The following is a 57,671-nucleotide window of genomic DNA, read 5'->3' as shown; positions in this document are numbered from 1 at the left end:
TTTTTTTGTCAAATTTGAAATACAGCCACATTAGCGTGGTCACCGACACTTTTTCATCCGTTTTTGATCTGAAACTTTGCCAATATGGCCGCCTTTGATATAAAGGCAGTAATTGATGTAAGAGATCGCTCATAAATGCCAAAGTATTATCTGATTCAGCTTCATCGCTCATTGTCCATTTTCCTACTCACTCTTTTTGTTGTCGGTTGCCAAATCGATTCAGATCCTAAAAGCGAGCTTGACCATATTCGTGAACGTGGCGTATTGCGAGTGGGTACGTTGAACAATCAACTCTCCTACTACATTGGCCCAGATGGCCCTGCAGGGCTGGACTACGAACTAGCACGCGAATTTGCCAATCAGCTTGGGGTTAAACTAGAGATGAAACCCGCTTATCGGTTGTCTAGTCTCTTTCCTGCACTGAAAAATGGGGAAATCGACGTTGTTGCAGCGGGGTTAAGTCAATCGAATCAACGCTTGAATGAGTACAGAACAGGGCCCGCTTATTACTATGTCAGCCAACAAGTCGTCTATAAGAAAGGCAACTGGCGTCCAAGAAATTTAAAACAATTACTGGAAAAACAACCGGAACTGATTGCTGGTCATGAAGGTGACAGCGTTTTTTCTATCGTGAATGAATCCCACTTTGAGAATACACTCAGCGACATTAAACAGATCTACCCAGAGTTTCAGTACAATGTGAATAATAACGCCGACGTTAACGACCTTTTAAAACAGGTTTCGAATGGCGAACTGCTATTTACCATGGCTGATTCGGTCGAAGTCTCGCTGTCGCAGCGAATCTACCCTGACTTAGCCGTCGCCTTTGAATTAACTGAAGATCAGCCTATCGCTTGGTATATGCGTCGTTCTGAAGATGAAAGCTTATACGCCTTGATGATTGAGTTTTTTGGCAACCTTAAACAATCTGGTCAATTAGCGGCCTTGGAAGAGAAATATATTGGTCACGTGGGCACGTTTGATTATGTCGATACGCGCGCCTTTATTAGAGCACTCGATGTCCGCTTACCAAAATGGGCCCCTCTTTTCCAACAATATTCTGACGAGTTTGATTGGCGATTGATTGCCGCCTTAGCTTATCAAGAGTCTCACTGGAATCCATTAGCTAAATCCCCCACCGGGGTCCGCGGTATGATGATGTTGACTCTCCCTACGGCAAGAAGTGTTGGTGTCGCCAATCGACTCGATCCGGAACAATCGATTCGTGGTGGTGTCGAATACCTGCGTCGGATGGTACAGCGTATACCAGACTCCATCCCAGAACATGAGAAAATTTGGTTTGCTCTCGCTTCCTATAACGTCGGCTATGGGCATATGATGGATGCAAGACGCTTAACCAAGCAACAAGGTGCGAACCCTGATTCATGGACTGAAGTCAAAGAACGCCTCCCTCAACTGAGACAAAAGAAATACTTCAGCCAGACTCGATATGGCTACGCGCGAGGTGACGAAGCCAAGGCCTACGTTGAAAATATTCGTCGCTATTATCAAAGTATTATTGGCCATGTTGATCAACAAAAGCAGATAGACAATAGTTCAGGTACTGATGATTTGGTTGTGATCAGTATTGAGGAGGAGGAGGCCGCGTTAGAAGCGATGGAATCGGCCGATGAGGCGCAGGATAATCAGTATCTCGACCCCGTAGCTCAATAAGCATAACAATAGCTAAATCTTCCACGTTGAACAAAAATTGCACACTTGATTTCCAAGTGTGCAGCCCATACATCAAAACGTGAAAAAGATCGTTTCCTAAGTTTCATATTATGGTAACAATCCTGCACTATAAAGGCAGATTAAGATTGTCATAAGGCACCCTAAACCATTAGGGATCATTGTCAAAACTCAGCAGTAGGAGGTTGTTTATGCTTAAACGTAAAAAGCTATCAAAACACCTTAATAAAACGGTGGCAGCGAACCGTCGTAAGCGTATGTTATCCAATAATAAAAAGAAAATTATCTGGCGTAACCGTGCATTTATGCAATTAATCTCTGCTTAACCTTCAGCGGCAAACATCTACTCAAAGTGGATGTTTGCTAAAGCCCATCACTCTGTTGTTTATTCCGCTGTTTTTCCGCCTGTATCTCTGCGCGTCTTCGTCTAAAAAAAGATTGCAGTTGCTCCCGACACTCCTCTTCTAACAATCCTTTATCGACCGTCGCGTAATGATAGGAGGCTTGGCTTTCAAATAAATTCAGCACCGTACCGGCCGCCCCAGCTTTGAGATCTGGAGCGCCAAAGACAATCCTTTTGACTCGGCTATGCAGCAGTGCGCCTGCGCACATTGGACAGGGCTCTAAAGTGACGTATAAGGTAGTATCAAGCAAACGATAATTTTGTAACCGTTGACCTGCTTGACGCAAAGCCTGAATTTCAGCGTGCGCTGTCGCATCATGTTGACCAATAGAGGCATTCCAACCTTCAGCAATGATTTCGCCATCTTTAACAAGCACAGCGCCCACAGGCACTTCACCTGCTTGTTCTGCAAGATTGGCAAGCGCGATGGCTCGGCGCATAAACTTTTGATCTTGAACGGTAAACTGTGTATTCATATATCCTATTTTCTCTTTCACTAGCCTTTGCCGTTAGCGGACGATAGCCGTTCTGCCAGAAAATCCACCAGCAGCCTAACTTTTGAGGACAAATGGCGATTTTGTGGGTATAAGGCCCATACACCTTCACGATCATCTCGGTACTGATGTAGCACTTCTTGCAACTCACCCGAGAGCAAATACGGCTCTACATAATAGTCGGGCAATTGTGCGATTCCAATCCCTTGCAACGCGGCATTCAATAACGCCACACCGCTGTTGCATTTAATTTTTCCTTTAACACCGATTTCGCGAGAGCGTTGCTGATCCTTAAATCGCCAATAGTTCATAGTGCCTTGTAAACATTGGTGATGAACCAACTCTGACAATGAATAGGGAGTGCCATATTTCACCAAATAGTCAGGGCTAGCGCAGACAAACAGTTGTCGGTTGGATAACTTTTTGCCAATAAAACTCGAATCATCTAACTGCCCTAATCGTACGGCGACATCAATTCCTTCCGCAATCAGATCCAATTTTTGGTTAGTGAGTATCAGTTCCAACTCCAATTGAGGATGTAACTGTAAAAACTCATGCAGCAAAGGCGCGACTTTCTGCTCACCATAAGTCACCGGAGCGGTCACTTTCAGTAAACCTGACGGCGTTTGCTGCATCTGCGTGACAGCAAGATCAGCCTGCGCTAAGCCTTCAACCAATTGCCGACACTGATGATAATAGAGTTGACCCGCTTCGGTCAGGGAGACTCGCCGCGTGGTACGTTGCAACAACTTTACCGCCAAGCGCTCTTCTAATAGCGCAATACGTCGACTGACATTCGCCACTGATGTCGATAGTTTGTGCGCTGCTGCGGTAAAACTTCCAGTTTCAGCCACCGCAACAAATTCATGAATGCCTTCCCAACTCGCCATCTTAATTATTACTGATAAGTAAAAGTGATTCTTATTTTAGACCGATTATCAAATTTCAAGAAGGGAATATACTGTCACTCTCCCCAACTCACTTGAAACTTCAAGTAATGTGCAAAGGAAAATCTTATGTCATCACATCAATTCATTAAATCTCGCGCGGCGATTGCGTGGGGGCCAAATCAACCACTAAAAGTCGAGGAGGTTGACGTTATGTTGCCCCAAAAAGGCGAAGTGTTGGTGCGTATTATTGCGAGCGGCGTTTGTCATACCGATGCCTTTACGCTATCTGGTGAAGACCCTGAAGGGATTTTTCCGGTTATCCTCGGCCACGAAGGCGGCGGTATCGTTGAGAGGATTGGTGAAGGGGTAACCAGCGTCGAGGTAGGAGATCATGTCATTCCCTTGTACACCGCAGAGTGTGGTGAATGCAAATTCTGTAAATCAGGTAAAACTAACCTGTGCCAAGCAGTACGTGAAACGCAAGGAAAAGGATTAATGCCGGATGGCACTACACGTTTCTATAAAGACGGCCAACCCATTTTCCATTATATGGGTTGCTCCACCTTTTCTGAGTATACCGTGTTGCCAGAAATTTCCTTGGCTAAGGTCAATAAAGCGGCTCCATTAGAAGAGGTCTGCTTGCTCGGTTGTGGTGTCACAACGGGCATGGGCGCGGTGCTCAATACGGCCAAAGTTAAACAAGGTGATACTGTGGCCATCTTTGGCCTAGGCGGCATCGGGCTTTCCGCCATTATTGGTGCAAGAATGGCCGGTGCCAGCCGTATTATTGGCATTGATATCAATGAGAGTAAGTTTGAGCTTGCTACTCAGCTTGGTGCAACGGACTGCCTGAACCCGAAAACTCTGACTAAGCCAATCCAAGAAGTGATTATTGAGATGACTGATGGCGGTGTTGATTTTTCTTTTGAGTGCATCGGTAACGTCAATGTAATGCGCCAAGCGTTAGAATGCTGCCATAAAGGCTGGGGAGAATCGGTCATTATTGGTGTGGCTGGCGCGGGCCAAGAAATATCAACTCGCCCTTTCCAATTAGTGACGGGCCGAGTATGGCGTGGTAGTGCATTTGGCGGCGTAAAAGGCCGCTCGGAACTGCCACACATTGTCGAGCGCTATCTGGCGGGCGAATTTGGTTTGCAAGAGTTTATTACCCATACCATGGGTTTAGAGGATATAAACCAAGCCTTTGATTTAATGCATAAAGGCGAAAGTATTCGTTCTGTGATTCATTTTGACCAATAAGCCTTAATAGCCAGCCCTTTTTTCTTAAAGGGCTGGGTGGGGAAACTTGCTATGCACATTGAAAACATTAGCCAAGCCAAAGTATTTGAAGGCTGGCATAAACAGTACACGCACTCATCACAAGTACTAGGGTGCAGTATGCGTTTTGCTATTTATCTTCCACCTCAAGCGGCCTATCAATCGGTTCCGGTGTTGTATTGGTTATCCGGCTTAACATGCAGCGATGAAAACTTCATGCAAAAAGCTGGCGCATTTCAAAGCGCGGCTAAGCTCGGTATCGCGATTGTTGCCGCCGATACCAGCCCAAGAGGTGAAGGTGTTCCTGACGACCCGCAAGGAGCGTATGATTTTGGCCTTGGCGCAGGATTTTACCTCAACGCAACTCAAGCGCCTTGGGATAAGCACTACCAAATGTACAGCTACATTGTGCAAGAACTTCCAGCCTTAATAGAGCAACATTTTCCCGTAAACCAACAGCGAGCGATTGCAGGACACAGTATGGGTGGCCATGGTGCGTTAACCATCGGATTGAAAAACCCTCAACGCTATCGCTCGATTTCAGCCTTTAGCCCGATAAGCAACCCAATACACTGCCCTTGGGGGAAAAAAGCATTTCGCCACTACCTTGGTAATAACCAGCAAGATTGGAAACAATACGATGCGGTTGAATTGCTCACCACTCACTCATCATCCTTACCCATTTTGGTTGACCAAGGAGAGGAAGACCCATTTTTACACGAACAGCTTAAACCTGAACGCTTACTCGCCGCTGCACAAGCGAGCAATAGCCCACTCTCGTTAAGAATGCATAAAGGTTATGATCACAGTTATTTTTTCATTCAAAGTTTCATTGATGATCACTTAGCATTTCACGCACAGCATCTGCACAAATAAGATTGAAAAAGCCCGCGATACACTCGCGGGCTTTAAATTCAGACTCGATAAATAATGTTAACGCTACAAGCTGTATGTGTAAGGCGCTTGCACCCCTAGCGGAATACCAAAAGCCCAGTAAGCGAGCAGGAACAGCGTCCAACCAATCAGCATCGCAATGGAGAAAGGCATCATCATTGAAGCCAAGGTGCCAATGCCCGTCGATTTTACATAACGTTGGCAATACACCACGACTAATGGGAAGAAGACCATCAGTGGAGAGATAATGTTAGAAACCGAATCGCCCACGCGGTAAGCCGCTTGCGATAGCTCGGGAGAAATCCCTACCGCCATCAGCATAGGTACCAGAATTGGACCAATCAATGCCCATTTTGCCGAGGCCGAACCCACCAGCAAATTAACGCTAGCCGTAAGTAAAATCATCCCCACAATCGTTGCTTGGCCGGGTAAGTCCATCGCTTTTAGGCCTTCGGCGCCATACAATGCCAACATAGTACCAATATTAGACTGACCAAACGCTGATAAGAACTGAGCACAGAAGAACGACATCACTATGTATGCGCCCATCGTAGCCATGGTGCCAGACATCGCTTTTATCACGTCATTACTGTTTTTAAAGGTGCCAGCCACTCGGCCATACACAATTCCCGGAATAATAAACAAGATAAAAATCAAAGGAACGATCGACTTCATCACTGGCGCAGAAAAGGCCGTTAGCTCACCATCAGGCGAACGCAGTGCTGAGCTTTCTGGGATCAAAGCCGCTACTAGTAATGCAATACCTACCACCATTGCCCAGCCAGCAAAACGAAATGCTCTCGATTCCGTTGCGCTGAATGTTCCTAGATCAGGCGCTATTTCCGCATCTTCATCGACAGGCATATTCGCTAGACGAGGTTCAATAATTTTCTCAGTCACATACCAACCAATCGCGACGATGATCACCGAAGATAAACCCGTGAAGAAAATGTTCGCCAGCGGATTCACTATGTATTGAGGATCCAAAATTTGTGCGGCGGTTTGTGTAAAACCAGCGAGCAAAGGATCAATACCAGAAGGGATAAAGTTCGCTGAAAAGCCACCAGAAACACCAGCAAATGCGGCTGCAATACCGGCCAGTGGATGACGCCCTGCCGCATGGAAAATAATCCCACCCAGAGGAATAACCAATACATAACCAGCATCAGCAGCCGTATGCGACACTATCGCCACCAAAATCAGCATCGGTGTTAGTAGTTTCGCTGGCGTGAAATTTAGCATTTTCTTAAGGCCTGTAGTGATAAACCCTGAAGAATCAGCCACTCCCACACCGAGCATGGCAACCAGCACGATACCTAGCGGCGCAAAGCTGGTGAATGTGGTCACCATATTGGCTAGAAAACTCGCGAGCGCTTTACCTGTCAGTAGGTTATTAACTTGCAGTGCTTCACCCGTTCGAGGGTTGGTCAAATCAAATGTCACATTCGATAACAGTGCCGATGAAACCCAAACAATAATCAGTGCCCAGAAAAACAAAATCGCAGGGTCAGGAATTTTATTTCCTGCACGTTCAATAAAATTTAAAAAGCGATCCATACCGCTCGGCTTCGGAAATGGTGCTTGTTTTACGACTTGGTTACTCATTCGTAACTCCATATGTGATGTTGCTGCTGTAGGCCTATATCAATTTATTTAGCCGACCTATTAATCGTCGGTTATTCTATAAAAAAGCCTCAACCAAAGCACAAGCTTCTACAGTTTTTTACAAAAACGGGGACATATTTTGCAAAAATAGCATTCCACCACAACAATCCAAACACATTCTTATGCTCTTTTTTCCTACAAATCAGTAACCAATTTGCAAAATCAAATATTTCATTTTTGTATAAGCATCGAGACGCTAATCAAACTCACTGAACTGCGAAATCATGGTTTTCAGCTCAACCGACTGCTTATTTCCCTGACGATCATGCCAATAGGACTCAATATAAATGGTTTTCAGTGAGCCCGATAAAGAGACCGTTGGTACTGACCAACTGAGTGTATAAAAGGGATGTGAGTTATCTTGTCCGTTGACAATATCACTATCAAAATTCGCTGGCGTGAGAGTAGAAATCGCGGCAGAAGCGCCACGGCTACGAAACCATTCCAACTTTTGTTCGGCCAAATGTAGTGCTTCGATACTATGAACGGCAAAATCCGCCTTTTGCTCAACCAACACTTGTAATTTGACCAAACCCAGTGCCCCAACACCAATTAGAACAAACGATATCATCACTTCTATTAGGCTAAATCCTTGCTGTTTAGAGATCATTCCATGAACCTTTTTGCCATCTAGGTGGAACCGAAAAGGAAAAGCTGTTTTCAATATCACTGTTATATTGCAAACGTAGCGAGTTATAAAATAGTGCTATCTGACCTTGGGTATCAAAGGCCATTCCTCCGGTAAATTGAAAAGATCCCGACTGTAAGTAGGTAGCGTGCTTTGGCGTCAAGGTGGTAGCGCTGCCGTACAATGTTTTTATCGGTGCATCAAAATTAGCATTGAGATCCGCGATGAGTTCAGTATCAAATCCATTCCAATTTGCCGTATCAGCGGCAAATCCACTGTTAAAATGAAAGAGCACCCCTTGAATGCTGCCACTCCCTCGAATCCCTAACACGCCATTATGCACCAGCAAAAAAAGGTAAGTCCCAGGATGAGCATTTTGTATGGTTGACATTGTATCAATCGATGCTTGGTTCAGTTGACAACTGCCATCAATCCATACTTGATTGGGCTGACCAAGAACCAAAGCACCTTTAAATTTCGAAACACAATCAACATCACCACTGGTCATTGTGTAACTCAAGAACTTAAATTCAGTATCGTCGCGTGCTTTTTCCCATTCTCCCCGTTCGTAACCAAAGAGATCTTTAAATGGGTTTAGCGTTTCATCTCGGTAAATATCATTTTTGACATCGACTGCTTCATAAAGACCGCTACTATTTTTCCAAATACCGCTTTGTGAACTACTGTTCGTTTTATGCGTCGGCGCGCAATCGGCACTATTGTCAAAAACAGCACTTGGTTTTTGAATAGCACTCCCAACACCATTATTTGTTACTCCCGCCGTAGCAATAACATATTTAGCAACGGCGATAGCCGCGCATTCATATTTCCCATCACTATTTTTGGGCCCGGGATCTGGTGGAGAAATAAGTGTAGAGCCAAACACTATTAAGTCTGAAGTAGAACGAATGGCTCCTGGACTTCTCCCACGTTGAAACAGAATGTTCTTTTTCAACGTCGTCATTTGATACTGGGACATAAGTGTACTGGCGTTAGTAGGGTCTGCAGAGAGGTACGTTAACTCTAAATCGACACACAAGGTATTGAGGTTATTTGGAATTGAACTATTTTTATTGTTCATAATATGGCTATAACCACACTCAAGCCCCCCTTCTGCTCGCCAATGCTGTTGCCTCGCTTGCACCTCATTTTGTGCTCGTTTGATCTGAAAAAAGAGCGAACGGTAGGAGCCTAATGCCACCACTAAAGCGAGCACCAACAAAAGCGTGGTGATCAATAACGTTACAGCGCCTTGCTGAGCTTGCTTCATTACTGCCAATTCCTTTGTTTTATTGCCACTCCAAATGATGTTGATACACGGCTATCCCCCACCAACTCTGCTGCCATAGAGATCGTCATGTAGGCTGAGCTCACACCATTCGCCGCTAATGATGCTCGCTGGGCTTGAAAATGAGTCACATTAATCTGGTTAGTATCAAAAATAGCAGAGCAACCAGCCGTCGCTTGGGAAACGGTTTTGGCCCCTGAAATCACAGACGTCGGCCTGTCACAGACACCTAACGCGCCAGAAGTCATGACAAACCCAACATTTCTGATCTGTTTCGTTGCCCCCGTATCATCAAGGTAGGCATACGCAAGCGTTGATTGGTCGGCCGAAACAAAAACGATATCATCGCTATCCAATAACGTGAGTGAGTTACCATGACCGCCATCATAACCTGCACGTTGAATATCTTGTTTGAGGTATTGCAGCGCGCCCGTCACTTGTTGCAGTAGTAGTAGCTCCTTGCCTCTTTCGGTCGCTACCTTCTGCCCAGTGATGAATACAGAGCCGATAATGGCTATCGCAATCAAGCCAAGCATGGATGCTACCATGAACTCAATTAACGTTGCCCCCATCTGCTTGGTTTCAGCGATATGAACTTTATAGGCATGCTTTTTTGCTCTCGGTATGTTAGCTGCACTGCTTAAAACCAAAATAGTCTCCTCCATTACCACATAGGCGCATTCGTCCTGAAGGTCTATAGGTCGTGAATTTGAGTGCACCTTGGTGTGTTGAAAAATCAAGGCTCCCATTTACAGCTCGGCCATTAATGGCTTCAAAATGGATCTGATTTGACGGGTAATTCACCCCCAATTCAATATTGCGATAAGGTTGCCCCGATAGCGATGAAATCACTTGCCCCCCGGGATAGGTTCCTGAATTAGTCAGCACGATTTGCCATTCACCTTGGCTATTAACCGAACCCGACATGACAATATGCGCCCATAGCGGCTGCTTTCTCATTATTGCTTCCGAACGGGCGCTCATCATCAAGCCATTAATCTCCCCCGCTAAACGTTGCATCTTTTGCGTATCACTGACTTGTTTGAAATTGGGAGCCGCTATCGTGAGTAAAATAGACAAAACGGAAACCGTGATAAGCAACTCAAGTAAAGTAAACCCGCGAGCCATTTCCCAAATTCCTATGTAATTAAAATATGAAACAAAATTCACCTTGCGCGAATGCTATCACCTAATAAAAATAGCGGGTAAATCAACAAGGAACTCCACGTGATGATTCGAAATTCTAAATGCAACAACCACAACCGGCGGTCGTTCGGGATGACATTGATCGAATTATTGATTGCGGTTGTGATTATTGGCGTACTGTCTGCAATCGCTTATCCAAGTTATACCAAGCACGTTTTAAAAGGGCACCGAACCACCGCACTCGCCGATATGGGGAGAATTCAGCTGGAACTGGAGCATCACTACGATAAGGGTTATGACTGGAGTGGGATCATTTCAGGGGGAAATTGCGTCATCTGTGAAAGCGATGCTGAACGCTATCAGTTTTCAGTCGCCAGTTCCGCAACCAGTAGCTACACCATCACCGCGACGGCGCAGAGCACCAGAGGCCAAGACAAGGATGAATGTCTAACCAGCGATAAGGTCATGACATTGAAATCAACCAACGAATCAGCCCCAAGCGCATGCTGGAAATAGAACACCACAAAGGTTCAGTTTGTGAGGGGAGGATAAAGTCATCCTGTATCAGGAACGAATAAGGCCTGCATTGCAGGCCTTATTGGATAGATAATAATTCAACAGTGAATTAGCTGGTTAAATCATCGAAGAACTTTTTCACGCCATTAAAGAAACCTTCCGATTTAGGCTTATGCTTATTTGCCGCTTCACCACCGCAAGTTTCTTCAAATTCACGTAATAGTTCTTTTTGACGCGCGCTCAGTTTCACAGGTGTTTCAACCACGAGTTTGACAACCAAATCACCGATCGCCCCACCGCGTACGCCTTTCACACCTTTACCACGCATACGGAACATGCGCCCTGTTTGCGTCTCTTCTGGTACTTTCAAGTTTACACGACCATCGAGTGTTGGAACTTCAACTTCACCGCCAAGTGCCGCCATAGCAAAACTTACAGGGACTTCACAGTATAAGTTGTTGCCATCGCGTTCAAAAATATGGTGCTCTTTGACGTGAACTTGTACGTACAAATCCCCCGCTGGAGCGCCCATTTCTCCCGCTTCACCTTCGCCAGATAAACGAATGCGATCGCCCGTATCCACACCGGCTGGAATTTTAACATTAAGCGTTTTGGTTTTTTGCTTACGCCCCTGTCCGTGACACACGTTACATGGGTCTTTAATGATCTTACCTTTACCATGGCAAGTCGGACAGGTTTGCTGTACAGCGAAAAATCCTTGGCGCATCTGTACTTGGCCGTGACCATGACAGGTTCCACACGTTTGCGCAGACGAGCCTTTCTTCGCGCCAGTACCTTCACAAGAATCACAATGGACCAGTGTTGGCACTTCAATCTCTTTCGAACAACCACGAACGGCCTCTTCTAAAGACAGTTCCATGTTGTAACGCAAGTCAGCACCACGTTGTGCACGCGCTTGACCACCGCCCCGACGACCACCACCGAAAATGTCACCAAAGACATCACCGAAGATATCGCCAAAATCAGCACTGCCGCCACCAAAGCCGCCACCGCCCATTCCGCCTTGTTCAAAAGCAGCATGACCGTACTGATCATAAGCCGCTTTCTTTTGCGAATCGGTTAAAATTTCATACGCTTCTTTTACTTCTTTAAACTTGTCCGAAGCGCTGTCATCCCCTTGGTTTCTATCAGGGTGAAACTTCATTGCTAGGCGCTTGTACGCCTTTTTAATATCGCGCTCAGAGGCATCTCGGCCTACGCCTAATACTTCGTAAAAATCACGTTTTGACATCTTCTTCGTCACCAATTTGTTACCGCAAACGACACGCTGCCGCTTGGTGTTTATATCGACCTAACTAATGGCTCTAGATTCTAGTGAATTCAAACTAAAAAGACACTGTTAGTTAGATGGACACCAATGAGTTTTCATTAATTACAGACATACGGGCGTAAGAGTTACCCCAAACGCCCGCATCATACCGTTGATTTCATTCTTCTCTTAGAGAAGTTAGGGTGGGTTAAACTCGCGAGCCACCCAACCCTAGCCCTCCCCGTTTAAAAGGAGGGAACTCAATCAATTACTTTTTGTCTTCTTTGACTTCTTCAAACTCAGCGTCAACGACATCGTCTTCTGCAGACTGTTGTTGGCCTTCACCCGCTTGTTGTGCTTGAGCTTTTTGCTGAGCGATCTCCATCAGTTTTTGAGCAGCAGCCATAAGCGCTTGAACTTTAGCGTCGATCGCTTCTTTGTCTTCACCTTTCTTCGCTTCTTCAAGCTCAGTAATGGCCGCTTCAATCTTCACTTTATCGTCAGCAGGAAGAGCATCACCCGCTTCTTCAATTTGCTTACGAGTACCGTGAATCATTTGGTCCGCTTGGTTACGTGCTGTCGCTAACTCTTCGAACTTTTTGTCCGCTTCTTTGTTTGCTTCAGCTTCTTGGACCATTTTCTCGATTTCAGCATCGCTCAAACCGCCAGACGCTTGGATAGTGATCTTCTGCTCTTTGCCTGTTTGTTTATCTTTCGCAGACACGTGCAAGATACCATCCGCATCCAAGTCAAACACAACTTCAATTTGTGGCATGCCACGTGGTGCAGCTTGAATACCTTCTAGGTTAAATTGACCTAGTGATTTGTTGTACATGGCTTGCTTACGCTCACCTTGTAGAACATGGATCGTTACTGCGTTTTGGTTGTCTTCAGCGGTAGAGAATACTTGATTCGCTTTAGTTGGAATCGTTGTGTTTTTCTCAACCAGCTTAGTCATCACGCCACCCATTGTCTCGATACCGAGAGACAGAGGCGTTACGTCAAGTAGCAGTACGTCTTTTACTTCACCCGCAAGCACACCACCTTGAATGGCCGCACCAACAGCAACCGCTTCATCTGGGTTAACATCTTTACGCGCTTCTTTGCCAAAGAATTCAGCCACTTTCTTCTGAACCATAGGCATACGAGTCTGACCACCCACTAGGATAACGTCAGTGATGTCGCCGACAGACAAGTCTGCATCAGCCAGCGCCACTTTTAATGGCTCAAGCGAACGCTGAACAAGGTCTTCCACTAGAGATTCTAGTTTCGCACGTGTCACTTTCACGTTCATGTGCTTAGGACCAGCAGCATCAGCGGTGATGTAAGGCAAGTTCACATCTGTTTGTTGCGCTGATGACAACTCAATTTTCGCTTTTTCTGCGGCTTCTTTTAGACGCTGCATCGCAAGTGGATCAGTTTTTAGGTTGATGCCTTGCTCTTTTTTGAACTCATCAACGAGATAGTTGATCATGCGGTTATCAAAGTCTTCACCACCAAGGTGTGTGTCACCGTTAGTTGCTAGAACTTCGAATGTTTTCTCGCCTTCAACTTCATCGATCTCGATGATTGAAATATCAAATGTACCACCACCAAGGTCGTATACCGCGATAACGCGATCGCCACCTTGTTTGTCCAAACCATAAGCAAGTGCAGCCGCTGTTGGTTCGTTGATGATACGTTTTACTTCAAGGCCTGCAATACGACCTGCATCTTTCGTTGCTTGACGTTGTGCATCGTTAAAGTATGCAGGAACCGTAATAACGGCACCAGTAACTGGCTCACCAAGAAAATCTTCAGCTGTTTTCTTCATTTTCTTCAGAACTTCAGCTGAAACTTGAGGAGCGGCCATTTTTTGGCCTCTTGCTTCAACCCAAGCATCGCCATTATCAGCCTTCACGATTTTGTAAGGCATGATTTCAATATCACGTTGAACTTCTTCGTCTTCAAAACGACGACCGATCAAACGCTTAATTGCAAATAGCGTATTGGTTGGGTTTGTTACCGCTTGACGTTTTGCAGGCTGACCTACTAGCGTCTCACCATCTGTATATGCAATTACCGATGCAGTTGTACGTTCACCTTCAGCGTTTTCAATAACGCGAGGTTTGTCGCCATCTAAAACAGCAACACAAGAGTTAGTAGTACCTAAGTCAATACCAATGATTTTACCCATCAGGCTATCTCCAAATAAATTCTATTTTTGTTTTATGCTACCCCCTATGTGGGGGAGGGAGAACAGGGTTTCAACCCTTACTCACAAACTAAACAAGGATGTTCGTTTCTCGTATGCCCAATAAATAAGGTCACTCAGCACCTTTTCAAGGGCAAAATTGAAAAAAGTTATGATATTTCGACTAAACAGCGTAAATAACGACTTTTTCAATCCCGAAACCACTTAATGAAGGTTTCTATCTCAGCATTAATCGATTTCGACATAAAAAAGAGAGGCGACGTACACCTCTCTTTGGCACTGAATAAATTAACGCCAATAAAGCATTTGGCTTATTTCGCAACTCTTTACTTTGATACCATGACCATCGCAGGGCGAATCACTCGGCCATTCAACTCATAGCCCTTTTGCATCACAAACATCACAGTGTTAGGTTCATGATCTGGGCTCTCTTGAATTGACATTGCTTGGTGCAGTTCTGGGTTGAATGTTTCGCCTTCAGGATTAATCTCTTTCAAGCCAAACTTTTCAACTACGCCAATGAAAGTTTTGTGTGTCAGTTCCACACCTTCCACCAGCGGTTTCACTACTTCGTTCTCAGCGTCAGCAGCTTGAATCGTGCGCTCTAGGTTGTCTAACACTGGCAACAACTCTTCAGCAAAACGGCTCAACGCATATTTACGCGCTTTATCGATCTCTTGCTCTGAACGGCGGCGCATATTTTCAACTTCCGCTTTCGCTCTTAGCACCGAGTCTTTTTGCTCTTGAATTTTTGCTTCGCTCGACAGTAGCGCCGCTTCTAATTGCGCAATTTGGGACTCTTTCTCATCGACTTCAACTTGTTCGTTCCAATCGATATCCGCGTCAGTACCAACGACTTCAGCTTCTTGACCCACTACTTCTTGCTGTAGTTCTTCTTCTTTGATTTTGTTTTCTTCGTTGTTCATGATATCTCCAGAATCCAACTATTTTGCGCTTAACCTCCACAGTTCAAAAAGTTAAGCACACAAAAATTCGCACAAAGGCATGACTTGCCCTTATTATGGGGATGAACAATCCTGATTCAAGCCTAATTAGTTTGGAAAATTTATGAAAAAACCATTTGAAGTGATCGCTATCATTGGAAAACCAAGAGATCAACAAGCCATTCAGACACATAAAGAGCTTTACCAATGGCTAACTTCAATGGGATATCCGGTCTTTATTGATGATCGTCTCAGCGAAATATTGGAAGGTGTACCTGCGGAACATTTCGCTAGCCTGCTTGAAATCGGCAAAAAAGCAGACCTTGCGGTTGTGGTTGGGGGCGATGGCAATATGCTCGGTGCCGCACGCGTATTATCACGCTTCGACATTTCCGTGATTGGGGTGAATCGTGGCAATTTAGGATTTTTGACCGATCTCAACCCAGAAGATTTTCAACCAAGGCTACTTGCAGTACTCAATGGCGAATATTTAGAAGAACAACGCTTCTTACTGGAAACAGAAATTCATCGCCACGGGCAAGTCAAAAGCCATAATGCAGCGCTTAATGAAGCCGTATTACACCCCGGAAAAATTGCACATATGATTGAATTTGAAGTCTATATAGATAATAGCTTCGCTTTTTCTCAACGCTCTGATGGCCTTATCGTTTCTACCCCAACGGGCTCTACCGCTTATTCACTTTCTGGCGGCGGGCCGATTTTATCCCCCAGTTTAAACGCCATTACACTGGTTCCCATGTTCCCGCATACCCTTTCAAGCCGCCCCTTAGTTGTGGATGGCAACCGCCAGATAAAACTGCTGGTTTCGCCTGATAATCGCGGAACACAGGAAGTTAGCTGCGATGGACAAGTATCCCTACCGGTTTCCCCCGGTGATGAAGTGCATATTTACCAAAGCCCAAATATTCTAAAGCTCATTCATCCTAAAGATTACAGCTACTATCACGTGCTAAGAAAGAAACTGGGTTGGTCGAGTAAATTGTTTTAAACCAACCTCTTCACCTTCTATTGACTGTCGACCTCGATTAATAATATTGAGGTCTTTTTATCGGGAATCTTTAATATTTAATGGGTTTTTAAATTTCTATTTATTTTCCATCATAAATTTACTCATCCTATAGCTGATTATTTGTGAGCCATGATTTGTTCCATATTCAAATTAAGGACTTCGATCACAATTATTATTTCTATCAATTTACTTACTGATCAACTTGGTTAAGAATCGTTCCATCAGTCAACCAGCTATAACTCACCACGGATTTAGATATGAGTAAAAATCTAAAAATTCAAGATAAGTTATGGTCAAGCTCCCTAGCTTGGTACACACACGACTATCAAATCTCAATTTTACCATCTTTTGCACACGCCTAACCTGCTTGGTTGTTTCTGCATTTTTTCGAATCCATTAAACAATCAGCATCAACACTAAATCTATTTATATCGTTTTTCGATACTTGCATTCATCTTTATTAATTTAAAGTTGTTGCTTGGTTATTCTCAAATAGATTTATTTCAATCGAATTTTATCGCTAATTATTTGGCGCGATATTTTGCACTCTAAATATATAAAGGGTGTTGACTAATATCGCCTGACGAAATTTAAATTATTCAAAGGTATTATCATGGAAAACTTTAAACACTTACCAGAACCCTTCCGCATTCGTGTTGTTGAACCAGTAAAACGTACAACACGTGAATATCGCGAAGAGGCCATCCTTAAAGCGGGTATGAACCCATTCCTTATCGATAGTGACGATGTATTTATTGACCTTCTCACTGATAGCGGCACAGGCTCTATTACTCAAAGAATGCAAGCAGCAATGCTCATGGGTGACGAAGCTTACAGTGGCAGCCGCAGCTACTATGCGCTGGCGAATGCGGTGAAAGATATCTTCGGTTATGAGTTAACTATCCCAACTCACCAAGGCCGTGGTGCAGAGCAAATCTATATTCCTGTTCTAATTAAAAAGCGTGAGCAAGAAAAAGGCCTCGATCGTTCAAAAATGGTGGCGCTGTCTAACTACTTCTTCGACACCACTCAAGGTCACACTCAGGTTAACTGCTGTGTGGCGAAAAACGTCTATACCGAAGATGCGTTCGATACGTCTGTCAATGCAGATTTCAAAGGTAACTTTGACATCGCGAAACTGGAAATGGCGATTGAAGAAGCAGGACCTGCGAACGTACCTTACATTGTCAGCACGATTACTTGTAACTCTGCCGGTGGTCAGCCTGTCTCTATCGCTAACTTAAAAGCGGTATACGAGATTGCTCAACGCTACGATATTCCTGTTATCATGGACTCTGCGCGTTTTGCTGAGAATGCTTACTTTATTCAGCAACGCGAACCGGGTTATCAAAATTGGACTATCGAAGAAATCACTCGTGAAACCTATAAATACGCAGATGGTTTAGCCATGTCTGCTAAGAAAGATGCAATGGTTCAAATGGGTGGTCTGTTGTGTTTCAAAGATGAATCGATGATGGACACTTACACAGAATGCCGCACGCTTTGTGTGATTCAAGAAGGTTTCCCTACTTATGGTGGTCTTGAAGGTGGTGCAATGGAGCGTCTTGCTGTCGGTCTATACGATGGCATGCGTCAAGACTGGCTAGAGTACCGTATCGGCCAGGTTCAGTACCTTGTTGATGGCCTAGAAGCCATTGGGGTTGTGTGTCAGCAGGCTGGCGGCCACGCAGCATTCGTTGATGCAGGCAAACTATTACCTCATATCCCTTCGCATCAATTCCCAGCTCATGCTTTGGCCTGTGAACTCTACAAAGTAGCAGGTATTCGCGCGGTGGAAATCGGTTCGTTACTATTAGGCCGTGATCCTGCAACGGGTAAACAACACCCTTGTCCTGCTGAGTTGTTACGCCTAACCATTCCTCGTGCTACTTACACTCAGACGCACATGGACTTCGTTATCGAAGCATTTGGGAAAGTAAAAGAGAATGCCCACAACGTGAAGGGACTCGATTTTACCTACGAGCCACAAGTGCTACGCCACTTCACAGCCCGTCTAAAGGAAGTTGAATAATCACTAACTAAAGCGCGCCTAATTGGCGCGCTATTTCCTTCTAAATCGAGCAAAACAAAATCTATAAATTTAGCGGGCTTTTTCCTCAACATGAAACTTAAACAAGAGTAACGATTATGAACAATAATCCATCTTTAGTAGGCGGAGCTTGTATCATAGCAAGCGTCTGTGTCGGAGCCGGAATGTTAGGGTTACCGAGTGCGGGAGCAGGCGCTTGGACGACTTGGTCTCTTATCACAATTACCTTCACCATGATCATGATGACACTCTCGGGTTGGATGCTATTGGAAGCATTCAAGCGTTACGATCTTAAAGTGTCTTTCAACACTGTGACCAAAGACATCCTTGGCGATAACGTCAACCGAATTAATAATTTAGCAGTTTATTTTGTCGGCGGTATCTTACTTTATGCTTACATCACATCTTCAGGTTTAATTCTGGAAGGTGTTTTAGGCATCAATAACAAAATCACATCAGTCCTGTTTGTTGCTGTTTTCTCTCTTTTCGTTTGGCACTCTACTCGAGCAGTCGACAGGATCTCTATTGTTCTTATTGCCTTTATGGTACTGAGCTTCGTATTGGGTGTTTCTGGTTTAGCCGTTAACATAGATACTAGCGTACTTTTCGACCGCATTAACGAAGAATCCAATTATGCCCCATACGCTATGGCAATGTTACCTGTGGCCTTAACTTCATTTGGTTATCATCACTCAGTGGCCAGTATGCGTTCTTACTATGGATGTGAGCATCGCGCAAAATACGCCATTTTGGGCGGTACCGTTATCGCACTATGTCTGTACTTCCTGTGGATGGTCAGTATTTACGGTAACCTACCACGTAGCAATTTCGGCCCAGTGATTGCCCAAGGTGGTAACGTTGAAGTTCTGTTAGCAGCGTTAGGCTCTGTGATTGATTCAGACAAGGTATCGCACGCAATCAACACCTTCTCAATGGCAGCCATTCTTTCTTCGTTCATTGGAGTAGGCTTAGGTGTTTTTGATTTTCTGGCAGACCTGTTTAAATTTGAAGACAACAAACAAGGTCGCACTAAAACGTGGCTAGTGACATTTATTCCACCACTCACCCTTTCTTTATTGTTCCCTTTCGGCTTTATTCTGGCGATTGGCTATGCGGGTGCTGCTGCAACAATCTGGGCTTGCTTAATTCCAGCGTTATTGGCTCGTAAATCACGCACTTTAGAAGGTGGTCAAGAAGGATTTATGGCACCGGGTGGCAACGCAATGATCGGCATGCTGATCTTATTTGGTATCGCAACCGCAGTATTCCACTTTATGTCAATGATGAACCTATTACCGACATTCAGCGGTTAAGTCAGTTTCACTACACCAATGGCAACCCACTAATGACGAGAATTACGATGGTCTTTGAAAGCCACCAAGCCTCTTTTCCAGCGCGCTCATGCGTGGAAGTTGCTCGCCTGCCTATGGATGCGAAAGTGGAAATTGAAGTGATAGCGACCAAGTAAGCGCTATTCTCTAGATGATAAAAAAGACGCATCAAGCGTCTTTTTTATGTGAATTTATGCAATGTAGATTAACCCTAGCAAACCAACTACGGCGATTGTCGCGCCAAACACCATGACACTCGATAGTTTATCAGCCAATGTCGATTGGGATTTACCTTTTTCAGAGGTGCTTTTCTTTTCTAATAGCGAAAGAAGTGCTGAGTTCATCATTTACTACACCTTGTTACATTGTATACAGGTTGCGTATTCTATCTTTTTTGTGAACCTCGTCAAACTATTTAATGAACATTTAATGATCAATTCAAAACTAATTAACCCCATCGAATGAAGTAAAATTCACTAGAAAGCCAGAGCTATCAAGCAACATAAATCACTTCCTGTCGCATGCACTAAACTCAGAGCAGTTTCCAATACTCATAGTTTTCTGACAGGCATCTTTACTGTATAAAAAAACAGTTTATACTGTTCACTTATACAGTGTTATTTGATTATATAGGTACAGAAATGCTGGCTCATTTAAGTGTGAATAATTTTGCTATTGTTAAATCATTGCAGTTAGAGCTTTCCAAAGGAATGACTACCATTACTGGCGAAACCGGTGCGGGTAAATCCATTGCAATTGACGCGCTCAGTTTATGCCTTGGTGGCCGTGCGGAAGCAGGAATGGTCAGGCAGGGTGAAGAAAAAACCGAAGTCAGCGCCGCCTTTATTTTGGACAATAACCTCAACGCCACGCGCTGGTTGGAAGACAATGACTTGCTCGACCAAAAAGAGTGTATTTTACGCCGAATCATCACCAAAGATGGCCGCTCTCGTGCCTTCATCAATGGCAGCCCTGTGCCTCTTTCACAACTCAAAGCTCTAGGTCAATTACTGATCAACATTCACGGTCAACACGCCCATCATCAACTCATGAAAAGTGAGTATCAAATGAGCATGCTGGACCAATACGCAGGTCACGTGAGTCTTGTCAAAGAGACACGCTCAGCCTACCAAATGTGGCGTCAAGCAGATAACCAGCTCAATCAACTCAAAGAAAATAGTCAACAAAACCAAGCTCAAGTTCAACTGCTGGAATATCAAATCAAAGAGCTCAATGAATTGGCGATTGGTGAAGAAGAGTTCACCGAACTCGAACAAGAGCACAGACGTTTAGCCAACAGTGGTGAGCTTGCTACCACTTGCCAGCAAGCCATTGAACTTATTTATGAGGGGCAAGAAGTCAATGCGCTAAGTTTGCTGCAGTCAGCCAACCACGCCTTGCTTGAACTGGCCGAGTTAGATGAAAAACTTGCCACCTTACCCAACATGGTGGCTGAAGCCATCATCCAACTCGAAGAAGCCAACAGTGAATTGCGAAACTATCTGGACAGTATCGATGTCGATCCTGAACGTATGGCTTATGTAGAAGAACGTTACTCTAAAGTGATGTCCATATCACGCAAGCACTACATCGCTCCTGAAACGCTTTACCACCACCACCAAGATCTGCTCAAACAAATAGCGCAACTTGACTGCTCTGAAGATAAATTACAAGAACTGGAAAGTAACGTTGCCAAACAGTATCAGCAGTTTGCAACCTGTGCCGACAAACTGCATAAGTCTCGTAGCCGTTACGCGAAAGAGCTAGATAAATTAATCACCAATAGCATGCACGAACTGAGCATGGAAAAAGCCAAGTTCTGCATCGAAGTTAATCATGAAACAACGCATCCATCACCACTGGGTTTTGACACAGTTACTTTCTTAGTCTCAACCAACCCAGGTCAACCGCTGCAGCCTATCGCTAAAGTCGCGTCAGGCGGAGAACTGTCACGGATATCTCTAGCAATCCAAGTGATCACCGCTCAAAAAGTAGACACTCCTAGCCTTATTTTTGATGAGGTCGATGTTGGTATCAGTGGCCCGACAGCAGCGGTAGTCGGAAAAATGCTAAGAACATTAGGTGAATCAACTCAAGTACTGTGTGTGACTCACTTACCACAAGTAGCAGGCTGCGGGCACCAACAACTGTTTGTTAGCAAGCAAGCCAAAGCAGGAAAAACAGAAACACAAATGAAACGATTAGATAGTGAACAACGCATCGCTGAACTTGCTCGCCTTTTAGGGGGTAGCCAAATCACCGAATCTACCCTTGCTAATGCGAAAGAACTGCTGATCGCCGCCTAAGCTGACATTTTTCTTTTTAGGTTTGCAACCAAACTCAAAATTTGCAGTCTCAACTAGCTCGTAGCTCAGTCTATTTTTTACTTCTGCTGCGAGCTTGTTTATTATCAGTCCAGTTTTACGACCTATTGGCAAAGAATTTTGAATATGCAGTTAAAAAAGTGGTTAATCGCAGTCCCTTTAGCAATGACAATGCTGACTGGGTGCTCTTTATTAGAAAAACTCGTTTATCGTATTGATATTAACCAAGGCAACTACGTTGAACAGCAAGCCGTCGATCAACTCAAGTTCGGTATGAGCAAAGAACAGGTTAGGTTTGTCATGGGGTCGCCGATGCTTATTGAAAACGGTTATCCCGATACTTGGTATTACATTTATCACCACACGGAAGGCCACAAAGAATCGATACAGAAAAACCTGATTGCGACATTTAATACCGCAGGTGCTTTGATGGAAATCAGTGGCGACTACCCTCCTAGCGAACGGTTTTTTGAAGGCGTAAACTGAACGAAAACACGTTCAAACAAATGATACCCAAAGTGCACCTCACAATGAGTGACACTAACGGACAGGGCTCATAACGAGCCCTTTATCTTGCATCCAATACCGCAGCAACGTTTACTGTTGCGCTTTTGCCTGCTCGGCTCTCTTGCGACGGATCTCTTTAGGATCGGCCAATAACGGACGATAAATTTCAATGCGATCACGGTCTCTGACCGTCGAATCTAGCTTAACGTTACGACTAAAAATCCCGACCTTATTTTTTGATAAATCAATCTCTGGGTAGAGCTCAAGCACACCGGACTGTTGAATTATCGTTTCGACGGTTGAGTTTTTGTCTACCACCAAATTCAGTACTCTTTGCTCATGAGGCAATGCATAGACTACCTCAACATGGATCATCTCAGATTCAATACTCATTACTGATACACCTGTTTCGCTCGTTTGGTAAATGCGTTAACCATATTACTGGTCAATTCATTGAATATCTTGCCAAAAGCCAATTCCACCATTTTGCTCGAAAATTCAAACTCCAGTTTAAGTTCAACCTTGCAGGCCTGTTCATCAAGTGCAGTAAAATACCAACCGCCTTTTAAAGCCTTAAAAGGACCATCGACCAAATTCATCAAAATAGCTTCACTGGCCACCAACACATTCGACGTTGTGAACGTCTTACTTATCCCTGCCTTTGAAACATCCACCGAAGCCACCATCGACAAATCGGAAGATTCAATAACGCGAGAACCAGAACAACCTGGCAAAAATTCAGGATAACGAGCAACGTCATTCACGAGATTAAACATTTGTTCTGCACTAAAAGACACTAAAGCAGAACGACTGACTTGCTTCATATTCTCTCCTCATGACCACCGAAAAAGTCTGGTGTGTAACAATTTTACTTTTATTCTTATCCTACGCAAATAAAAGGATTTCCTAAGCTCAAACCAAGCCGTATAATGCCGCCACTATGGTAAAGAAAAAATCAAACTCAAAAGCAGGTAGCAATACCATTGCTGTAAATAAAAAAGCTCGCCACGAATACTTTATCGAAGATGAAGTAGAAGCTGGCATGGAGCTCCAAGGCTGGGAAGTCAAATCTCTTCGTCAAGGCAAAGCGAATATCGCAGAAAGCTACGTTTTCATGCGAGACGGAGAAGCCTTTGTTTCCGGAATGACAATAACGCCACTGCAGCAAGCATCCACTCACATGGTTGCCAACCCAACTCGCGTGCGCAAGCTGTTAATCAGCCGCCGTGAACTGGATAACCTTTATGGACGCATCAACCGTGAAGGCATGACACTTATCGCACTATCACTGTATTGGTCTCGCTCTTGGGTGAAAATCAAAATTGGTGTAGCGAAAGGTAAAAAACTGCATGACAAACGTGATGATTTAAAAGAAAAAGATTGGGCAAGAGAGAAAGCACGCGTAATGAAGAGCTCATTGCGTTAATCTTGACCACTTAGACGCAGAAAGCTAGACAGACAAAGGTTTTCTGGTAGTATGCGTCAACACACTTGGGGCTGATTCTGGATTCGACGGGAATTTTGCAGTCTGAGGTGCATGCCGTGGGGCGGTTTGCCACGTTAAAAGCCGCAAAAAAATAGTCGCAAACGACGAAAACTACGCACTAGCAGCTTAATAACCTGCCAAGAGCCTTTCTGCCCTAGCTTCCGCTCGTAAGACGGGGAACAACAGAGAGTCAAAACCAAACAAGCTCGTGCCGCGTCTCCCGCCTGAGAGACAAAGCATTAAAACTAATTCAGGATAGCCATTAGATAGCGTGTCGGTTCGCAGTTTGATGGTGAAATTAAAGATCGAATAAGCATGTAGTACCAATGATGAATGATTTTCGGACGCGGGTTCAAATCCCGCCAGCTCCACCAATTCTAAGTTTAAAGACGTCCTAGGACGTCTTTTTTCTTTTCTAATCCCTTGTCATATCTAGCTTTAAGTGGTTCAGGGAGTCTCATCGAGATTCACTTAATCTCTGTCACTTCGTAACATTCCTCGTAACACTGCCACAGCTCACCTCAACCACTTTGTTCATTCAAGGTAACTGTTCATTTATTACGAACAACTTGCATCACTGTACAAACTATTAACGCCCCACTTCCTATCGCAGCTTTCATCGCTGAAATCATCCATTCTGTTCATCAAAACTTTTGACTTACAGATTATGAGTAACAATTTACTCACAAAGAATCTCATTACACATTAACGAGTAAATAGTTACTCATAACTTAAAAGAAAAGAACTTTAAGAGTAAAATTTTACTCATTGATAAGTAGAGGTGTTGTCGATGGAAGAACTAACCGTACAAGCTTTTATCAAAGGTGAATGGATAGATATTGGTATTATCTCGTTCCCTAAAAGTAGCCAACATAATTTCCGAGTGACTGAACTCAACTACCTCAGCGACTATGCTCTAGAGCATCACGATAAAGATGAATTTCACGCTGTTTCACTCAACCACCCTGTCTCATTCTTTTTTGATGACATGGGTAAACCCAGATGGTTAAAGTTTCTAGACGATATTATGCCTAACGGCGCTAGTAGACGGTACTGGGTTAAATACCTAGATATTGAAGACCTTAGTTCAGATGAACAAGACTATGTTTTGCTCAAGTTTGGCACGATGTCGCCTATTGGCAACTCAAACCATTTGGCTTAAAAGTCGGACTGCTCCCCTCTTCTCCCGATGCGTTAAAATCGCTATTGATAGATGGTGAGGATGGGTAAAATGCTCAGTATCAGCGCTCTTGATTTAGATTGAATTGCTATAACAAGCTAGTATTTTTAAATGATTTAGGAATACATGGACGCGGGTTCAGTTCCTTTTGAAGCAGGAAATTGATGATTTTGCCAGGTGGCTCTAAACAATGGCAACTCAATGACTATCGCTCAATAAATAGAAAGCGCGCCAATCTCAACTTAGGACGCCACCCTGATGTTTCTCTTGTACAAATGCGGAGGTCAGTTTACACACCCGCAGTTATGCATTCGTTTGTTGCTGATGGGTAGCGACTGTCGTGAGTTTATCGGCGCGGAAAAGCTTGTAAGCCATAATGCCAATAACCAACGCTTTGATAATCATCATTTGTGGGTTACCGAAATAGGCAGCCATACCAACAAACCCCGATAAGAACATGAGCAAACGGAACCTTTTCAGGTCAGTCATATACAGTGCCAACAAAATTAACGCGAGATCGCCAAACTGCAAGGCTTCGGCAAGTGTGGGGTTATTGATAAAGCTGCTTACGGCCACATAAGCAATATAAAGAATACCGCTCGCCATCAAAGCCGCAGCAGAATTGATCACCATTTTGCTGGTGTTAGTAAAATCTTTCACATATCGATATGCGTTAATGGCACCAACCGACAGGTTAAGGATGACTTTAGGCCACCAGCCCATCAAAATTGACCAAGCAATGTCATTCGCAGCCGAAGCAAATGCAGCATAGCGAGTAAACTTCATCGAATTAAAAATAGTGAGTGATATATAGAATGCGACAGATGTCCATCCTAATACTTCGCGTAATATATCAAGCAAAATATGGTCTCTTTTTACATAGAATCATCATCCACAACAATGAAACTATCTGCTACTAATAAGGCCAGTAGTGGTTTATAAACCCACCACCTAGCCGTTGGGCGCAGGATAATATCACGGCATTCGGTATAAATCCTAGAAAAGACTCTTATCAATACACGCTTATTCTCGAAAATATGTTTCTCAATTTTGGAAACAAAACTGCAAACTCAACAAACGCATCACCACTCCCCTTTTGACACATTCAATCATCCCTGAATGAAAATTAACTGACGTACGCTAACTCATTCAGCGAGGAGAACGAACCGCAACCACTTTCGTCTCAATCAACTGGTAACGAATCCCAGCTTGGTCAAACGACTGGCGCAGCGCCGTTAAATTCCGGTGATAGGTCACTTGCCGACCAGATGCCGTCTTCACTTTCATTACCATATTACTCATACACTTATCCTCTACACTTAACCGATTGGTTGCATCAAACTATGCTATTTTGAATATTTATAACCAAACAACTTGGAGTTGCAGGTAGCAAGGAAATCATTATTGTGCGAACTCTTTGAGTGCTGCCATCGCCTTTTCTGCCTTCTCTTGTTGCACAAAAATATGGTCATGATAATAACCCGCCATCACATTAGCGCTGATGCCATACGAAGCTAGCTTAGTTGCAAAAGCGGCCGTTAAACCCACCGCCTCTAAACTTGAATGAACCGTCAGCGTAATTAAGCTGAATACCGATTCAAAATCGAGCTGCGCCGCAATGGCCTTTTGCTGCTCAACGACCAAGGTCAGCCCTTCACGCTCTTGAAATGTCGCCACGGGTTCTAAATGCAAATAATCGGCTAATGCCCCTTGCACAGTACAAAACACATAACTTCCGCCCACCAACTCGGGTGACATGGATTGCAGTAAAACTTCTAAATCAGTAATCGCTGTCATATTTTTCTTTCTCATTCAAATTGAAGCCGAAGTGCAGAGTAAAGCCCTCTGTGGAATAAGTGAAATTAATAATATTAATTAGTGATTAATTATTCTTATAACCACAATTAAAAAACAAGAAGGAAATAAAAATTAAATAAAATTCAATTAATTAGAGAATCGCAATGTTAATAAAGAAAAAACAAGATGCATTTAAAATCAAAAAGATCAACGTAACACATCACTCAATACTATCTGAATGCTTTATACTCTCCGCAAACATGTATTTCAGGTGATGGTATGGACGCAGAACAATTTTCACAGTTAGTGGCGCAAATCAAAATCGGTAAACAGCTACCAGAGGCTATCTACTTACATAAAGATGCGTTCAGTGCCTTACCAACAACACTGACCAAGTTTATTCCTGCCGTCGCTAAAGCGCTTAATCACCCAGACAAATTACAACTCATCGAAAAATAGTGAATATATCTAAGGTGTCTGCTTATTTCATAAGATAGCTCACAGTTAGAGTGCAACCTGTTGAGCAGTAAAGATGAGAAAGTTACAATATGGACCTAATTCAGTTGAACTTATATCTGTGTCTGTCGACTTTTACACTCAAAACGCACAATCGTTTTTTCTTTCTCTGTGAGCCATAGTCAATTTAAGTATTGGCAGACGGTTGTGATCGATATGCAGCTAAAACCTTAAGAACATTGCAGGTATTTGTGTGGTGGGGTAATCTATTGAATCTAATGGCAATTAGTTTAGCGAGTAAGTCATGAACACATTAACTATTCATTTTTAATGGCACTATCGTACACCTATCGCAAATTCTAAGGGATGAAAATGCTTACCGAAATACTGTCAAATTTTTCTGAAGATGAACTACTAGAATTTATCCCTTCAAGCGCCATAAACTTTACACTTGAAATTGATGATTACAACAAGGATATAGAGCGCAGTTCTTTCAATAAAAATCATTTAGCACGAGTCGTTGCAAGTGTTAAACAGGTCGAGTTTATTTTTGAAAAACTATTACGCACTAAGCTTATTGAGCGACTAAGCCACCAGCAAATCGTTGAATTATTCCCAAGCTTTAACCTTCAACCAAGCCAAGTAACGCCTAGTCACTATGATGCGATCATCAGTTGGTCTGAAGAAAATCTCGAGCAGTTTTCTGCTGTCATCGGTTTATCTAAGCTCTATGAAAATCAACTAGCACAAAACACCGAGTTTCAAAGTCTTGCTCATATCGAGCCAAGTTATGGGCTTTATCCTTACCAACAAGACATCAGTCGACAAGTTTTTAGTAACCTAAACAATGAAAAAGAAAGAGTTTTAATTCACTTACCAACCGGAGCTGGTAAAACTCGTACTGCAATGAATATTGCTTGTGAACATTTGAGAGCATCCTCTACCAATGTTGTTCTTTGGTTAGCTGATCGTGAGGAACTATGCACCCAAGCCTATGATGAGTTTTCTAATGCATGGAAATCGCTAGGCAACCGTCCTACATCTGTATACGGTTTTTATTCAAACTCGAATGAGAGCTTAAGTGGTATTGACTCTGGTTTTATTGTTGCAGGACTGCACAAGTTTTTAAGCATAAAAAAAACAGACTCTAGACAATTACAGTTACTTTACAAAGAACTGGCAGACAAAGTCACTTTGGTTATTTTTGACGAAGCACACAAGGCAGTTGCACCTAAATTTCAAGAAGTAGTACAAGACTTTATCACTAATAAATCGTTCCATGCAGATCTGGTCGGACTCACTGCAACACCGGGCCGTAGCTATTCAACAATAGGATTGTCTGAAGAGGATGCGAAGCTTGCACAGTTTTTCTACAACAATAAAATATCAATGCGAATATCTGGTTATCTTTCTCCTATCGATTACTTAGTAGAGCAAGGTTACCTTGCTAAAGCTAATTTCAAATCACTCAATTATGATCATTCCCAGATTTCCGCTTATGAACTTAGGGATGCTGGAGGCGTAGAGACTATGAAAGCCTTAGCCAGCAATGTAGAACGAAATCGTAAGATTATAAAAACCATTATTGATGAATGTAACCAAAACTCTCAAATAATCGTATTCGCATGTACTGTTGAGCATGGAATTAACCTCGCAACAGCACTTTCCTACCAAGGAATTAAAGCAGCCTCTATTGATAGCAAAAACGACAATAATGAGAGCAGAAGAGCAAAAATCGCGCAATATAAAAACGGTGAAATACAAGTTCTTGTTAATTTTAACGTTTTAACAGCTGGTTTTGATGCACCTAAAACTAATGTCACGGTTATCGCTAAGCCCATGAACTCATTAGTGCAATATTTACAAATGGCAGGTCGTGCAATGCGCGGTTATAAGAGTGGTGGTAACCGTGAGTGTAATATTTATACCGTGATGGACAACATACCAGAATTTCAGAGCATCAGTCTCGCATTCGGTTACTGGAACGACATGTGGGCAGAAAAGGACATAAAATAATGAGCAACCGATTTTTAAGTGCTGAAACCGTTATTGAATCATTACGGGATAACGGCTACACCAATACTGCCTACGCACTTGCTGAACTAATTGATAACAGTTTACAGGCCACAGCTACTCGTGTTGAAGTAGGCTTCATCGAAGAACAATTAGCCGCGAAAAAGAACTATACCGTATCCGAAATTTCACTATGGGATAATGGTATTGGGATGGATACAAACACTCTTCGTATTGCTATGCAGTTTGGCGGTGGAACACACAGAAAAGATATAAAGGGTATGGGTAAATTTGGTATGGGTTTACCAAACTCATCTATATCTCAGTGCAGACGTGTTGAAGTTTGGAGTTGGCAAAACGGTAGTGAACCCCACTATACCTACCTAGATGTCGATGAGATGAAAAGTGGACAGCTTGAAGAAGTTCCAAATCCTGTCGCCATGCCTATTCCTACAAAATATGAAAAAGCCTTTTTTACGAAAAGGCCAGAATCTGGAACGCTAATAATTTGGTCAAAACTTGATAGACTCAGCTGGAAGACAGGTAAGTCGATCTATCGTCATTGTGAACTTTTAGTGGGCAGAATGTATCGCAACTTTATCAGTGACGATAATATTAAAATCGAAAGCATCACTTACCGTAAGTCAGATCTGGACAGGCTAGATGTTTATGACCGTGAAACATTTAAAGCTAATGACCCCATGTATCTTAAAAAGAACACTTCATTACCTGAGCTTCCAGGAAACTATAAGGGTGAAGCATTTTTTGAAAAAATGGATGAGGAAGTCATTTCTGTCGAATATATTGATGAGAATGGGGAACCTAAGCGAGACGATGTAACTGTGACTACTTCAATGGTTAAAAAGACCATTGCTAATAGAATTCTTAAAGAGACAATCGGAAGATTAGGCGGTACTCAATGGGGAAAACACTGTGGCAAGAATGTCGGCGTTTCAATTGTTAGAGCGAATAGAGAGTTAGTTTTGCGAGACTCTTTCTTAACTTCCGCTCTGAGAGAAAGTAAAGGACGATTTATTGGTATAGAAGTCTCTTTCCCACCGACATTAGATGCCGTCTTTGGTGTCACTAACAATAAACAAGATGCAATTCGATTAATACCTTACGAAATAAAAAGTATATCCACACAAGCCGGTTTTGATACAGAGCAAGAATATTTACGTGATCTTGAGGAGAACTCAGATCCTCTACTACAAGTCCTCAAAGTCGTCGCTGTTATTAAAAAGCATGTAACAACACTAACTAAATCATTAGAAACAATAAACGTTGAAGGTAAAGCGGTTAAAGGTGAGGAACCTAAAACTATTTCAGAAGGTGCAGCCTCGAAAGCCACTCAAGGATCTGCTAATCGCGATACCCATGGACATAAATCAAAAGAAGAACCACCAAAAGAGTTAAATAAAAAAGACGTTATCGATCACCTAAAAACTGTGGGTGGTATGACTGAAGAAGAAGCTGAAGAAAAAGCCGAACGTCTAATTCTGACAGGAAACCGTTTCCTAATTGAAGATGTGGCACGTGATTCTGAAGCCTTCTTTGACGTATCAACGAGCAAAGGCTTAACACTCGTTTTATTTAATACTAACCACATATTTTACAAAAAGCTGGTAAGTAAACTTGGCCCCGACGAACTCGAAGTAATGCAAACAACAATTGCTGGCTTTGCTCGTGTAATGAATGAAACAACTGATGATAAACGGTTGGCATACTTAAACTCTGTGAGACGTGAATGGGGTTTGGTGATTAGCGAGTTTTTAGAAGAACCCTCTGATGAAAGTATGGATGATTTTTGATGTCGGGTCTTATTTCTAATAGTGAACTTAAAGCAGAATTAGAAGCGCTACTTCCTCATTGCAACAGATTGACGATTATTTCTGCTTTTATGACTCAGCCAGCAACTCGCTGGTTGAGCTCATTAATGACAGATAACAAACCAGCCGTACAATTAGTTGGACGCTTCTCACCTCTCGATTTTATCAAAGGCTCTAGCGATTTAAATGCGTTACGTGATTGCGTAAATAATGGCTACACCGTTAAAGCCCTTACAAATCTCCATGCCAAAATTTATCAGATAGATGAAGACATCATTTTTAATGGTAGTGCAAACCTTACAGGTAAAGGCCTAGCACTTGTTGATATTAGTAATCTAGAGTCCTGTAACAAAATAACCGCTTGCGAAACCTCGAAAGCTTTTATCAATAAGATCGTTACCTCTGCCGTTGAATTAACCAATCAAACAATTGATAATATGGAAGAGTACCTTTCAAATATCGAATTAATGAATAGTTCAGAACATAAAATGGAGTGGCCAGAAAAAATTATCTCACTATCTAAAGATCTTTTCGTTTCAGATTTTCCGCTAAGTCCACCTGGATCTTTTGCTAACGAATATGAAGTTAATCCATCCTTACCATTTGCACAGATAGAAAATATCAGAGAAGATTTTGAAGTAGCCTCTACACTCTTTAAAAAAAGCAAAGCGTATAGGTGGCTGATAAAACAAATTATAGAAAACAAAAGTGATAGGGATTTGGGCTTCGGGCAAGTCATACGTTTACTGCACGATGCACTTACAGATGATCCTGCACCTTATAGGAAAGAAGTGAAAGACCTTCAAGAGAATTTTTACTCGTATCTAAAGTTATATGCAAATGACGAATTGGAAATCTATGTTCCAGGTAGAAAAAGTGAAGTATTAAAGCTTAGAGAGAAGATATGGAATTAAAAGAAGCAAAAATAACAAACTACTATAATATAACGTTTGGCACTGAAGAGGGTACCGATAGAGCTTTAGTTAGCATCCCTCATTACCAAAGACCTTATCGTTGGCCACCAGAATACATTAATACACTTATTAATGATTGGTTAAACGAGGAGCGAGGCAGTTATTTTACAGGTTCAATTGTTACTGTAAAAAAAGATAGTGGCATAATTCATCAGTTAATTGATGGCCAACAAAGATATACGACAGTATTCCTAATTAACTTTGTATGCTATTTAATTACACGCTTAGCTATTAGAGAGGCACTTTTGTACAGAAGGTCGAGAGTATCAGGCTTACTCGATAGCTTGCTGATTAGCGCGACATACCTGTACGGTGAGTTCGACAAAGAAACCTTTGAAGAACTGAAAGAGAACATATTAGAAAAAATTGATAGCTTTGAAGATGCAAAGAGCGTTAATAATGAAGCTGAAATACAAGAACAATTACTTAAATTATTCCTAAATAGCATTCATCTACCTACTTCACCTGAAGGGAAATCAAATTATAAATATGAATACAAAACACTTTTAATCAATTCTTTTGATGAAAAAAACATAAAACTTTCATATGACAGAAGTGCTTTTAATATTCAGCTTAAAACAGCTCTAACCAACTGTTTAATTAAACTTGACAGCCAGAATGAACAAACGCTTGAATTTATTGAAGTTGATAACAGTCTTATAGTCACTCAATACATGAACTCGATTAAAGCGATATTCGATCATTTCACGAAAATCAGTGGAAGTAGTGAAGACGAACCTCTTCTCAAAGCAATAAACACAATAAAGACAATTGAAAAGTTCATGAAGGAAGTTAATTTTTGTGTAATTCAAACAGGCAGTGTAAATGATGCATACACATTATTTGAAGTACTAAATGATCGAGCTTTATCTTTAGACGATCTTGATCTAATAAAAAATCAATTTTACAAAAAATACTGCCTTTCTAATAAAAACAAATCAGAATCCCACATTGACAAAATAATAGAAAGCAGAGAAGAGCAATGGGGAGAACTTATCTTTCCTGATGGGATAAAACAGGCTCACAAACCTTTAATTACTTACATTTTTTCGTCTTTCTATTCAGGTGAAACTGACTATCTATTGCAATCTAGTGAAAAAAACAGAATTAAAATAACGAGTTACTTGAATTCTAGAAATAGATATGGAGATTCCGATTTTTTAAAAGACTTCAATACGCTCGAGGCTGCAACAAATTTTGTACACGCGTTTGATATATGGCATAAGAGTAAAAATAAAAGAGCCTTAAAATCTGAATATTCAATAAATAATACAGACACAGAAAAACTAGTCCATCTACTTGCAGCATTGGGGCAATATGGTGTTTTAGTCGGGTTGACCAACGTCATTTTTAAATATATAGAAATAAACATATCTCATAATTTTGAACCTAAGCTAGTAAATAAGTTTTTCAGTGAATTAATTAAAGATAGTACCTCTCATATTGAGATACACAAACTTTCTAAACGAATTTGGCAATTAGTTATGCAAGCTCCTTCAGCAGAAACTCCGCGAGAATATGCTGTAGTTTTAATAAAAAACAACTATATCGAATCAAAAAGTATCAACTTCCTTGAATCTGATTTCATCACAAAACGGTTGGAATCTGAGTTAGACTCATGGTTAGAAAATTGGCTTTATAATAAGAGTGATGTGAAAATTTGCATACTATTTGCCAGACTAATAAAATCTAGCTCAATAAAAATCGAACAAAACGAGTTCAAGAAAACATTAAGCGATAGTGAAGTAGAAAAACTTCATTTAGATCATATGGAACCAAATAATATTCCAGAACACAACCAATCAAAATACTTCGACAACGAAGACAGAAAAATCATAGTCAATGGTTTAGGTAATATGTTTCCCTTACCTGGCAGTCTTAATATGAGTAAATCTAATCAACCTTTTAGTGAAGCGTTTAAATACCTAGAAAAGTCAGGACTAGGTGATCATTGGTTAGTTACCGAAACTAGACAATTGTTTGAAGAAAATAACGTAAATAACACTCCTACTCAAGAATTTTTTAGAAAACGTAAAACGTTTTTAAAAACGCTATTTTATAAAGCGATCGTTTCTGCTTGATATTATCAACATATATAAATAAAAATCTCTTTGTCGTTTTGACAAAGAGATTTTTATTTGGATTCATAGAAATTGCACTATTTGTAGCAAGTAATACAAGCCCCACCACCTTCTTCAAGGTCGTACATGGCATCCATATCTAAGGTATCAATAAGCATGCTTTCATCAACCATGGCATGCATACCTAGGCGGCGTTTACGCTCTCGTTGTTTCTTCTTCTCAAAACGCGCTTTTACCTTTTCGTGATTTTCCTTAATCTGCTTAATACGTTCAGGATCCTCCAATGTTTCTAATGGCTCATTAGGGCCCATCCAGAAAAAAGTTTCACCGTTAGCACTGGTCTCGGCACGTTTCTCATACGACTTAGCTTCTTCGAACGCTTCAGGGTGCTCTTCACGAAGACGTACCCACTCGATTTTTCGCTGGAAAAAGCAAAACGTACATCCTGAACGAGATCGCCATTGATAATATTTAGGTAACCCAAGTCCTGCGCTATCAAGAATATCTAAAACACTCTGCTTTTTAATACCATCTTCGGCAAAGGGCATTTTGATCGTGAGGTACTTTTGGTTTTCACTTGGCCGATACCCATCACGCCAAGGTTCATCCGCTCGGATACCAACATAGGAAATAACTTCATAGCCGTCATCAAGAAACGGTCTGATCCATTTCTCAAATGGTTCCAGCTTCATTCGAATTGTACACCAACGCTGCTGTCCTGCAGGTAAGTAGTTATTATGTTGCTCTAGCCAATAATCGAACCCTTTTTTGTCATTGATGTGCAAAATAGGTTTACCGAGAACAATTTCTAATTGTTCTAGATACTCATAAACTTCGGGTAACTCCTTACCCGTATCCGTGAAAAAGTACTCGATATCGAGTTCAGGATAGTTCCTAGCCATATACACGGCGAGCGCCGCACTATCCTTGCCTCCAGAGAGGCCAAGGACATGTTTGACTTTGCGTTGTTCACTCATAAGTAACACCTGTCATTTTCATCCTGCACTTCCAGAGACTTTCTTAATAATTGTTGTAAGACATTAATTTTATGGAAATCATCAAGCCCTGAGAGCTGAGATTCAATTGCATTAATCGTTGGCTGCAATTGTGCCGCATCAATTGCACGTATCTCTTTCTTAAACGAGTTTAATTTGCCGTCATCGCCTTCAAGAACCAGTGACACTAATTTTGTTTTGCCCATGGTGGTTGAAAGGTTACTACTATGCTGTGATTTCACGACACTCAAGAAATCCTGTGCATAGTCACTTATTTTATTTGACGCGGTTTGTAGAATACCTTCGTTCCAATTTTGTTTACCTCGCCCAGTAACAATTTGGATTATGCTCTCTAACCATTGCAGCAAACCGGTATCACTTTTAGCAAGTTCACGTGCGAACGCTTTTAAACGTAAGTCACCAGAATGCTCTTCTACGAACTGGCACATTTGAGCAAGCTCTTCACCTGATTCAGGGAAAATACTTTTGACCTTTACTTTGATGGCAGAAAGCATCTGTTCATGCTTTCCTTGCAATGCCTTAAAACAACCCTCTAACAAATCAATCTGGCTTGTATAGTCTTTTGCGCCATAAGCCAGTAATTCTTTCTTCAAATCTTTAATCAGCAAAGTGTGTGGATCGTTCGCTTGCAAAAAGAGATCTCTTACTCTTAAGCAAGTTTTATTCATTGTATTGTTGTCCAGCACGATTTGATGAGCATTTTTTACCCATTGAGGCAAATTGTGCATAACTGTAACAAGTGGAGTTGCAACCGATAGAATATTATTGGATACATCACGGTTAGATTGTACAGCGGCGAATATCGCTAGATGCTGCAACCACTCTTGCTCTTCTTTAGCAAGAACAATATATTTAACCGCAAGATCACCTGGGTTTTTGATGAGTTTATGAACATAATCACGATCAGGCTCCGCAATAAAAGCAAACTCACCAGACATGTCTTTTTCATAATAAGCAATCTGTTCACTCATAGATTTAAGAAATGCAAGAAGGAAAATAGGTATAACGCCTTTAGTTAATCCATACGGTTCGCTAGCCCAAAGTTGGCCGATTTCCGATAGTTTAACTTCATTTCCTTTGCGTGCTTTTAAGAATTTTTCAGCGGCAGCGAATACGGCATTGAATTTGTTATCTAGATTATTTCTAAACCAATGTTGTCCATTTTCACCTTCTGCGGAGTGAATTGCGGTATTTTTAAGGCAACTAATATACATAGACTTCTCCGGAGGGAAGCCTTCAATACCTAACTCATCAGAATCTTCAGCTTCCAACATTGCCTCAAGGAGTTTTTTGAGAGCAGAGACAGCTGTGCCTGATAATTTATTTCGGTTAACTAGCTCATTTAGAATTTTAGGGGTTTGATTGAAAATGCTATCCGCTGCAAATGTAGCGATTTCACTCATTGTTTCCTTTTCATACACTTGACCTTTATAAACCCAACGCGCACTATTAAATGCAGTTGCGAGAGCGGTTTCTAGTGCTGACTGTGCGTTGAATAATCTTGCTTTATATTCTTCTCGTGCAACTTTATCGTGAGCAAGACCGGCCCCAGTGGTTTTATCGCTTTTAATTAATTCTAGTGCGTACTTTTCGTTTGCCAATGAAATGATTTCATTAGCATTTCTAGCACAAGTAATTACCAGAGATTGATCATTGAGTGTTAACTCACGTAGTTTATCTTCTTGTTCTTCTTTTAAAAGCAATAAGAAATTAGCAAATTCGCCGTTACGAGATTTTTTCAAACTACCAATATCAACCTGGTTAAGTTGAACCGCCACTGTTTGAGTCGCCCAACGAAGTGTACCAAATTCATGGTAGTGGCCTTTTGCTATAACTTGAGAACTGAAGCCGATACGCTCAATAGCCTCATTACTGTTATTGATCTGCTCGACTTTCTCTTCAACTAAGCTCGCAATATCTAGATCTGATCCCTCGAAGACAACCCAAGACGACAAATGCTTTCTGTATACAATGCAAGAAACATTTTGAAGTTGCTGTAAGCTCTCTTTCAATTGCTTAGGTTCATTTATACTTGTCGCTGTTAGCAGAACGCTCTCAGTTGCAGTCAAGTTAGCCGCTTTTCCAAACAAGGTAATTAACGAAATAGTTTTTAATAACTGAACTGTTTGAGGAGGAAAATCTTGTATTGATGCTTTTCTTATCGCTTCTGCCGCAGTAGCCCAGCCATGGCCGTCAGGAGAGCTTAGAATGGCATGTGACATATTCGCTTCGAGATAGTCCCAAAGATCGCTCAGACCATAACGTGCATCCGCATCACTCGTCTGTTGTAAGAACAGCTGAAAACTAAACTGCTCATAGGAGTTTAGAAAACTAAATGTACTGCGTTCATTTTGACTAAAACGTCGCTTTGCTATCGGACCAAGTAACAATGCCGTTAATGGATGTAACGGAACACACTGATCCAAACGGGACTTTAATAGTTCCTTTCGCTCTTTTTTATCGACTAAAGCTTTGAGGACTCGGCTTACAAGTGGATCGTCACTAACTTTCTGTTGAGTTGTTTTGATCGAATTGCTAATGAGTGCAACCGTCTCATCGGTTGATACGTTATACAGAATATCACTGTAGCGGCCTTGAATTTTAGCCCATTCATCTTGCAGCTTAGTACCACGTTCTTTTGCATATTCACTGAACGCTTGATGCAATAAACCCAAAAAGATGACAGGAGTTTGAGAACGAGAAAGCTCTTCCGCAATATCTTGAAAGAGGTGTAGATCACCACCACTACGATTAATATATTCGAGACTTTTCCCCATTTCATCGGCAATGACAAGAACACCATCGATAAGTGGAGAAACTTCTTCGAAAAGAGATTTCCATGAGCTTATAAGCTGACTTTCTGTTTTAACCGGTGCTTTGTAATACTTTTTTAGCGACTTAGTGTTACAAGTATTAGGATGTTCTTCGAGTGCACTTAATGTTGCTTTCCAGAAGGTTTCTACTGGACCACTAACTCCCCCCACGGAACGAATTTGTAACCACCCTTTTTTGTAGAAAGTGTTTTCTACAAATAGGGCTTTAGTCTGCTCATTGATTGATTGGATAGCAGTCTTATGAATAGTTGACTCAGGGTGAAGTAATCCTGCCATTAAGAGCGCGACAGTGGACTTTCCTGAACCGTAAGCGCCGGTTAAAGTAAAGACTCTTTGACCAGTTTGACCATACTGTCGAAAGAGAGTGTCTAACGCAGATTGCGCAGTGCCGTGATAAACCAACCTAGAGAAGAAGTCCGTACTTAAGTCACTATCAATTCGAGTAGAACGTTGATGACGTGTGGCTATTGAATATTTATTGCTTAAAGTCACGACTTATTTGTCCTCTGGATAGTAATAGTGCTTTAGATACTGTTCTGGTTTAACATCGTTTATATCGTCAAAAGAATGTTGAACTTGTCTTAGTCCCTGAGTGTCAGTCCATGCAATCTTTCTCTCTGTGAGTATTTCGACTTGATCGAGTTTGTCGCTTAAACCAGCAGAAGATAATCGAAACACTCGACCAGGAGAGCCAACGTCATTAAGTAATGCATCAAAAGACAAGCTGTTAGCATTACTTTCTCTTTGTCTTCTTTGCATAAAGTCGATGAGAGCATACGTAAATATTTCAATGGGAAGCGAAGGTCTTTTAGCTAATTCAGCAAGATAGTTTTTTGAGTCTTCTTGCTTTAGCAAACCCAGTTCAGTGAAAGGCGAAGCAAAGCTATCTTCGTTTATCTTGCTTGATTGTAGTGACTTCTGAGCATACATATGTAAAAAACAGTCAATATCTTTGTTCAGAGTAACTTCTGTTAACTCCTTTTCGTGGTTAACGAGAGCATCATTGATTTCTGTAACAAGCGTTTCTTTCCTTACCTTTATTCCATTGAAATAATTAAAGAAAAACCTTGCTGCGTTAAGTTCACCACCGATTGAAGACATTGATTGTAATAACCAGTGCAATAACCATGTAGTGCCAATTTTGTCGAGATATTCATCGTAAGCAGGACTCCTTTTTGTGACGGTAAAAAGTTGTTCAGCCAAAGGAGTCAGTTGATAAGTCTGTTCTTTATGATCAACACAAGTCACCAAGTTAAGCGCTCTAATCCAGTAACGGACTGAAAGCACCATGTTCTTCCCCATCCCCATAGATTGCATTTGTTTCTCAACATTCAATTGACTTGAAAGGGACTCGCCACCCACAACCTCTTGAATAATCTTATAAATCCACCCATAACGGATAGGAAAGGTCTGATGTCCGGAAAATTTCAGGGACGTTGATTCGATACTCAATGTGCTTACCTTGCTGAATTGGAGATTTTATCCAAACGATGATCTTACACATTAATATCTTCAGGTCTAGGCACATTTACCGAAAAGTGACATAACACTGTTTTTTTAAACAGTGCTCACAAAAGTTCCATCCAAATAATGACACTATATGAGCGATTTCATTGTGTGATTGAAACTATAACGTTATCTAACCACTACATTTATCAGAGAGTGTCACAAATAATTATCCAATATAATTCATAAGGTTAAACCAAATTCATTGAGAATAACCTTTAAGATAAAACATAATAGGTATACGATAAAAATGATCATATTATTTTTAATCTCAGCCCTCAAACTCAGTGTTACCTAATGAAAAACTACTATGACTATGCCGCATCAACACCAGTCTCTCAATACGCTCAAGAAGCGATGGAGCCTTGGGAGGAAGATAACTTCGCAAACCCCTCGTCTGCACACCAAGCAGGCCGAAAAAGTTATCAAGCTATCCAACAAGCAAGAGAAATCATAGCAGAGAAGATTAGCGCACTTCCCAGTGAAATTATTTTTACGAGTGGGGCAAGTGAAGCGAATAACCTCGCTCTAAAAGGTGTAGCTTTCAAACATCTTGATGACAAAGGCCATATCATTACTTCAGAGATAGAGCACAAGTGTATTCTCAATACCTGCGCTTTTCTCGAGACGATCGGCTTTGACGTGACTTACTTATCACCAGATCAGAATGGTCGCATCTCACCGGCTTCTCTCTCAGCAGAGTTAAAGAGCAATACCATTCTGATTTCTATCCATCATGTCAATAATGAACTTGGAACCATTCAACCTATAAAAGAGTTTGGTGCGATAGCTTTTGAACACAATATCCCATTTCACACTGACGCTGCCCAGAGTTTTTGCAAGTGTGATATCGATGTGGACGATATGGATATAGACATGCTCTCGTTATCAGGCCACAAAATCTACGGCCCGAAAGGCATTGGTGCGCTTTACGTACGTGACGCTAGAGACTCGAAACTAGTCCCACTTATACACGGTGGTGGCCAAGAAGCAGGGTTGCGAGGCGGTACCTCCCCGACCCCATTGATCGTAGGGCTAGCGGCAGCGGTAGAATCGTATCCAATAAAATCGGCCCCTATAGAAAAGCAATTTCTCGAAGTCATGTCGCAGTTTGATTTTATAAGGAACGGCGGTGAGTACGTAGTACCGTCGACATGGAGTGTTACATTCCACACTGATGAAGAAGTAAAGCGCTTTGCGAGCGCTTACCCTTGGCTGATTTCTCAAGGTTCCGCGTGTAATGCACTATCAAATGTGGCTTCACATGTACTAACAGCGATTGGGATGTCCGAAGAAATCGCCCGACGGACTTACCGCATCAGCCTTCCTCCATACAAACTTAGCGAGAGTTGAGGCGAAAGCCGGAGACGGTTTTTCCTGCTTGAAGCAAGCGTTCCTCGTACATTTGCCGGTGCAAAATGACTTCATTGGTTGCCGTTGCCCCTAAGAGCTTTGATAGTCTCATATCAAAGCTCTTTTGCTTTTCATACTGTTCACTCTGCTTATCAAGCAACAAGTGTTTATTGAGTAATGGTGGGCGACGTGATTCATCAACATAGTCAAAAAAATCGATATCTTGATCTGCCATCTTTATCTTGGTTCTTTCGACTAAATACGGGACTGATTTTTCGAAATCATCATAATGGGTCAAGGTAAGCTTACCGGAGTTGATATGTATTTTTACCAAGTCAATGGCGTCATCGAGTTCACCATACATCTGCAATGCAGCACCAACATAAACGCGTAAAAGAAGCGGTAACTTTTCTATGTAGCTTTTATGGAAAATCAGAGAATGCCCTTCGTTGAGGATGCTCGCAGGTAATTGATTATGGGCTTTTAAACACTGATCTCTCATTAGCTCGGTATCTGCGATCGCAAAAAGCAGCTCTGTTGCGAGATTAATTGCCGTACGATAATCATCGAACAAGGCTTTAATATCGCGTTTTAGGCTTTCAGGTTGTTGTGTGTAGGGTTTTCGTTTGTCAAATAGCCCCATAGAAAAATAGACAAGTAAGTCCTCTTTTCGGGATTTCTCTGCATTAGAAAACTCACGAGTATCAAACATTTCCTGAAGTAATCCAAATACTTTTTTGTGAGGGCCAATTAAACTTCTTACTTCTTCAGAACGCTCAAACTCATCATTTGCAGGTATACGGCCAAGCTCGAGGCAAGCATTCCAAAAATCATCAAACAGCTTGCTGTTTTGGGTTATGACAAGTTTGGCCCTATCTTTACTCTCGACAAGCTGAGGTGAGGTAAGTTGTTGCCAGGTATGATGTCTTTGATACTTACTTTGTAGGTAGCGTTGCTCTTCAAGTTTGTCTTTAAATATGTAAAAAACACCTGGAGCAACAGTAATAATATCTTCTTGTAGAGAACATTCTAAATATCCTTTGATCTCTGTTTGGGCATAATACTTTTGAAATGTGTTACGAGACGTTATCACTCCATCTTTAAACGGCCGGAACTGAGCAACGTACGACTCATTTGCTAGCATGACAGACACAACTAACATTTTTTCCGTCAAATCCCAAGCATTCAATAACGCTTCAAGTCGCTCATCTTGATCCTCAATGACATTCAACACAAACCCCAAGTTCACAATATCTGACTTGACTTTCTCTGTGTCAGGAAAAAATACAGGATCCCAACCTAAAACATCAAGACCGTGAGCTTCTAACTCCCTTAAATCATCACCTCGCCCACATCCATAATCAAAAATGGAAAATCGCCCGTCTAAATAACCTTGTTTCGCTAAAGTCTTTACAGGGCTGGAGAGTTCATGGCGAACAATTGCGGTTTTATGACGATCAATCCCAACGCGTTGAGAGTCATCGTTCATAGCAACGCTATTTACCTTCAATAACCGACCCTCAACTAACTGGTACCCTTTTTTCTCAATCAAGTTTAACCAAGATCGTTTAAAACCAATTGTCCGAGTATTGTCATATAGACCGGCCTTTTCTCCTTCTTGAGTAAGCGCAACAAAGTGATCATAGTATTCACTATCTGGTAGTATCATCGTTTCCTTTCGATGCAAGATCGGCGGGTTATCTGAAGAACGGTAACAGGTCACTTTGTGAGTGAGCTTACTCAAATCGACGTTAAGGCTTTGCTCGAGAGCGGGGTATGAATCGCTATAAAACTCTGGATAACTGAGCAGTGATAAGCGGAACTCATTTTTAAACAGTTTAATCAAGTTCCATTGTTCGCTGGGAAGATTTACAGCTCGCGCTACTGCAGGAATAAAATGTTGTAATGAGTCAGGAATTGCATTCATCGCATCTTTATGAATATAGATTGCGTCAGGTAGCTGCTTACCCATTTTCACTTGTTTAATCAATGATTTAAAAATCTGAAAATCCATATTTCTCGACTTACAATGTAACTATTGATGCCACTTTAACAACTTTAAAGTACCGTTACAGCCCCCTTCATAGTAATTCATATTAACAATACCCCAAAAACCATTATCAGCTTGAGGCACAAAACGCTGACTACGCTCCTATGCTCGCAACCGACAGCATGCGTACTTTTGCTCGGCTCAAAGCTATCCTCCGTTAATATTGCATGCTTCCTGACGCTCGATTGGGGAAATAAACATAAAACCAAAATAACCACCAGTTGTTTTGTGACAGGCAGCAAATAAAGAGACGATAAATTTGCGCTTAAAATAGCGATTCAAATCACCTTTTCAGCGCATTTACTCCCATAAATCTTCTTCACACATCACATAAAACCGCGCGAATGTCACTAGCCACGGTTTATTTCCATTTGGAAGTGGAAATAGGGCTTATCCACCCTTGCTCCCTTTTACGCTATTTTCTTCTCCAAGCTAAACATTTGGAGAATCCCACGGTGCAAAACTCTCAACCCATTAGCATGGATGATGCACAGATTATAGAGCTTGGCTTGTCGCTCACCGAACGAGCCATTGCCTTGCTTAATTCACACGCTATCTACCCCGATTCGCTACAGAAAAAAATGCTCGAAACACACATCAAAGCGATGGTTTGGCGCTCATTTAGCGGTGAATCGTTACCTGAACTCGATATGGAGATGTTTGATGAAATCTCTCCTATTTGTTTCACCTTGGCCGAGCAAGTGTGTCGTTGGATGGAGAACCTCGCTTATGAAGAAGCGCATCTGCTTTCGGTCCATTTTGAAGTAGCTAAAGAAAACGAATTAAACCCAACAGCAGGAGAAACAACATGTCAGTAATCAAAGTCGTTATTGGTGATCGCATGGGCAAAGGTCAGAAAGTAGGAGCTGGTGCTCAAGCGGCAGGCGCTGAAGTGACCGTTATTCCCGGCATGGCCGCAGACATGAAGTTAGGTGATGTCATGCAACAGCAGCAAGCCGATTTAGGGATCTCTTTTTGCGGCAGCGGCGGCGCAGGTGCTATCACAGCGCAAACAAAATATGGCTATCAATGCCGTTATGGAATGCGCTCTGTTGAGGAAGGGATAACCGCGATCAATGAAGGCTGTGTGGTTTTGGGTTTCGGCTTTATGGATAAAGAAGAGCTGGGCGAAAAACTGGTGAAGGCGTTTGTGGCTAAGCATGGCGTCAAAGCATGAAAGAGCAGTTAACCACTAAGGTAACCGTGAGTGGCAAGGGCGAAACAAAGCAGCAGGCTTTTGCCGCGGCTTTAAGCCAAGTACAACCCACGTTACTTAAGAATAACGCAAAAGTCCTCCTCCGGATTAAGCCGTTAGACGTCAACGTTTTGCAAGCAGAAGAGAAAGTAAAGCGAGAGAAATTCCTTTTCTTCTTTCTTGCAAGAGATCGACGCCAATACAGCGTCAAGCTAGAGGTTACGGTCAGCCTGACCCACATCGATGTGGAACAGGTCGATTTCAAACGTTAACAGGTCACTATAAGGATCCCTGACATGTTTCTTATCATTCTCTTTAAGTCCATCATCATTGGTGGCTTAGTCGGTATCGGCGTTGGAGTAGGCGCGGCAAGGATGTTCCATGCTCCAACTATCCAAGGTATGGGTGCATTTCGTACTCTGGGAGAGTTGAACTCGTGTGAAGGCGACCCTGCCTCTCACTTCTCTTTTGGGCTTGGATTCTTCTTTAATGCTTGGGCCTCAACGGTTGCGGCAGGGGCATTCACTCAAGATGTTGACCACCGCATTATTCCTAACTGGGGCGCAGCGGCGCTGATGATAAAAAACCGCGACCTTGCCACTACCTTGCATGATCCAAAACGAATGGGCATTGCGTGCGCCATTATCGGTGCAATTGTGGTTGCGTTTCTTAACTCAACGGCAGCGGCCGTTCCTGCGGCGCTGCAAGTCACGGCGGTAAAGGTATTAGTACCTGCGGCAAACTTACTGGTGAATACCGTCATGCCGGTTATTTTCTGGCTAGCGGCAATTGAAGCGGGTAAGAAATCGGGCTTTTGGGCCACTATCTTTGGTGGTTTAGCGCAAATGATCATGGGCAACGCCGTTCCTGGTTTGGTGCTGGGTATTTTGATTGGTAAAGGTGTTGAAGAGAGTGGTTGGAACAAAGTAACTCAGATCATGATGGCGGCGATTATTGCACTGTTTGCGTTAAGTGCTTTCTTCCGCGGGTTCGACATGAAATTTATCGAAGCTTTCCATATGCAAGTTCCTTTGTGGCTTGAAAATATCCATCTCATGATCAGTGGCAAATAAGGAGTTGACCATGGACGAAAAAATGAAAAACAACTTTTGGTATGCCGACTGGTCTTTCCCGATTTTCGTGGGCTTGCTTTCAGCCGGGGTTTTTGCCGGAACGCACATGTACTACTTATACGGTGTCGGTGCTTTTAACGAGGTGGCGTTTGTGTCCATGCTGCGAGCAGGGATGGATACAGGCGCGTACGGTGCGGTGGCCGCTTTTGGTGCAAGCTTTCTGTTTGCACGCATCATTGAAGGTTCGCTCGTGGGCATTTTGGATATCGGTGGCGCAGTGCAAACCGGTGTGGGTTTAGGGATTCCAGCTTTACTACTGGGTGCTGGCATTGTTTATCCTCTTGAAAATTTCACCGCTTCGTTAATCACAGGCATGCTCGCTGGTTTGGCGATTGGTGGCTTAATTGTGCTGGCACGTAAATTCACCATTAACCAAAGCGATTCAACCTACGGGGCTGATGTGATGATGGGAGCAGGCAATAGCTCCGGCCGTTTTCTTGGACCATTGATCATTTTATCTGCGATGGCCGCTTCTATCCCGATTGGGATCGGCTCTTTAGGTGGAGCATTGATTTTCTATGTGTGGGGTAAACCGATTACGGGTGGTGCAATTCTCGGAGCGATGGCGTTAGGAGCTCTTTTTCCTATCGCACTGTAAAACAAGCTGGGGTTTAAATTCTACTGAGAATCGCTCTTCGCGCCGATGAGCGAAGAGCGTGAGATGCAAATTATGTATGACATCCTGATCAAAAATGCCCAACAAGCGGGTGGGTGTAGTATCGATATCGCCCTTCAGGGCAACAAAATAGCGGCGGTGGGCGATCTTGCTGGTTCATTGGCAAAACAGACCGTCGATTTAGATCATGACGTTTTTGTCAGTGCCGGTTGGATTGACGGCCACACTCACTGCTATCCGAACTCGCCTATTTATAACGACCACCCCGATAACGTTGGGGTGTCCGGTGGCGTGACGACTGTCATTGATGCGGGCAGCACAGGCGCAAACGATGTGGATGATTTTGCGCAGCTTGCAGCGCAATGCACAACCCATGTGCACGCACTACTTAACATCTCGAAAATTGGCTTGTTGCGCCAAAATGAACTGGCCGATGCTAACGACATTGATCTGGATAGTGCAAAGCAAGCACTGCTTCGTCATCCCGAATTTATTGTCGGCTTAAAAGCACGCATGAGCGGTAGTGTTGTCGGCCACAATGGCTTAATGCCACTTCATGCAGCCAAAGCATTACAACAGCAATGCGGCTGCGTTCCATTGATGGTGCACGTCGGTAATGCACCGCCAGATTTGGATGAGATTGTCGCTCTGCTGGGCAAAGGCGATATTCTCACTCACTGCTTTAATGGCAAGCCTAACCGCATTCTTGATTGTTATGGGGAGATAAAAAGCAGCGTTCAGCAGGCCAGAGCTCGAGGCATGAAACTTGATATCGGCCACGGCAGCGCCAGTTTCAGTTTTGAGGTGGCTGAGCAGGCCATCGCACAAGGGATTTTGCCCGATACGATCAGTTCTGACATTTACTGTAAGAACCGGCTCAATGGCCCGGTTTACGGTCTTGCCCACCTGATGTCGATGTTTTTTACACTCGGATTATCCCATGAGCAGATCATTGAGCGCGTGACGAGTCAAGCAGCGCAAGCACTTCGCCTAGCGAAAAAGGGGCACTTAATCGCAGGCTATGATGCCGATTTAACGCTCTACACAATCAATAAAGCGTCGGTTAACTACACCGATACTCATCACCAACATCGAACTGGACAACAGAGATTTACGCCTCTTGCTGCCATTATTGACGGCAAGCTTGTATTGACTGAACAAGGACAACAGCATTATGTCTTCCATTCTTGAAAAATATCACTTGAAACAAGTGATCAACGCATCTGGCCGTATGACAGCTCTTGGTGTTTCTACTCCGCAACCCGAAGTGGAACAGACTGTCTGTTTTGGGATGAACAACTACTTTGAAATGAGCGATTTGGTGAACAAAACTGGCCAATATATTGCTCGTTTGCTGCAAGTTGAAAATGCAGTCGTCGTCTCATGCGCTTCAGCGGGAATTGCACAGAGTATCGCGGCAGTCATTGTGCGTGGTAACCCTTATCTGCTTGAGCATCTGCATGCAAAAACGCACTCGATCGCAACGGATATTGTGATCCCCAAAGGGCATAACGTCAATTATGGTGCCCCGGTTGGCAGCATGGTAAATCTTGGCGGCGGTAACCTGATTGAGGCCGGTTGGGCTAATGAATGCAGCGCAGAACAATTAGCCGCGGCAATCACCCCCAATACCGCCGCCATTCTCTACATTAAATCGCACCATTGCGTGCAAAAAAGCATGTTAACCGTGGCACAAGCGGCCAAAGTGGCTCAAGACCACCAGCTTCCGTTGATTGTTGATGCAGCAGCAGAAGAGGATCTACAACTCTATTATCAGCAAGGGGCTGATCTGGTTATCTACAGTGGTGCGAAAGCGATTGAAGGCCCAACCAGCGGTTTAGTGATTGGGAAACATCAATATGTGGAATGGGTTAAGCAGCAATCTGCAGGGATTGGCCGTGCGATGAAAGTCGGTAAAGAAGGCATTTTAGGCCTAACGCATGCCATTGAGCTGTACTTAAGCCGCCAACAAGAAACCGGCCAACAAATGGTGGATAAAATGACGCCATTTATCGAGGGGTTAAACCGTATGGAAGGGATAAGCGCGCGCGTGGTTTGGGACAGTGCAGGCCGAGATATCGCACGTGCAGAAGTGCGTTTTGATGCCAAACAATTTGGTATCAGCGCTAATGAAGCCGTCACACGCCTCCAAAATGGTAACCCAGCGATTTACTGCCGCGCTTACAAATCCAATGAAGGTTCGGTGGAATTTGATGTCCGCAGTGTTTCATCTCATCAACTTGAACTTATTCTTAGCGCCATGAACCAACTGAATCAGGAGTCATTAGAATGTCTTTAAGCCCTAATTTTTACGCTGACCGTGTATGTCTCAATGTGCTGGCGGGCTCTCATCATAATGCGATTGAAGTCTACCAAGCCGCACAAGGCCATGTGTTGGTTGGTATGCTCTCGAAAGATTACCCAGATACGGCAAGCGCTGCAGCTGATATGAAGGCGTGCGCTGAAAAAATCGAGAATGCTTTATCGATTGGCCTTGGCGCAGGGGATCCGAAACAATCGGATATGGTGACGGCTTTAGCCGGAATACTACAACCTCAGCATGTCAATCAAGTCTTTACTGGTGTCGGGGCTACGCGTCAAGCTCTAGGTCAACATCACACTATCGTGAATGGTTTGATTTCACCATCAGGCACTGTTGGCTTGGTTAAAATCTCAACTGGCCCGAAAAGTTCCGGCATGGAAGAAGCGGTTGTTCCCGTTGATACGGCGATTGCCATGTTGCAAGATATGGGCTGCAGCTCGGTCAAATTCTTCCCAATGCAGGGGCTAAAATGCAAAGCTGAGTACCAAGAAGTTGCCAACGCCTGTGCTCGTCACCACTTTTGGTTAGAGCCTACTGGTGGTATTGATTTGGACAACTTTGAAGAGATTTTACGCATCGCACTCGATGCGGGTGTCGAAAAAGTCATTCCACACATTTACAGCTCAATCATCGATGAGAAAACCGGACAGACTCGCCCCGAGGATGTGAAAACCCTGCTGGCCATGACTCAAAAACAACTGGCACATTCATAACACCGACGCCGGAGCATGTGCTCCGGCATAACAAAGCGTTGGCTATCTATTGCCTTTTAGTGCATTTTACCTTTTAGATAGCGCTGTTCATGCTGGAATGGGAATCGATGATGTACAAGCTACCGCACCCTCGCCTAATTCATTTGTTGGATGCTGTATCCGCCTCGCCTTTGACTCAGGACGAACTTGCGCAACGGCTTAATGTTTCGACACGAACCATACGCACCGATGTCGCGCTGCTCAATAATGTGATGGTCAATCATGGCGCGCATCTTCTCCACCAGCGCGGTTCCGGTTACCAACTCAATATTTACAACCCGTCAACTTTCGAGCATTTTTTGTCGAGGGTGCAAAATGCAGAAACGATTCCAAGGACCAGTAAAGAGCGCATCATTCAGATTCAAGTACTGCTATTAACGGCAGAACAAGGCGTAAAAATTGACGAATTGGCCGAGACATGGAATCTAAGCCGCACCGTTATTCAAAATGATATGGCCGATGTACGCAGCCAACTCGCCACGTTTGGTTTATCGATTGAAAGTAAACCTCGTTTGGGCATGCTGATCCAAGGCCCAGAAATGGCGATTCGCTCCCGTTTAACACAGCTTATCTACATCGAACAAAAAGAGACAAAACAAGCTCTGGGCTTTATTAGTACGATTTTCCCTGAAAAATCTCAGCAAATTTTTGCAGCGCGCTTTCGTGAAGTATTGAGCAACCATGCACTCTATATCAATGATATTGGGCTGCGTTGGTTAACCCTTTATGCTGCCGTCACACTGCACAGGCTCGCGTGTGGCAAAGAGCTTACCGAATTTTCTAAAAACGATGTTCATGAAACGACGCTACCGATTGCCAAAGCGTTATTTTCTGCGCTACCGATGCTGCTACCCGCCAATAACCATGAAATTGCCGCCTTAGCGATTCACATTCAAGCGAGAATTGCGACGAATCAAGCACTCCTTAGCCAGGGTGTACAGCATGAAGCCGATGATCTAGTCACTCACATCTTTGATTATATCTATCAAAATTACCCTTACGATGTGCGTGACGATGCGCTATTACGCCGCGATCTTCACAACCACGTCTGCCATATGATCATTCGTGTCAAACATCATGTCGCCACAATTAACCCATTGGCCGAGCATATCAAACAGCACTACCCACTCGCTTACAGTATTACCTTATCGGCCATCGCAGACTGGATCAGAGAGACGGGTTACTGCATGACACAGCACGAAATAGGCTATCTTGTGATTCACATTGGTGTGGGGCTTGAACGTAATTACCATTTAGGTCACCGTACACCCAAAGCGCTCCTGTATTGCGACGCCGGTAATGCCGCAACACTTGGGCTAGAAGCGATCATCCGCCGCCAGTATCCGCAATTGGATATGAAAACAGTTTATTCCCCTGAACAGTTGATCACCGCTGATGCCACGCAAGCGGACCTCATTATTACCACCATGCCCTTAGCCAATAGAGAGATTCAGAGCTTTGTGGTTGACCCCTTCCCTACCCAACATCAATTGGAAGAACTGGGCAAACAAGTGTTGGTTGATCGCACGCACTCTTATCTTTTGGATAAGTATTTTTCCAAGGCTCAATTTCTCTATCTTGATGACGTCATTGAGCAATCACACCTCTTTGAGCAGGTTTGCTCGCATCTTGAATCAACGGAGTTGGTAGAGGAAGGATACCGAGCTTCACTGCAAGAGCGAGAGAGTTTGGTTTCAACCATGATGGGCGAATACATTGCTCTACCACACTCGATTGAACTCTTTGCTAAACGTTCGATGGTTTACACCGTCGCTGCACCGCGTGGAATTGAATGGGGTAATGGTGAAAAAGCCTATCTGATCTTTTTCCTCGCCTTAAGTAAATGTGACTATGAAGAGGCGATGGGGCTGTATGATCTTTTCCAAGTGCTGATTAATAAAAAATTAGGTAAAAGTCTGTCGCAATGCGAAACCTTTAAGCACTTCAAAACACTGGCGCACTTGGAATTACAATAAAATATATCGCTGTGTGATGCTTCCTAGATGCCCTCTATTTTTTAGATACCGTCTGTTTTTAGGTTCCGTCTGTTTTTAGAAACACTCGTTTTTTAGGGACCAGTCTTTTATAAACAAGCCGTTTAGAGAGAAAACCGAGGCACAACAAGGCCCTCGCTAAGAGGGCCTTAATATCAAGATTACTGAGTGAAGAGGGTTTACAACACGTCGAAGCGATCGGCGTTCATGACTTTGGTCCAAGCAGCGACAAAGTCTTTGACGAACTTCTCTTTGTTATCGTCCTGCGCGTAAATTTCAGCGTATGAGCGCAAAATGGAGTTTGAGCCAAACACCAAATCAACACGAGTCGCTGTCCATTTTGTTTTACCGCTCTTACGCTCAACCATATCGTAAGAGTTACGGCCTGTTGGCTTCCAAGTGTAATTCATGTCGGTGAGGTTAACGAAGAAATCGTTAGTCAACGCCCCAACACGGTCTGTCAATACACCATGTTGACTGCCGCCATAGTTTGTACCGAGCACTCGCAATCCACCAATCAATACGGTCATTTCTGGGGCGGTCAGGCGCAATAGTTGCGCTTTATCTAACAGCATCTCTTCTGGGTTAACCACGTAATGTTTCTTTTGCCAGTTACGGAAACCATCCGCCAGTGGCTCAAGCACATCAAACGATTCCACATCCGTTTGTTCAAGCGTTGCATCACCACGTCCGGTAGTAAAAGGCACAGTAATATTAACGCCTGCCGCTTTGGCCGCTTGTTCAACACCGACGTTACCCGCCAAAACAATGGTATCGGCGATGCTAATACCCGCATCAGCAGCAATTTTATCCAGAACAGCCAACACTTTGCTGAGTCTTTCTGGCTCATTACCTTGCCAATCTTTTTGAGGAGCCAAGCGAATGCGCGCACCGTTAGCGCCACCACGTTTATCGGAACCACGGAAAGTACGAGCACTATCCCATGCGGTGCTGACCATCTCACTGATGCTTAAGCCGCTGGCCGCTATTTTTGCTTTTACTGCATCCACATCATAATCTTTACGACCTGCGGGGATGGGATCTTGCCAAATGAGATCTTCTGCCGGAACATCAGGGCCAAAGTAACGCGCTTTAGGCCCCATATCACGGTGAGTAAGCTTAAACCAAGCACGAGCAAACACTTCAGAGAAATACGCTGGGTCTTTGTAGAAACGCTCTGAGATCTTGCGATATTCAGGATCCATCTTCAGCGCCATATCGGCATCGGTCATCATGGGGTTATAACGAATGCTTGGGTCTTCCACATCAACCGGTTTATCTTCCTCTTTGATGTTGATTGGCTCCCACTGCCACGCGCCAGCAGGGCTCTTCGTCAGTTGCCATTCGTAGGTAAACAACAGGTGGAAGAAGCCGTTATCCCACTGGGTTGGGTGCGTAGTCCATGCACCTTCAATACCACTGGTGACGGTATTACGGCCAATGCCGCGACTGGCATGGTTATTCCAACCCAAGCCTTGTTCATGCAAGTCCGCCCCTTCAGGATCTGGCCCTAAGTTCGCAGCGCTACCATTACCATGCGCTTTACCCACCGTATGCCCACCCGCTGTCAGCGCAACGGTTTCTTCATCATTCATTGCCATGCGCTCAAAAGTGACGCGCATGTCATGTGCGGTTTTAAGCGGGTCTGGATTACCGTCAACGCCTTCAGGGTTTACATAAATCAGGCCCATCATCACGGCAGCAAGCGGGTTTTCTAGATCGCGCTGACCGGAATAGCGGCTATTTTCTCCGCCACTTGGCGCTAGCCACTCTTTTTCTGAGCCCCAATAAGTGTCTTTTTCGGGGTGCCAAATATCTTCACGACCAAAAGCGAAACCAAAGGTTTTAAGCCCCATGGATTCATAAGCCATATTACCCGCCAAGATCATCAGATCCGCCCAACTGATTTTGTTGCCGTATTTTTGTTTGATTGGCCACAATAAGCGACGAGCTTTATCTAAATTGGCGTTATCAGGCCACGAGTTAAGCGGAGCAAAACGCTGGTTGCCAGAGCCCGCGCCACCGCGACCATCTGCAATTCGGTAAGTCCCAGCGGAGTGCCATGCCATGCGGATCATCAAACCGCCGTAATGCCCCCAGTCGGCAGGCCACCACTCTTGGCTATCGGTCATTAGTGCTTTGAGATCTTTTTTCAAGGCATCAACATCCAATGTTTTTAGCGCATCGCGGTAATTAAAATCCGCACCCATTGGGTTGGTTTTCACGTCGTGCTGGTGAAGAATGTCAAGATTCAGTGCTTTTGGCCACCAATCCATATTGGATAGTTCAGCAGAAGTTACTCCGCCGTGCATGACAGGGCATTTACCGCCCGAATTCATACCTTTATTCTCCATTGCGTTCTCCTTGCTTCGCATTAACTGCGGCTATTTAAGTGTGCTTGATTTATTCTAAAAACACTCAGCACGGTCGATATTGGCTGAACATTCACTGTATTAAATTCAAATGCAACAAAACTTAGAACAACATCATGTATATACAATAACAACGAGAGGTGATGAGCCTGCGGTCACGACTTGTTCGAAAAACCTTTTTCTTCAAAACCTTGCCACGATTATTGTTTCTGCTGCGTTCTGTACAGACTAGACAAGATGAGCATTAAACACTAATTCACTGTGGCTATTAATTTGATAGGCATCCTCTAACGCAATACGGCTAAGTTCACCCCTAAAGTCTCTCCTAACCACAGAACTTGCCCCTGAGAATGGTCATACCTATCGTCTCCAGAAACCGGATGGATCAACACGCTAAGACCTTCCCGATGTTCATCTAGCCACTCAATAAATCCGTGGCTATTGTCAGCAAGGTGTACTTCAAACATCGGCTTTAAGTGCGGGCCAACAAGCCTTGGTACTAAGCCAAACATGGCTTGTACATCATGTCGTTGTTGGGCAATTTTTTGTTGTACGCGTTGTGCTTTCGCTTGCTCTGCGAGATCAAAATAAACATGGGCATGAAACATAAAATAACTCCTCTTGATTTTTAAGCAGTGTACTACGCCAAAAGAGCATAGAAACCACAACAAATTTGCTGATGATTTTCAGCTAATTTGAAGGTACTAACCACAACGTATTCTATTTTAAGAGCCAAGAAATGGGCATTATCACACGATGACGTTGATTCAAACGAAGAACCAGCGTATTAAATAACCTCAAACTTTCGATGGTGGATACCCGCTTTGCAACCTATCAATCAACTGCTCCTCTCAATGCAGCCGTTATTGGAACAGTACGGCTACCTAGCACTGATCATCAGCATCTTTTTCGAAGGGATTGGCATTCCGATGCCCGGCCAATCGCTCATGATTGCCGCGTCCATTTTGTCATCCAATGGCGTAATGAATTTCTCTCTTGTTATGATTGTATCGTGGCTAAGCTGCTTTATTGGTAATAGTTGCGGCTATCTGCTCGGCTATTATTTTGAGGGTTGGTTGGATAAAAAAGGCTATATTTCAGGGGCTAAATTTCAAAAACTGCAAAGCGCTATTCAAAAATACGGCCCGATTTGCTTAATCATCAGTCGCTTTGTTGAGGGGATGAAACAATTCATGCCATTAGCCTGCGGAGTGGCGAAAATGCCCATCAGAGTATTTTTACTGGGTAACGTGCTTGCCACCACAGTTTGGGTCGCGGTCTTTGGTTTACTCACCCATTTTGCGTTTGTACATCTTCACCAAATCAGCCACTTTTATTCTGCTTACCGCTATTGGATCTGGGCAATGGCCGCTATCACTTTTATCGTTATGATTTATGCAGTATTGAAACATAGACACACTCAGCGCTGATAGCGACCTGTCTCTGACTTCATTTACCACCCCTTCTGTCATCACCACATAAAAATAAGTGTAGGGGCTAGTGATTGTGTTTCCACTCAATTTGAGGTTTGATGTTGCCATTATGTGAACATTTACACCAACTCTGAATGTGCTCAGAGAACACACTAGGGTGATTTAAGGAGACAACATGGACGTGATCGTCTTAGGCAGCGGCGTCATCGGGCTAACCAGCGCATGGTATTTATCACAAGCGGGCCACCGAGTAACGGTGGTGGATCGCCAATCACAAGGTGCAAAAGAGACCAGTTTTGCTAACGCAGGGCAAATATCTTACGGCTACTCTTCCCCTTGGGCTGCACCCGGCATCCCACAAAAAGCATTAAAGTGGCTGTTTGAAGAGCATGCACCGTTGAAAATAAAACCGTCTATCGACCCACAGCTGTTGGCGTGGATGGGTAAAATGTTATTGAACTGCCAACAGGATCGTTACAACATCAATAAAGCCCGAATGCTGGCGATTGCCAATTACAGCCGCGTTTGTTTGGCTGACCTGAATCAGCAACATAACCTGCAATATCAAGGCCGTCGGCTTGGAACGTTGCAAGTATTTCGCAGCGAAAAACAGCTACAAGCGATACAAAAGGACATCAAACTACTCGAGCAAAGTGGGATTCGTTATCAGCTTCTTGATGTCGATGGGTGCATTAAGCAAGAGCCGGGGCTTGCTCTTGTACGCGATAAATTGCGAGGTGGTTTGTACCTCCCCGACGATGAAACCGGGGATTGCTATCTGTTTTGCCAACAATTAACAGAGCTCGCGAAAAGCCGTGGGGTGCAATTTCTGTTTGATACACAAATAAAAACATTAACCACTGATGGCAAAAAGATCACCGCTGTCCAAACCGATAAAGGTGAGCTAAAAGCAGACAAATATGTCGTCGCACTCGGCAGTTACTCTACCGCTTTACTGGCGACATTGGGTATCTCCATTCCTGTTTATCCAGTGAAAGGGTACTCACTAACGCTGCCGATTGTCGACGCCGAATTGTCCCCACGTTCAACGGTAATGGACGAAACATATAAAGTGGCCATCACTCGTTTTGAGGATCGAATTCGTGTCGCGGGCACGGCAGAGTTAGCCGGGTTTGATCCTGCCTTGCCTGATGCGCGCAAAGCAACCATTGCAAAAGTCGTGACCGATCTCTTTCCTCAAGGCGGTGATTTAGCACAAGCTGAATTCTGGACAGGCTTTAGACCAATGACGCCTGACGGGACCCCGATTATAGGCTCCACTCCATTTGAAAACCTCTACACCAATACCGGACATGGAACCTTAGGGTGGACGATGGCTTGCGGATCTGGACAGCTTCTTGCCGACATTGTCAGTGAGCAAACTTGTGCTTTGCCAATTCATGAGTTGAATCTCTCTCGCTACCTCATCAACTAGTCACAATAGAAAATGCTTATTATTAGCTAAACCTTAGTGGAAAGTTATTATGCATAATGATTCACCCGAGAGGATTTAATTTCCAACCTTTCGGGTGACCAACCCATATGCGCTGAAATTTTAGCCAATTCTAATTAACCCACCTATTATTTAACATTTCATTAGCATTTTGTGTTCCTCATCACGCTAACGATTATTCACAGACAAATAAATTAACATCTAAGTTACAAAAAGATTAATATGTTGCCCACAAAGCAAACACAACACTCACCAAAACTACTAAAACAGGGAAATGCATATGCAGTCATTTGTTGATTTTCTGAATGGAATAATCTGGAGCCCGGCGCTAATTTATTTATGCCTTGGTGCGGGTTTATTCTACTCAATTGTGACCCGATTCGTTCAGGTCCGTCACTTTTTTGAAATGTGGCGACTTCTTCTTTCCGGAAAAAGCTCAACCAAAGGGATATCCTCTTTCCAAGCTTTGGCCGTTTCACTATCGGGACGCGTCGGTACGGGTAACATTGCAGGCGTAGCCGCGGCAATTGGTTTTGGTGGCCCTGGTGCTATTTTCTGGATGTGGGTAGTGGCCTTTTTTGGTGCCGCGACTGCTTATGCTGAGTCAACTCTGGCACAGATTTATAAAGAAGAAGATGAAGGTGAATTCCGTGGTGGTCCCGCTTATTACATCGAAAAAGCGATGGGACAAAAATGGTATGCATGGATCTTCGCCATTTCCACCATCTTTGCTTGTGGTGTACTTTTACCTGGCGTGCAATCCAACAGCATTGGTAATGCCGTAGAAGCGGCTTTTGGGGCAGGCCCAATCATTGAAACCACTATCGGTAGCTTCACTTTTGCTAAGATTTTTACTGGTACCGTAGTGTCAATTATTTTAGCTTTCATCATCTTTGGTGGTGTTAAGCGTATCGCTAACTTCACACAGGTCGTGGTGCCATTTATGGCTTTGGCCTATGTCATTACTGCGTTTGTTATCATCCTGCTTAACATCAGTGAAGTACCACGTATTTTTGCCATGATCATTGGTGATGCGTTCACACCAATGGCAGGTATTGGTGCTGCGATTGGTTGGGGGGTAAAACGAGGTGTTTACTCAAACGAAGCAGGCCAAGGTACTGGACCGCACGCTGCGGCTGCCGCGAGTGTTGATCACCCAGCGCAGCAAGGTTTAGTGCAAGCATTTTCTATCTACATTGATACTTTGCTGGTCTGTTCCGCAACCGCGTTCATGATTCTGATCACTGGTGCTTATAACGTACACGGCGGCGCAGAAGGTGC

Annotated in this window: 51 protein-coding genes, 1 other RNA gene and 4 pseudogenes (1 of these 56 only partly in view); 34 read left to right on the top strand and 22 right to left on the bottom strand. The window is 43.2% G+C overall.

Going from position 1 to position 57,671, the window contains the following annotated elements:
• The first annotated feature begins 135 nt into the window (after positions 1-135).
• Positions 136-1,674: a membrane-bound lytic murein transglycosylase MltF gene (gene mltF, locus AACQ79_RS17055; RefSeq protein ID WP_013857418.1), complete on the top strand. Its 1,539-nt coding sequence runs from the start codon at positions 136-138 to the stop codon at positions 1,672-1,674.
• A gap of 209 nt (positions 1,675-1,883) precedes the next feature.
• Positions 1,884-2,018: a hypothetical protein gene (locus AACQ79_RS17050; protein ID WP_254917022.1), complete on the top strand. Its 135-nt coding sequence runs from the start codon at positions 1,884-1,886 to the stop codon at positions 2,016-2,018.
• A gap of 37 nt (positions 2,019-2,055) precedes the next feature.
• Here the strand turns inward: AACQ79_RS17050 and tadA are convergent, their stop codons facing one another.
• Together tadA and AACQ79_RS17040 are read right to left on the bottom strand one after the other, a co-directional pair.
• Positions 2,056-2,571: a tRNA adenosine(34) deaminase TadA gene (gene tadA, locus AACQ79_RS17045; RefSeq protein ID WP_170888572.1), complete on the bottom strand. Its 516-nt coding sequence runs from the start codon at positions 2,569-2,571 to the stop codon at positions 2,056-2,058.
• A gap of 20 nt (positions 2,572-2,591) precedes the next feature.
• Positions 2,592-3,479 carry a LysR family transcriptional regulator gene (locus AACQ79_RS17040; protein WP_019281152.1) on the bottom strand — a complete coding sequence of 296 codons (888 nt, stop codon included), beginning with the start codon at positions 3,477-3,479 and terminating at the stop codon, positions 2,592-2,594.
• 126 nt (positions 3,480-3,605) lie between these two features.
• Between AACQ79_RS17040 and AACQ79_RS17035 the strand changes: the two genes are divergently transcribed.
• Entirely contained in the window at positions 3,606-4,739 is a 1,134-nt protein-coding gene (locus tag AACQ79_RS17035) for an S-(hydroxymethyl)glutathione dehydrogenase/class III alcohol dehydrogenase (RefSeq protein WP_017045590.1), read from the top strand.
• Positions 4,740-4,790: 51 nt separating this feature from the next.
• Positions 4,791-5,633, top strand: a complete 843-nt coding sequence (fghA, locus tag AACQ79_RS17030; RefSeq protein WP_170899437.1) for an S-formylglutathione hydrolase — start codon at positions 4,791-4,793, stop codon at positions 5,631-5,633.
• A 63-nt stretch (positions 5,634-5,696) separates the two neighbouring features.
• On the opposite strand, the gene AACQ79_RS17025 is transcribed toward fghA, so the two are convergent.
• From AACQ79_RS17025 to AACQ79_RS17005, 5 genes are all read right to left on the bottom strand, one after another.
• A complete protein-coding gene (locus AACQ79_RS17025; protein WP_170899436.1) occupies positions 5,697-7,256 on the bottom strand; it encodes an AbgT family transporter in 1,560 nt (519 codons plus the stop codon).
• Positions 7,257-7,512: 256 nt separating this feature from the next.
• The gene (locus AACQ79_RS17020; RefSeq protein WP_013857425.1) at positions 7,513-7,926 is read right to left on the bottom strand and encodes a type IV pilus modification PilV family protein; all 414 of its coding nucleotides are present in this window, start codon (positions 7,924-7,926) and stop codon (positions 7,513-7,515) included.
• Positions 7,916-9,223, bottom strand: coding sequence for a hypothetical protein (locus AACQ79_RS17015; RefSeq protein ID WP_081265464.1), 1,308 nt, complete (start codon positions 9,221-9,223; stop codon positions 7,916-7,918). Before AACQ79_RS17015 ends, AACQ79_RS17020 begins: the two co-directional genes overlap by 11 nt.
• Complete coding sequence (locus AACQ79_RS17010) at positions 9,214-9,882, bottom strand: PilW family protein (RefSeq protein ID WP_170899435.1); 669 nt, start codon at positions 9,880-9,882, stop codon at positions 9,214-9,216. The genes AACQ79_RS17015 and AACQ79_RS17010 overlap by 10 nt, the downstream gene beginning before the upstream one ends.
• Positions 9,860-10,360 (bottom strand): GspH/FimT family pseudopilin, encoded by a 501-nt coding sequence (locus AACQ79_RS17005; protein ID WP_170899434.1) that lies wholly within the window; start codon positions 10,358-10,360, stop codon positions 9,860-9,862. Before AACQ79_RS17005 ends, AACQ79_RS17010 begins: the two co-directional genes overlap by 23 nt.
• Before the next feature lie 102 nt (positions 10,361-10,462).
• Here AACQ79_RS17005 and AACQ79_RS17000 point away from each other — a divergent pair, with 102 nt between their 5' ends.
• On the top strand, positions 10,463-10,894 hold the full coding sequence (locus AACQ79_RS17000; protein ID WP_026028109.1) for a type IV pilin protein: 432 nt from the start codon (positions 10,463-10,465) through the stop codon (positions 10,892-10,894).
• Positions 10,895-11,003: 109 nt separating this feature from the next.
• Here the strand turns inward: AACQ79_RS17000 and dnaJ are convergent, their stop codons facing one another.
• From dnaJ to grpE, 3 genes are all read right to left on the bottom strand, one after another.
• A complete protein-coding gene (dnaJ, locus tag AACQ79_RS16995; protein WP_026027474.1) occupies positions 11,004-12,146 on the bottom strand; it encodes a molecular chaperone DnaJ in 1,143 nt (380 codons plus the stop codon).
• 286 nt (positions 12,147-12,432) lie between these two features.
• The gene (gene dnaK, locus AACQ79_RS16990) at positions 12,433-14,340 is read right to left on the bottom strand and encodes a molecular chaperone DnaK (RefSeq protein WP_013857431.1); all 1,908 of its coding nucleotides are present in this window, start codon (positions 14,338-14,340) and stop codon (positions 12,433-12,435) included.
• A 344-nt stretch (positions 14,341-14,684) separates the two neighbouring features.
• Positions 14,685-15,284 carry a nucleotide exchange factor GrpE gene (grpE, locus tag AACQ79_RS16985; RefSeq protein WP_038148829.1) on the bottom strand — a complete coding sequence of 200 codons (600 nt, stop codon included), beginning with the start codon at positions 15,282-15,284 and terminating at the stop codon, positions 14,685-14,687.
• A gap of 142 nt (positions 15,285-15,426) precedes the next feature.
• Here grpE and nadK point away from each other — a divergent pair, with 142 nt between their 5' ends.
• The 4 genes and pseudogenes from nadK to AACQ79_RS16965 all read left to right on the top strand — a co-directional run.
• The gene (gene nadK / locus AACQ79_RS16980; protein ID WP_013857433.1) at positions 15,427-16,311 is read left to right on the top strand and encodes an NAD(+) kinase; all 885 of its coding nucleotides are present in this window, start codon (positions 15,427-15,429) and stop codon (positions 16,309-16,311) included.
• Positions 16,312-16,945: 634 nt separating this feature from the next.
• Complete coding sequence (tnaA, locus tag AACQ79_RS16975) at positions 16,946-18,364, top strand: tryptophanase (protein WP_017043367.1); 1,419 nt, start codon at positions 16,946-16,948, stop codon at positions 18,362-18,364.
• A 116-nt stretch (positions 18,365-18,480) separates the two neighbouring features.
• On the top strand, positions 18,481-19,695 hold the full coding sequence (locus AACQ79_RS16970; RefSeq protein ID WP_094166384.1) for an aromatic amino acid transporter: 1,215 nt from the start codon (positions 18,481-18,483) through the stop codon (positions 19,693-19,695).
• A 53-nt stretch (positions 19,696-19,748) separates the two neighbouring features.
• Positions 19,749-19,850, top strand: a pseudogene (locus tag AACQ79_RS16965) (Rid family hydrolase); the annotation flags it as partial.
• Between the two features lie 54 nt (positions 19,851-19,904).
• Here AACQ79_RS16965 and AACQ79_RS16960 read toward each other — a convergent pair.
• Positions 19,905-20,060, bottom strand: a complete 156-nt coding sequence (locus tag AACQ79_RS16960; RefSeq protein ID WP_017047959.1) for a hypothetical protein — start codon at positions 20,058-20,060, stop codon at positions 19,905-19,907.
• A gap of 294 nt (positions 20,061-20,354) precedes the next feature.
• On the opposite strand from AACQ79_RS16960, the gene recN reads away from it, so the two are divergent.
• Positions 20,355-22,019, top strand: coding sequence for a DNA repair protein RecN (gene recN, locus AACQ79_RS16955; protein ID WP_170899433.1), 1,665 nt, complete (start codon positions 20,355-20,357; stop codon positions 22,017-22,019).
• A 144-nt stretch (positions 22,020-22,163) separates the two neighbouring features.
• Positions 22,164-22,523, top strand: a complete 360-nt coding sequence (gene bamE / locus AACQ79_RS16950) for an outer membrane protein assembly factor BamE (RefSeq protein WP_026027472.1) — start codon at positions 22,164-22,166, stop codon at positions 22,521-22,523.
• Between the two features lie 111 nt (positions 22,524-22,634).
• On the opposite strand, the gene AACQ79_RS16945 is transcribed toward bamE, so the two are convergent.
• Both AACQ79_RS16945 and AACQ79_RS16940 read right to left on the bottom strand, forming a co-directional pair.
• Entirely contained in the window at positions 22,635-22,937 is a 303-nt protein-coding gene (locus AACQ79_RS16945) for an RnfH family protein (protein ID WP_010319507.1), read from the bottom strand.
• On the bottom strand, positions 22,937-23,368 hold the full coding sequence (locus tag AACQ79_RS16940) for an SRPBCC family protein (protein ID WP_013857438.1): 432 nt from the start codon (positions 23,366-23,368) through the stop codon (positions 22,937-22,939). Before AACQ79_RS16940 ends, AACQ79_RS16945 begins: the two co-directional genes overlap by 1 nt.
• Positions 23,369-23,484: 116 nt before the next feature.
• Here AACQ79_RS16940 and smpB point away from each other — a divergent pair, with 116 nt between their 5' ends.
• The 5 genes and pseudogenes from smpB to AACQ79_RS16915 all read left to right on the top strand — a co-directional run.
• The gene (smpB, locus tag AACQ79_RS16935) at positions 23,485-23,970 is read left to right on the top strand and encodes an SsrA-binding protein SmpB (RefSeq protein ID WP_170899432.1); all 486 of its coding nucleotides are present in this window, start codon (positions 23,485-23,487) and stop codon (positions 23,968-23,970) included.
• A 67-nt stretch (positions 23,971-24,037) separates the two neighbouring features.
• Positions 24,038-24,404, top strand: a transfer-messenger RNA (tmRNA) gene (ssrA, locus tag AACQ79_RS16930).
• A 416-nt stretch (positions 24,405-24,820) separates the two neighbouring features.
• A pseudogene (locus AACQ79_RS16925) lies at positions 24,821-25,174 on the top strand (type II toxin-antitoxin system HipA family toxin); the annotation flags it as partial.
• Positions 25,175-25,176: 2 nt separating this feature from the next.
• Positions 25,177-25,260 (top strand): annotated as a pseudogene (locus AACQ79_RS16920) (transcriptional regulator); the annotation flags it as partial.
• Between the two features lie 114 nt (positions 25,261-25,374).
• Positions 25,375-25,497, top strand: a pseudogene (locus AACQ79_RS16915) (integrase); the annotation flags it as partial.
• A 16-nt stretch (positions 25,498-25,513) separates the two neighbouring features.
• Here the strand turns inward: AACQ79_RS16915 and AACQ79_RS16910 are convergent.
• The 3 genes from AACQ79_RS16910 to AACQ79_RS16900 all read right to left on the bottom strand — a co-directional run bounded on the left by AACQ79_RS16910 (position 25,514) and on the right by AACQ79_RS16900 (position 27,007).
• A complete protein-coding gene (locus tag AACQ79_RS16910) occupies positions 25,514-26,071 on the bottom strand; it encodes a hypothetical protein (protein WP_013857463.1) in 558 nt (185 codons plus the stop codon).
• Between the two features lie 288 nt (positions 26,072-26,359).
• Entirely contained in the window at positions 26,360-26,512 is a 153-nt protein-coding gene (locus AACQ79_RS16905; RefSeq protein WP_013857464.1) for a hypothetical protein, read from the bottom strand.
• A gap of 99 nt (positions 26,513-26,611) precedes the next feature.
• The gene (locus AACQ79_RS16900) at positions 26,612-27,007 is read right to left on the bottom strand and encodes an ACT domain-containing protein (protein ID WP_170899430.1); all 396 of its coding nucleotides are present in this window, start codon (positions 27,005-27,007) and stop codon (positions 26,612-26,614) included.
• Positions 27,008-27,286: 279 nt separating this feature from the next.
• Between AACQ79_RS16900 and AACQ79_RS16895 the strand changes: the two genes are divergently transcribed.
• From AACQ79_RS16895 to AACQ79_RS16875, 5 genes are all read left to right on the top strand, one after another.
• Entirely contained in the window at positions 27,287-27,466 is a 180-nt protein-coding gene (locus AACQ79_RS16895; protein ID WP_170899407.1) for a hypothetical protein, read from the top strand.
• Between the two features lie 369 nt (positions 27,467-27,835).
• On the top strand, positions 27,836-29,479 hold the full coding sequence (locus AACQ79_RS16890; RefSeq protein ID WP_170899429.1) for a DEAD/DEAH box helicase: 1,644 nt from the start codon (positions 27,836-27,838) through the stop codon (positions 29,477-29,479).
• A complete protein-coding gene (locus AACQ79_RS16885) occupies positions 29,479-31,287 on the top strand; it encodes an ATP-binding protein (RefSeq protein WP_170899428.1) in 1,809 nt (602 codons plus the stop codon). The genes AACQ79_RS16890 and AACQ79_RS16885 overlap by 1 nt, the downstream gene beginning before the upstream one ends.
• Positions 31,287-32,219: a restriction endonuclease PLD domain-containing protein gene (locus AACQ79_RS16880; RefSeq protein WP_170899427.1), complete on the top strand. Its 933-nt coding sequence runs from the start codon at positions 31,287-31,289 to the stop codon at positions 32,217-32,219. Before AACQ79_RS16885 ends, AACQ79_RS16880 begins: the two co-directional genes overlap by 1 nt.
• Positions 32,210-34,360, top strand: a complete 2,151-nt coding sequence (locus AACQ79_RS16875; protein ID WP_115339578.1) for a GmrSD restriction endonuclease domain-containing protein — start codon at positions 32,210-32,212, stop codon at positions 34,358-34,360. Before AACQ79_RS16880 ends, AACQ79_RS16875 begins: the two co-directional genes overlap by 10 nt.
• Positions 34,361-34,437: 77 nt before the next feature.
• Here AACQ79_RS16875 and AACQ79_RS16870 read toward each other — a convergent pair whose 3' ends face one another.
• The 3 genes from AACQ79_RS16870 to AACQ79_RS16860 are packed head-to-tail and all read right to left on the bottom strand — an operon-like array spanning position 34,438 to position 39,662.
• On the bottom strand, positions 34,438-35,337 hold the full coding sequence (locus AACQ79_RS16870) for a phosphoadenosine phosphosulfate reductase domain-containing protein (RefSeq protein WP_094128296.1): 900 nt from the start codon (positions 35,335-35,337) through the stop codon (positions 34,438-34,440).
• On the bottom strand, positions 35,334-38,702 hold the full coding sequence (locus AACQ79_RS16865; RefSeq protein WP_170899426.1) for a hypothetical protein: 3,369 nt from the start codon (positions 38,700-38,702) through the stop codon (positions 35,334-35,336). Before AACQ79_RS16865 ends, AACQ79_RS16870 begins: the two co-directional genes overlap by 4 nt.
• Positions 38,703-38,705: 3 nt before the next feature.
• On the bottom strand, positions 38,706-39,662 hold the full coding sequence (locus AACQ79_RS16860; RefSeq protein WP_115339576.1) for a DUF4007 family protein: 957 nt from the start codon (positions 39,660-39,662) through the stop codon (positions 38,706-38,708).
• Between the two features lie 351 nt (positions 39,663-40,013).
• On the opposite strand from AACQ79_RS16860, the gene AACQ79_RS16855 reads away from it, so the two are divergent.
• Entirely contained in the window at positions 40,014-41,069 is a 1,056-nt protein-coding gene (locus AACQ79_RS16855; RefSeq protein WP_094128305.1) for a cysteine desulfurase family protein, read from the top strand.
• Here AACQ79_RS16855 and AACQ79_RS16850 read toward each other — a convergent pair.
• Positions 41,056-43,083, bottom strand: a complete 2,028-nt coding sequence (locus tag AACQ79_RS16850; RefSeq protein ID WP_170899425.1) for a DNA phosphorothioation-associated putative methyltransferase — start codon at positions 43,081-43,083, stop codon at positions 41,056-41,058. The genes AACQ79_RS16855 and AACQ79_RS16850 overlap by 14 nt on opposite strands.
• A gap of 491 nt (positions 43,084-43,574) precedes the next feature.
• On the opposite strand from AACQ79_RS16850, the gene AACQ79_RS16845 reads away from it, so the two are divergent.
• The 9 genes from AACQ79_RS16845 (at position 43,575) to AACQ79_RS16805 (ending at position 51,114) form a co-directional block, all read left to right on the top strand.
• Positions 43,575-43,937 (top strand): transcriptional regulator, encoded by a 363-nt coding sequence (locus AACQ79_RS16845; protein WP_228209387.1) that lies wholly within the window; start codon positions 43,575-43,577, stop codon positions 43,935-43,937.
• Complete coding sequence (locus AACQ79_RS16840; RefSeq protein ID WP_019281179.1) at positions 43,928-44,296, top strand: SFCGS family glycine-rich protein; 369 nt, start codon at positions 43,928-43,930, stop codon at positions 44,294-44,296. The genes AACQ79_RS16845 and AACQ79_RS16840 overlap by 10 nt, the downstream gene beginning before the upstream one ends.
• Entirely contained in the window at positions 44,293-44,586 is a 294-nt protein-coding gene (locus tag AACQ79_RS16835; RefSeq protein WP_170899424.1) for a DUF4312 family protein, read from the top strand. Before AACQ79_RS16840 ends, AACQ79_RS16835 begins: the two co-directional genes overlap by 4 nt.
• Positions 44,587-44,610: 24 nt before the next feature.
• The gene (locus tag AACQ79_RS16830) at positions 44,611-45,387 is read left to right on the top strand and encodes a DUF4311 domain-containing protein (protein WP_017045612.1); all 777 of its coding nucleotides are present in this window, start codon (positions 44,611-44,613) and stop codon (positions 45,385-45,387) included.
• Between the two features lie 10 nt (positions 45,388-45,397).
• A complete protein-coding gene (locus tag AACQ79_RS16825) occupies positions 45,398-46,045 on the top strand; it encodes a DUF4310 family protein (protein ID WP_064624573.1) in 648 nt (215 codons plus the stop codon).
• 45 nt (positions 46,046-46,090) lie between these two features.
• The gene (locus AACQ79_RS16820) at positions 46,091-47,254 is read left to right on the top strand and encodes an amidohydrolase/deacetylase family metallohydrolase (RefSeq protein ID WP_212756403.1); all 1,164 of its coding nucleotides are present in this window, start codon (positions 46,091-46,093) and stop codon (positions 47,252-47,254) included.
• A complete protein-coding gene (locus tag AACQ79_RS16815; protein ID WP_170899423.1) occupies positions 47,238-48,362 on the top strand; it encodes a DgaE family pyridoxal phosphate-dependent ammonia lyase in 1,125 nt (374 codons plus the stop codon). Before AACQ79_RS16820 ends, AACQ79_RS16815 begins: the two co-directional genes overlap by 17 nt.
• Complete coding sequence (dagF, locus tag AACQ79_RS16810) at positions 48,353-49,099, top strand: 2-dehydro-3-deoxy-phosphogluconate aldolase (RefSeq protein WP_170899422.1); 747 nt, start codon at positions 48,353-48,355, stop codon at positions 49,097-49,099. Before AACQ79_RS16815 ends, dagF begins: the two co-directional genes overlap by 10 nt.
• Before the next feature lie 89 nt (positions 49,100-49,188).
• Positions 49,189-51,114, top strand: coding sequence for a BglG family transcription antiterminator (locus AACQ79_RS16805; RefSeq protein WP_249339211.1), 1,926 nt, complete (start codon positions 49,189-49,191; stop codon positions 51,112-51,114).
• Between the two features lie 197 nt (positions 51,115-51,311).
• Here AACQ79_RS16805 and katG read toward each other — a convergent pair whose 3' ends face one another.
• Together katG and AACQ79_RS16795 are read right to left on the bottom strand one after the other, a co-directional pair.
• A complete protein-coding gene (gene katG, locus AACQ79_RS16800) occupies positions 51,312-53,486 on the bottom strand; it encodes a catalase/peroxidase HPI (protein ID WP_017047941.1) in 2,175 nt (724 codons plus the stop codon).
• 305 nt (positions 53,487-53,791) lie between these two features.
• Positions 53,792-54,112 carry a DOPA 4,5-dioxygenase family protein gene (locus tag AACQ79_RS16795; RefSeq protein WP_064624564.1) on the bottom strand — a complete coding sequence of 107 codons (321 nt, stop codon included), beginning with the start codon at positions 54,110-54,112 and terminating at the stop codon, positions 53,792-53,794.
• Between the two features lie 216 nt (positions 54,113-54,328).
• On the opposite strand from AACQ79_RS16795, the gene AACQ79_RS16790 reads away from it, so the two are divergent.
• From AACQ79_RS16790 to AACQ79_RS16780, 3 genes are all read left to right on the top strand, one after another.
• Positions 54,329-54,934 (top strand): DedA family protein, encoded by a 606-nt coding sequence (locus AACQ79_RS16790; RefSeq protein ID WP_170889406.1) that lies wholly within the window; start codon positions 54,329-54,331, stop codon positions 54,932-54,934.
• Positions 54,935-55,112: 178 nt separating this feature from the next.
• Positions 55,113-56,372, top strand: a complete 1,260-nt coding sequence (locus AACQ79_RS16785) for a D-amino acid dehydrogenase (RefSeq protein WP_017043181.1) — start codon at positions 55,113-55,115, stop codon at positions 56,370-56,372.
• 298 nt (positions 56,373-56,670) lie between these two features.
• Positions 56,671-57,671, top strand: the 5' portion of a protein-coding gene (locus AACQ79_RS16780; RefSeq protein WP_170899421.1) for an alanine/glycine:cation symporter family protein. The gene runs 544 nt beyond the window's last position; the window shows 1,001 of its 1,545 coding nt (coding positions 1-1,001); the start codon lies at positions 56,671-56,673; its stop codon lies beyond the right edge, outside the window.

The sequence above is a fragment of the Vibrio sp. 3-2(1) genome, from assembly GCF_963887575.1.
Lineage (GTDB): Bacteria > Pseudomonadota > Gammaproteobacteria > Enterobacterales > Vibrionaceae > Vibrio > Vibrio anguillarum.
This window is presented reverse-complemented; position numbering and strand designations above follow the sequence as displayed.

Bases quoted from the DNA above. Each gene is read 5' to 3' on its own strand.
- mltF (WP_013857418.1), top strand. From the start codon at position 136: ATGCCAAAGTATTATCTGATTCAGCTTCATCGCTCATTGTCCATTTTC.
- AACQ79_RS17050 (WP_254917022.1), top strand. From the start codon at position 1,884: ATGCTTAAACGTAAAAAGCTATCAAAACACCTTAATAAAACGGTGGCA.
- tadA (WP_170888572.1), bottom strand. From the start codon at position 2,571: ATGAATACACAGTTTACCGTTCAAGATCAAAAGTTTATGCGCCGAGCC.
- AACQ79_RS17040 (WP_019281152.1), bottom strand. From the start codon at position 3,479: ATGGCGAGTTGGGAAGGCATTCATGAATTTGTTGCGGTGGCTGAAACT.
- AACQ79_RS17035 (WP_017045590.1), top strand. From the start codon at position 3,606: ATGTCATCACATCAATTCATTAAATCTCGCGCGGCGATTGCGTGGGGG.
- fghA (WP_170899437.1), top strand. From the start codon at position 4,791: ATGCACATTGAAAACATTAGCCAAGCCAAAGTATTTGAAGGCTGGCAT.
- AACQ79_RS17025 (WP_170899436.1), bottom strand. From the start codon at position 7,256: ATGAGTAACCAAGTCGTAAAACAAGCACCATTTCCGAAGCCGAGCGGT.
- AACQ79_RS17020 (WP_013857425.1), bottom strand. From the start codon at position 7,926: ATGATCTCTAAACAGCAAGGATTTAGCCTAATAGAAGTGATGATATCG.
- AACQ79_RS17005 (WP_170899434.1), bottom strand. From the start codon at position 10,360: ATGGCTCGCGGGTTTACTTTACTTGAGTTGCTTATCACGGTTTCCGTT.
- AACQ79_RS17000 (WP_026028109.1), top strand. From the start codon at position 10,463: ATGATTCGAAATTCTAAATGCAACAACCACAACCGGCGGTCGTTCGGG.
- dnaJ (WP_026027474.1), bottom strand. From the start codon at position 12,146: ATGTCAAAACGTGATTTTTACGAAGTATTAGGCGTAGGCCGAGATGCC.
- dnaK (WP_013857431.1), bottom strand. From the start codon at position 14,340: ATGGGTAAAATCATTGGTATTGACTTAGGTACTACTAACTCTTGTGTT.
- grpE (WP_038148829.1), bottom strand. From the start codon at position 15,284: ATGAACAACGAAGAAAACAAAATCAAAGAAGAAGAACTACAGCAAGAA.
- nadK (WP_013857433.1), top strand. From the start codon at position 15,427: ATGAAAAAACCATTTGAAGTGATCGCTATCATTGGAAAACCAAGAGAT.
- tnaA (WP_017043367.1), top strand. From the start codon at position 16,946: ATGGAAAACTTTAAACACTTACCAGAACCCTTCCGCATTCGTGTTGTT.
- AACQ79_RS16970 (WP_094166384.1), top strand. From the start codon at position 18,481: ATGAACAATAATCCATCTTTAGTAGGCGGAGCTTGTATCATAGCAAGC.
- AACQ79_RS16960 (WP_017047959.1), bottom strand. From the start codon at position 20,060: ATGATGAACTCAGCACTTCTTTCGCTATTAGAAAAGAAAAGCACCTCT.
- recN (WP_170899433.1), top strand. From the start codon at position 20,355: ATGCTGGCTCATTTAAGTGTGAATAATTTTGCTATTGTTAAATCATTG.
- bamE (WP_026027472.1), top strand. From the start codon at position 22,164: ATGCAGTTAAAAAAGTGGTTAATCGCAGTCCCTTTAGCAATGACAATG.
- AACQ79_RS16945 (WP_010319507.1), bottom strand. From the start codon at position 22,937: ATGAGTATTGAATCTGAGATGATCCATGTTGAGGTAGTCTATGCATTG.
- AACQ79_RS16940 (WP_013857438.1), bottom strand. From the start codon at position 23,368: ATGAAGCAAGTCAGTCGTTCTGCTTTAGTGTCTTTTAGTGCAGAACAA.
- smpB (WP_170899432.1), top strand. From the start codon at position 23,485: ATGGTAAAGAAAAAATCAAACTCAAAAGCAGGTAGCAATACCATTGCT.
- AACQ79_RS16905 (WP_013857464.1), bottom strand. From the start codon at position 26,512: ATGAGTAATATGGTAATGAAAGTGAAGACGGCATCTGGTCGGCAAGTG.
- AACQ79_RS16900 (WP_170899430.1), bottom strand. From the start codon at position 27,007: ATGACAGCGATTACTGATTTAGAAGTTTTACTGCAATCCATGTCACCC.
- AACQ79_RS16895 (WP_170899407.1), top strand. From the start codon at position 27,287: ATGGACGCAGAACAATTTTCACAGTTAGTGGCGCAAATCAAAATCGGT.
- AACQ79_RS16890 (WP_170899429.1), top strand. From the start codon at position 27,836: ATGCTTACCGAAATACTGTCAAATTTTTCTGAAGATGAACTACTAGAA.
- AACQ79_RS16885 (WP_170899428.1), top strand. From the start codon at position 29,479: ATGAGCAACCGATTTTTAAGTGCTGAAACCGTTATTGAATCATTACGG.
- AACQ79_RS16880 (WP_170899427.1), top strand. From the start codon at position 31,287: ATGTCGGGTCTTATTTCTAATAGTGAACTTAAAGCAGAATTAGAAGCG.
- AACQ79_RS16875 (WP_115339578.1), top strand. From the start codon at position 32,210: ATGGAATTAAAAGAAGCAAAAATAACAAACTACTATAATATAACGTTT.
- AACQ79_RS16870 (WP_094128296.1), bottom strand. From the start codon at position 35,337: ATGAGTGAACAACGCAAAGTCAAACATGTCCTTGGCCTCTCTGGAGGC.
- AACQ79_RS16855 (WP_094128305.1), top strand. From the start codon at position 40,014: ATGAAAAACTACTATGACTATGCCGCATCAACACCAGTCTCTCAATAC.
- AACQ79_RS16850 (WP_170899425.1), bottom strand. From the start codon at position 43,083: ATGGATTTTCAGATTTTTAAATCATTGATTAAACAAGTGAAAATGGGT.
- AACQ79_RS16840 (WP_019281179.1), top strand. From the start codon at position 43,928: ATGTCAGTAATCAAAGTCGTTATTGGTGATCGCATGGGCAAAGGTCAG.
- AACQ79_RS16835 (WP_170899424.1), top strand. From the start codon at position 44,293: ATGAAAGAGCAGTTAACCACTAAGGTAACCGTGAGTGGCAAGGGCGAA.
- AACQ79_RS16830 (WP_017045612.1), top strand. From the start codon at position 44,611: ATGTTTCTTATCATTCTCTTTAAGTCCATCATCATTGGTGGCTTAGTC.
- AACQ79_RS16825 (WP_064624573.1), top strand. From the start codon at position 45,398: ATGGACGAAAAAATGAAAAACAACTTTTGGTATGCCGACTGGTCTTTC.
- AACQ79_RS16820 (WP_212756403.1), top strand. From the start codon at position 46,091: ATGAGCGAAGAGCGTGAGATGCAAATTATGTATGACATCCTGATCAAA.
- AACQ79_RS16815 (WP_170899423.1), top strand. From the start codon at position 47,238: ATGTCTTCCATTCTTGAAAAATATCACTTGAAACAAGTGATCAACGCA.
- dagF (WP_170899422.1), top strand. From the start codon at position 48,353: ATGTCTTTAAGCCCTAATTTTTACGCTGACCGTGTATGTCTCAATGTG.
- AACQ79_RS16805 (WP_249339211.1), top strand. From the start codon at position 49,189: ATGCTGGAATGGGAATCGATGATGTACAAGCTACCGCACCCTCGCCTA.
- katG (WP_017047941.1), bottom strand. From the start codon at position 53,486: ATGGAGAATAAAGGTATGAATTCGGGCGGTAAATGCCCTGTCATGCAC.
- AACQ79_RS16795 (WP_064624564.1), bottom strand. From the start codon at position 54,112: ATGTTTCATGCCCATGTTTATTTTGATCTCGCAGAGCAAGCGAAAGCA.
- AACQ79_RS16785 (WP_017043181.1), top strand. From the start codon at position 55,113: ATGGACGTGATCGTCTTAGGCAGCGGCGTCATCGGGCTAACCAGCGCA.